The sequence below is a fragment of the Peribacillus deserti genome (assembly GCF_016909175.1).
GTDB lineage: Bacteria > Bacillota > Bacilli > Bacillales > DSM-1321 > Paraperibacillus > Paraperibacillus deserti.
In genome coordinates this window covers 57,672-103,143 of record NZ_JAFBFI010000018.1, presented here as the reverse complement: position 1 = coordinate 103,143, position 45,472 = coordinate 57,672, and the positions used below count along the sequence as shown (strand labels likewise).

Genomic DNA, 45,472 nt, shown 5'->3' with positions numbered 1-45,472 from the left:
CATTAACCATTATGGGAATAGCGAGCAATACAAAAACCCAAGATGAAATATTTTCATCTTGGGGTGTGAGTCAAGTAATCATGTGAGTTTCTTATGCCTGTCAGGTGTCTGCTTTTCTATGATTGAAGTGCTTACAATAATTACGTTAGTCATTGTGCCTATAAGGTATCGTTCCTGAAAAGCACCGTTCTCCGCTTTTCTTGGTGTCTAGCTGCAGCGCCTAGACCCTCGAGTCATAAGCCCATCAGTCCATGGAAAGGAAAATCGCTTTCCACGGCCTGCTCGTCTTATGCTTGTCGGGTCTGAGCAAGGCGCTTCCGCTTTTCTAGTTCCCTGTGAATTTGGGTTTTCTTTTTTCTACGAAGGCTTGGATGCCTTCTAGGTGGTCTTGTGTTCGTCTCATTTTTAGCTGTCCATGTTTTTCTAATTCTAGGATTTTGAGAAGGTTAGGTCTGTTGTTTTCTGCTAGTATTTTCTTTGTTTTTATCATGGCCGCTACAGGTTTTTGTTTCCACTCATTAATTTTTTGTTTAACAGCGGCTTCCAGGTTGTCTGTACTTTCATGAATTAGTCTTTTTTCAATTGCTTCATTGGCAGTTAATACTTTACCTTCCCAAATCAGCTCTTTTGCTTTTACCTCACCTAGTCTTCGTTCCAGGAAGAAATGTCCTCCTCCATCAGGAATGAGCCCAATTCCAATGAAGTTCATGGCAATCTTACTTTTGGAATCAGCAATGATATGATCACAGGCAAGAGCGATGGTTAGTCCCAGTCCCGCGGCGGCACCATGGACTGCACAAAGAGTTAATTTTGGCATGCAGTACAACGTCATGGAAAGTTCAGTGATGATATCCATCATTGCAAAGAAATCGCTCTCGTCTGATAAAGCAAGCATGGACTTTATGTCTCCGCCTGAACAAAACCCTTTGCCTTTTCCTTTTAACACGACTATATCTACTTGTTCATTTACTGTTAAGTCTTTAAGGGTAAGAACTAGTTCTCTTAACAAGTCTAGATTTAGTGCATTAATAGATTCAGGTCGATTAAGCTCTACAGCAGCCAGCCTTCCTGAATATGTAACTGTGACGAGACTTTGAATTGTTGTTGTATCCGCTTCCATTAGGATGCCTCCCTATTAAATGAATATGAATTCATTATACATGGGTTTAGGGTTTGTAGATAAGTATTATACAAAAATTAAGAATTTTGTCACAATATTACTTGGTTTTAGATATTTCCTGTGTCACTTGTTCTCTCAAAGCTCTTTTTAGAAATTTACCAACTGATGTTTTTGGAATCTCCTTCATAAAGATGATTTCATCCGGAATCCACCATTTTGCAAATTGCGGTGAGATAAATTCAATCAATTCCTCTTGTGTAACTCTTCCTTCGAATGTTTCCTTTAAGACCACACATGCTAAAGGGCGCTCCTGCCACTGCTCATGCGGTACAGCAATCACTGCTGCTTCGAAAACAGCTTCATGGGCCATTAGTGCATTCTCTAAATCTACCGAGGAAATCCATTCTCCTCCGCTTTTTATTAAATCCTTGGTTCTGTCGACAATTTTCACAAAGCCCTCCCCATCAATGGTAGCCACATCTCCTGTATAAAGCCATCCATCCTTGAATGAGTCTTGCGATCTATCATCTTTATAATATTCTGAAGCAATCCAGGGGCCTCGAATCAGCAGTTCTCCCATTTCTCTTCCATCAGGACTCACTTCGCCATTTGCCCCCATTACTTTGATCTCAAGTCCAGGTATAAGAACTCCCTGCTTCGCTTTAAGTTCTAATATCTCTTCCTCTGGCAATTCCTGCTGATAACTTTTCAATGTGGAGACAAGCACGATTGGACTGGTTTCTGTCATTCCGTAAGCATGCATAAATGGGATATTATATTTTTGTTCAAAGGCTTTTATCATACCTTTAGGTGCAGCCGATCCGCCGCATATCAATCCTCTTAAGCTGCTTAAGTCATACTGATTTTCTTCAATTTCTTTTAAAAGTCCGAGCCATATTGTAGGAACTCCTGCTGAGAGCGTAACTTTTTCTGATTGAATCAGTTCTGCAATCAGTTTAGGGGTAAAGTAAGGTCCCGGGAGAACCAGCGTTGTTCCAAACCATACTCCAGCAAAGGGCAACCCCCATGCATTCACATGAAACATAGGAACGATTGGCATCGCAATATCTTTTTCACTCAAAGCTGCACTGTCAGCAAGTCCAAGGGCCATGCTGTGAAGTACAATCCCACGGTGTGTATATACCACACCCTTTGGATTTCCTGTAGTTGCAGATGTATAGCACATGCCTGCAGGATCATTTTCATCAAGGTTTTGTTCAAATTGGAACAGCGGATTGCCTTCTTCTAGAAGTCTTTCATAATGAAAAACAGGGCTGAGGTTTGTGTCAGGAAGCGATTCGTTATCTGTCATGATAATAAATGCTTTCACTGTATGAAGTTCGTCTTTTATTGATTGAATGAGCGGCAGAAGATCAGAATCTATCAGCAACACTTTATCTTCAGCGTGATTAATAATGTAAGCAATTTGCTGAGGTGCTAAGCGGATGTTAATCGTATGGAGCACTGCACCAGAACAGGGTACAGCAAAGTATGCTTCTAAATGGCGATGATGGTTCCAGGCCATGGTTCCAACGCGGTCACCTTTTTCAACGCCTAATTCTTTTAGGCAGCTGGCCAATCTTCTCGTTCTTTCTCCCATTTCTTTGTATGTAAATCTGTGTATCCCGCCATCTGTCCGTGAAATCACCTGCTTTTTTGAGAAATATTTTTCGGCTCTCTCTAACATTTGGGTCATTAACAAAGGAGTATTCATCATAGTACTTTCCTCCTAAAATTTATTGATATATATATAGTTCTTTACGTGTAAGAGTTATTCCTTCCTCTAATGATTATTTTAGGCGCTGCTGTCTTGTCAAAAGAACGACTTTGGCTTTAGCTCTATTTTTTTTAACAACTAACCGCCTCACGACCCTGCTTCAACTATGGCAATGACAAAAAAAAGCCCTATAGCAGGGCTCAGACTTACATATTATTATCGTATTGTTTTATTTGTTGAAAAAGTTTCCTCTAGCAGGGTGATCTTTTGTGTAGTATAGCTTTCAAAGCTGTCATTGTATGATTTAGGATCCTTTGGATTGGCAAATTGAGTGATTTTTCCTGTATGCGGATGTACAAACTTACTTGCAGCTCCGCATCCGATGCCAATAATCGTCTGCATTTCTTCCATGATCATGATGTTATAAATGCTTTCCTGTCCTGGCACTGAATATCCTACGTTCTCCAGGTTTCCAAGAATATTTTTTTGGCGGTACAGGTAGTATGGAGTGTAGCCATGCTCTGCCGTCCATTCCTCTGCCATCCCCATCATGCCTTCGACTTCTGTTCTGGAAGCCACTTGATATTTTTGTTTATTTCTGGTCATTTCTGACGCTCGTTTGAAGGAAAGTGTATGAACAGTCAACGACTCGGGCATTAATTTTTCTGTCTCGCTCAAGGTGTATTCAAATTCCTTCGTCCCTTCGCCAGGCAGGCCAATAATTAAATCCATATTTATATTGTTCATACCCATTTCTCTTGCCAGTTTATATTTTTCAATCGTTTCTTCCACCGTATGATGGCGGCCGATTGCTTTTAACGTTTCCTGGATATAAGATTGAGGATTAATACTGATGCGGTCAATATTCCACTTTTTTAATACCTCTAGTTTTTCAGGCGTTATCGTATCAGGTCTTCCGGCTTCAACCGTTATTTCCCTGATGTTGTCCACATCAGGAAATGACTCATACATCTCTTCATAGAGCATGTCCATTTCTTCTGCCGTAATGCTTGTTGGGGTTCCCCCGCCATAATAAACCGTAGTGATGCGAATATTATTTTCTCTCAGCCATTTGCCTATTTCACGCATTTCGTAATGAAGACCGCCTAAGAAGGAATTAACGGAGCCTTGCCTCCCATTTATTGCATAGGCAGGAAACGTGCAATACGCACATTTTGTTGGGCAGAAAGGAATTCCGATGTAGATGCTGACCTCATTTTGAAGTGTGTAAAGATCAGGAACCACACTAAGCTGCCGTTCTACTATATTTTGCATAAGATTAATTTTTTCCGGTGAGATTAGATAATTCTCCAGCAAATCCTGATGTGACTCTGCTTGAGGTATTCCTGCCTGGGTCTTCTTATGCAGCAGCTTGGTAGGACGGATGCCGGTTAATATTCCCCACTTTTGGACCATACCGGTAGCTTCTTGCAGCAAAGTTAAATATGCCTTGCAAAGTGCATCCTTTAGCTGTTTAAACAGCTCTTTTTCTGTACTCCCAGGATCAACGGTTCCCTCAATACTTGTATGATAACTTTTGTCTTCTTCGACATGAAGGAGGGTAACAGTTCCTTTTAGATTTACGGGACTTTCAATCTTAAAATCTGCGAGGAAATCTGGATTTTCAGCAGCGGTAAAAGAAACCTTGGATTCCTCGAAGAATAAATTAGCTATATTAGTGAAGGGCCTGATCAGCCTTTCGTCTTCAATGCCTCTTATTTGAATGTGCAATTTAGTCACCTTGGTTTTCTGTAATTTTTTGGTTGCAAGTGATTACGAAATTATAAATTTTTTGGGAGCCGGGCTTGAAAACGGCTGCTATAAGTGTACAAAATACATGTTTGCCGGTCAATGCTGATATCAAAAAGGGCTCAGTCCCCCAGGACCGAACCCATTTTTACTTATGCTTTTAGATTTATGCTTAACTTTTCAGGTTTTATGCTTAGGTTTTTGAATTTTATGCTTATCTTTCTGGATTTTATGCTTAACATCTTAGGTTTTATGCTTAGCAGTGCTTATCGAATAGGATTTATGATTAGCCAGTTAACCATTTGCTTATTATTTGGCTTTATGCTTATCAATGCCTATCGTCTAGGATTTATGATTAGCCAGTTAACGGTTTGCTTTTTTTGTGGCCTTTATGCCAGTGTGTGCATACCGTCCAGGATTTTGATTATCCATTGAACTGTTGTGCTTAGCCGCTTCCCAGCCAAATCTCATTACTTGTTAACTTTTAGGTCTTTATTAAGGTCTTTATGCTCTATTTGCTGCTGCTTTCTAAAGAGTTCCTTTACTGTATAGGCTACTCCTTGCTGGTCATTGGTTCTGGTCTGCCAGTCTGCAGCTGATTTAACTTCTTTCACCGCATTTCCCATAGCTACTCCAAGGCCCGCCTGCTCTATCATGTCAAAGTCATCTGTCCCGTCACCTATAGCAACAATCTCACTTGTTCTTACATTTAAATGCTGGGCCAGATACCGTAAACCGTCCCATTTGGAAACGCCTTTTGGAACAATCGTGAATTTATTCTCATTTATTTGAATGGTGTCTATTTCGTCATACATCGTTCCGAGGGCTGTCATTAAATCTTTCAGCTCACTTACTGTATCACATATAACATCTATTTTAGGAGGAGCGGCAGGCTGCGCTGCCAGTGCCTCACTTAATATATCAACATATTGATGGGAATAAAAAAACGGTTCGTTTTTGTAAAAGGACGCTTTTCCTACTAAATTTTCCGGCAGGTTTACTCGATTCCCAATCATATATTTTTCATGGTATAACTTAATTTGGCTTGATGAAACTTCTAATAACTTTACAAGTTCCAGGGTTAGGTCTTCTGAAATTCTTTTAACTAAAATCGGCTTATCAAATGCACCCACATAGGCACCTTGATGGGCAACGATGTGAGGTTTAATTTTCAGAGCCTTTGCAACCTTTCTGGCAGACGCGAAATTCCGTGATGTCACCAGGGCGACAAAAACACCTTTTTGATGAACAAACTCAATTGCTTCTTTTGTCGTTTTATGCAAGCGGCTGTTGGTTTGGAGTAAGGTTCCATCTATATTAACGGCTAATAAGCGATACACCATGATGATCTCTCCCATCTGTTATGTCCTTACCAGATTTTTATGAAGAAAAGTATCATCATAGAACTGCCATGTCTTCCTAATATGGATGATACAAAAAAAAAGCCTTCCTGGGAATTTGTCCCTGGAAGACATTCGGCCGGTATTTTATTGCTAGTCAGCTGGTCCATACATTTCATCAAGAGGCTTTAAGATGATTTTGTTTAACTCGCCTACGATCATGCTCATTCTCTGTTCTGCTTCCATCAGCATGGATATTTTTGGGTTCTGCTGAACTAAAGCCACTGTTTTCTGAGCCTGCTGAATCTCATCCTGAGATATGTCCTGTCCCATCATTTGTTTCTGCTGAATATTCATCTGTACCTGGCGGAAGTTTTCAAACATACTTTTAGCACCTTGATCTGCATTTAATTCTGCAAAACGTTTTTTTAAGTCATTAAATTCCGGGCTTACCCGGATTGCTTTTTCCAAATCATAAGCCGCATCATATAAATTATTGCTCATTTATAATTCCTCCTTGTTTTCACCACTAAACAAAATCCATAATGGCTATCTTACCCTGTAATCATCCAACTATGCCACTATACCTCCACGTTAACTTAACATGAAATATTTATTGAGAGCAATGAAAGTACATTTTACTCTGCAATTATCAGATTTATTCATAGTAAATTTCCCGCCTATACATAGCGCTTTACAAAATATGCTCCCCTTTCATTCCATATTCGCATCCTTAAAGCCTTTGGCTTGAAGCCATGTTTTACGTTTGCCTATTGCTTATTCCTGTCCTAAAGCCTGAGAAGGATGGACGATTAAAACTCCAATGGATTATACTACATGTGGAGGGATGAGCATGATTTCACATTTTACATATGAAAATTTATTTACACATTCCGAAATGCCTGGCTGGAAAATTAGTTTCTTCTATAAACAGGGCCCATATTCTGGTATCTATCATTCTAATGGGCGAATTGAGTGGCTTTCTGAAGCTCCAGAAAAAGATAATGCCTCAAATATTGAAAGCTATATTCACGAACTAATGCTTTACCATGTTTATGAATAGAATCCCGAAAGTGGGGCTGCCATATGATTGACAAGCTGAAACAAAAATATCCAAATGCTTTTTTACATCGAAAGAATAGTCCTTACTTAAACGATTATATCTATTTAAAGGTATCAGAAGAAGAAGTAATAGGAATTCCTAATGAAGATGTTACTAAAGAAGAATCAAATCTTTTACATCTGCTATTCCCACCAGACGACCAATGGGAAGTAAAAGTTCCTCTGTCCGAAAAGGAACAGTGGAAGCGGTTTCTAAATAAAACCTCAGCAAGCGTCCCGAACACATCCTGGGAAAATGTAAGATTTATCTTTTTCACCGTACTTAGCAGAGAAACTCTGCAGCGGGAAGCCGAAGAAGCATTTCTCACTCTGTTCCCTTCTGAGTCAATCATTATCTGGCATTCCACACAGAAAGGTGTCCTAATAGAGCCGAGGTCAGTAGAAACTTTGAAAAAAAACGAACTCGAACCGGTACTTGCCGCGATTGAAAGTGATTTTTTCATCCAGTTTCGTTTGTTTGTAGGCTCATTCTTTAAGGTGAATAGCGAGCTGCCCGGCCACTATATGATAGAGGAAAGAAGTTTTTCAATTGGAGAGCAGTATTCTCCAGAGTATAGATTGCAGAACATTTCAAGTACATTTCCGTTTTTAATGGCCCGAGGCCTTGTTCAAGAGCACCAGGAGTGGTTTACTCACCATTTGCTTGGCGAAACCTTTGACGACCAGGAATTGATATCAACGATTAAGACGTATATAGAGTGCAGCTCCAACGCAAGCCTTGCTGCAAAAAAATTATTTATGCACAGAAACAGCCTTCAATACCGCATAGACAAATTCGTAGAAAAAACTGGCTTAGATATACGTATATTTGAGGATGCTCTCACTGTTTATCTATTGATTGTCATTTCCTTAGCAAATAAGTAGGCACTCTGCATAAAGGGTGTTTATTCTTTTTGTGCAGTCTGACATATTCTTTTTTCATGATACTAGGTACAATGAAATCAATAGAAGAACAATAGATTTCAGGAGGTATTCACATGGCAGAATTACGTTTAGAGCACATTTATAAAGAATATGATAATAAAGTAACAGCAGTAGAAGATTTCAACCTACACATTCAAGATAAAGAGTTCATCGTATTCGTAGGGCCTTCTGGCTGTGGTAAATCTACTACACTAAGAATGATTGCCGGACTTGAAGAAATTTCTAAAGGCGAGTTTTACATTGACGGAAGACTAGTTAATGATGTTCCTCCTAAAGACCGTGACATTGCAATGGTATTCCAGAACTATGCACTTTATCCTCATATGAGCGTTTATGATAACATGGCATTCGGCTTAAAGCTTAGAAAAATGCCAAAAGATGAAATTGATAGAAGAGTTAAAGATGCTTCAAGAATTCTTGGATTAGATCCATATCTTGATAGAAAGCCAAAAGCCCTTTCAGGCGGTCAGCGCCAGCGTGTTGCTTTAGGAAGAGCAATCGTTCGTGATGCCAAGGTTTTCCTAATGGATGAGCCTCTTTCAAATCTAGATGCTAAACTTCGTGTACAAATGCGTGCTGAAATTGCAAAGCTTCACAAACGTTTGGAAACAACTACAATTTATGTAACACATGACCAGACAGAAGCAATGACAATGGCTACTAGACTTGTTGTTATGAAGGATGGAATCATTCAGCAGGTTGGTTCACCAAAAGAAGTATATGAAAACCCTGAAAACGTATTCGTTGGCGGCTTCATCGGTTCTCCTGCGATGAATTTCCTAAATGGGACGCTTAAAAATGGCAAATTTGTAATCGGAGATGTTTCTGTAACTGTTCCTGAAGGCAAGTTGAAAATACTTCGTGAACAAGGCTATGAAGGAAAAGAACTAATCTTAGGAATTCGTCCGGAAGATCTTCACGATGAGCCTATCTTTATTGAAGCAAGCGATTCTGTAATTACTGCACATATTGAAGTAGCCGAATTAATGGGTGCCGAATTCATGCTTTACTCTCAAATCGGCGGCCAGGATGTAGTTGCACGTGTTGATGCGCGTACAATTGTAAAAGCAGGAGATAATCTTGAGCTAGCGCTTGATATGAATAAAGTCCACTTTTTCGATAAAGAAAGTGAGTCACGCATCCGCCCTCAGCGCCAGACAGTTACTGTATAATACATGCAAGAGAGCCGGTCTTTTGATCGGCTCTTTTCTTATTGTGTGATATCGGCTTATCAATAAATGAAGTGGATTGTATGCAGACCATTTTAACCTTTTCCTTATGGGTAATCTCCTGATTCTCATTCCTTGATAAACACAACTTGATCGTGTCCGCATGATAGGCAGGATAATAAGTGAGGGCATATATCGTCCTTGGAGGTATTCGTATATCCATCACCAAGCTTCACTGTCTTTTCATCATTATAGTGACCATAGGGATCGAGATAGTCAGACACCTTTCCTGAATCCTCCATAGTACTTCCACAGACAGTACATATTGCCTCCAATTTTTCTAAGCCATTGCAGTATGGGCACATAGCCAATTATTATTCCTCCTTCCCATAAAGCTTCTGTTTCCACTTAGTATTGATGTGAGGGCAGGGTAATATGTGTTTAAACAGGCAGGAAATAAATGAAGAATAGATATTTGCCACCCTGTCCATTATATTCACCCATATATCCCAAGGAAAATCCACTACCTTTTCATAACCATTTTTTCCGGGTCTACCCATTCGTCGAATTGCTGTTCCGTGACATAATTTAACTGTAAGGCTGCTTCTTTAAGAGTTAAATTTTCCTTGAAAGCAAATTTGGCAATTTCGGCTGCTTTTTCGTAGCCAATATATGGATTGAGAGCCGTAACCAGCATGAGCGAACGATTAAGATTTTCACTAATTTTCTCAGAGTTGGCTGTCATGCCTTTTATACAGTGGTCATTGAACGAATGAATGCAGTCTGCTAAAAGCTGTACAGACTGAAGGAAATTATAGATAATAACCGGTTTAAATACATTCAGTTCAAAATTACCCTGGCTTGCCGCAAAAGCAATAGCCGCGTCATTTCCAAATACCTGCACCGCTGCCATTGTAACAGCTTCACTCTGAGTAGGGTTAACTTTGCCCGGCATAATGGAGCTCCCGGGCTCATTTGCTGGTATAAAAATTTCTCCTATTCCGCAGCGCGGGCCGCTGGCAAGCCATCTAACATCATTGGCAATCTTCATTAAATCCGCTGCCAGCCCTTTTATGGCGCCATGTACGTGTACTAATTCATCATGGCTGGTCAGCGCATGGAAGGTGTTGAAACTTGCTTGAAATGGATACCCGGTTTCTCTGGCTATAAAGTTGGCTGTTTTTCTTCCAAAATTCTTATGGGCATTAATTCCTGAACCGACTGCAGTTCCTCCTATAGCGAGATTCAAGAGATGTCTGCTGCTTTCCTTAATCATCTCGCCGCTTCTTTCAAGCATGGCTCTCCAGCCGCTTATTTCCTGGCCTAATGTCAATGGAGTAGCATCCTGCAGATGAGTTCTCCCGATTTTCAGCAAATCGGCGTATTCGTCTTCCTTTGTCTTCAAAGTGGCAGAAAGTGTGCTTATGGCAGGAAGAAGACTTTCAGCGACAGAAAGATAGGCTGCTACATGCATTGCTGTTGGAAATGAATCATTCGAGCTTTGTGACATATTTACATCATCATTTGGATGTACCTTATTTTCACTGCCTTTTTGCTCGAGAATGTAATTGGCCCTGTTTGCGATCACTTCATTTACGTTCATATTTGTCTGTGTGCCACTTCCCGTCTGCCATACAGAAAGGGGGAATTGATCATCATATTTTCCTTCAAGGATGTCATCACACACCGTTGCAATAGTTTCTTTTTTGATAGAATCTAAATCCCCTAATTCTGAATTCACATAAGCGGCAGCTTTCTTTACCACTGCATACGCACGAATTAATGGCAGTGGCATCTTTTCAGTGCCTATTTTAAAATTATTCCTGCTTCTTTCTGTCTGCGCTCCCCAGAACTTGTCCGCAGGCACTTTTACCTCGCCCATCGTATCTTTCTCGATTCTAAATTCCATTTTATCCGCCTCCTTATTTACTCGTTATTTCTTTTCCCTTGTTTCTCCACATATAACGTAAACTCTTTTTCTTGTAACCGTTTAATGTGGGGACTAAAAGGGGACTTCAAGCGCCTTTAACAAAGATCATCCAGATACCTGAGCGAAAAACCGGTCTTTCGGATCGATCATATGGCATTCCATTCATTTAGTGACTCACAATATACTTAAGTGATAAAAGCAGCAGATTCCTTTTAGAATCTGCTGCCTGCAAATGAGAGTTATCTTATTAAAACATATGTCGATTTAGCGGTAACAGTTATTCTAGAACCTTTGAATTTATTTAGAATTTTGGTACCTGCTGAGTCACCGTCCACTAATACTTTCCACACGGCATTGGATGGAAGTGTTATCTCTGTATCTTTTGTGCCGGCATTGTGGATAACAGCGATCTCGTTTGCCGCATCGTGGTTTGCTTTTGCATTCAATGTAAAAGCAACAGTCTGGACCGGAGAATCAATGAATGTTAAATTGTCCTTTATTTTATCAGCTGTATCCATTCTAAATGATGAAAACTTTTTGCGAAGCTCAATAAGACCTTCGATATACTGAACTTGTTCATCGAATTCTGCTCTTCGATTCCAATCGAGCTGGTTTATACTGTCAGGAGATTTATAGCTATTATGATCTCCTTGTTTCGTTCTCATAAACTCCTGACCTGCATGTATAAAGGATACCCCCTGCGATGTAAGCATAATGGAGGAAGCTAATTTATGCATTTGGATTTGGTCCTTTAATGAGGCTTCAGGATTTGTAAGCTGAAGCTTATCCCACAAAGTAAGGTTATCATGTGCTTCTACATACGTTACTGTCTGGCCGGGATCCGTATAGGATGCCGTGGCTTTCGGGTAATTTATTCCTGCCTCTATACCCTGCTTAATGATGTTCTCAGTATTTGGCTTCCCATTAATAAATCCCTTATCCTGATCTGAGAATACACTTCCTTTTAGGGAATCACGGATGCTGTCGTTAAAATGAGCAATTCCGTCCATTTTTTCAGCATTTTTTTGGTTCGCCTTTTGATCTGGAGGGAGTGGCGTCCCCATATCCCAGCCCTCGCCCAGCACTATAATGGAAGGATCTATTTTATCGAGCTCCTTTCGCACTTTGTTCATGGTTTCAACATCCAGAATACCCATTAAATCAAATCTGAACCCATCCAGATGATACTCCTTTGCCCAGTATGAGACAGATTCTACAATAAACTTTTGGGCCATTTTCCGCTCGGATGCTATGTCATTGCCTACACCCGTTCCGTTAGCTGGTGTACCATTTTCGTTGTACCGGAAAAAATAGCCCGGCACTAACTTATTAAAGCTATGTTCATTCATGTCATATACATGGTTATATACAACGTCCATAATCACATTAAGGTCATTTTCATGGAGAGCTTGAACCATTTGTTTCAGTTCTCTAATTCGCGCTGCTGGGTCGTATGGATCTGTAGCATAAGATCCTTCTGGAGCATTATAATTTTTCGGATCATAGCCCCAGTTAAATTGAGGTTCCTCCAATTCGGTTTCATCTACAGTCCGGTAATCATATAACGGAAGAAATTGAACATGCGTAACACCAAGTTCCTTCATATAATCTAGACCAGTCTTGAAACCGCCAGGCCCGCGGGTTCCTGCTTCAGCAGCACCAAGATACTTCCCTTTATTCTTAATGCCGCTTTCCTTTTGGATAGAGAGGTCGCGAACATGAAGTTCATATATCACAGCATCCTCTGGGTTAGTGAACCTCTTCTTCTTTTGTGTCCACTTTTTCGGATCTGTTTTTGTTAAATCCATCACTACGCCTTTATCACCGTTCACAGTAACTGCACGTACATAAGGGTCCACTGCCTCATTCCACCGATCCGCTATTAATACTTTATACGTATAAATCAGTCCCTGCTGATTACCTTTTATTTCAGTTACCCAGGTTCCTTTAATATCTTTTTTCATAGGAATCTCGGTGCCTTCTTTATCATCCCAGGAAGTATAGGTCACCAATTTTAATTCTCTAGCTGTAGGAGCCCATACTCGGAAGGATGTTTTATCTTTTTCATACGTATTACCAAGATCACGTCCGCGATAATAATATAAATCATCAAATTCCTTGGTACGAACCACCTTGCCTATACCTACAGTCGTTTCTCCATAGCCCTCTTTTGAAATCGTATATTGTCCAGATAAGTTTAAAGGATCAGAAGTAACTACTTTTACCTGATTTGTAACAGTTTTTCCATCAATAAGAGGCTTAACCTCTTTAATATGGGCTCCAGAAAGTTGGATTCCGCCATTAGGCTGTTCTGTAATATTAAACGGAATATTAGTCTGGAACGTTATTGAATTTAATTCATCTATTACGGCTGAAGTAATTTTCGGAGTTTGATCAATTTCCGGCTGTTCTGTATAGACTCTATCATCACCGCTGACAACCCACACTTCTCCTGCAGCATTCTTTATGTCTATAAATCTATCACCGCCATCTTTTTCCCATGAGTCAGTCCGGACAATAAATCCCACCTTGCTATAGCTGCCATCAAGAATAACTTCGGCAGTCTTTCCAAAACCATCTTCATCTGTAAAAGGGTATGCCTTTCCGTCTTTTCCTTCTGGCCAGATCCATAAATTCCAGTTTTTTGTATCATCAGGGGCCGGGCGATAATGAATTGTCACTTTGGTGGCACCTTCAGCTTGTGCAATCGTTTTCAAAAAAAACGCTGATACTAAAGATGAAACTAGTAAAATAGCAGCAACAAAAACCAGGAATACTGTTTTTTTCTTCAAATAACTGCCTCCTCTATTATCTATTAGAACAATTTAAGTATACAAAATACATGAAAGCGTTTCCACTTTTTTTCTTAATTAATGGTTTTGAAGATGAAAGTTCTTTCCTGAGATTAATTTCTAATAAAAAAAGGCTCTTTTCTTAAAGATTGTTGTTATTTAATAAGTTTTACAAAGTCATCTCATTGTTAAATTAGGTTGATTGGAGCGTAAGGTGCGAGACTCCTGCGGGAGCTGCGGGACAGGTGAGACCCCGCAGGCAAAGCCGAGGAGGCTCACCGCCCGCCCCGCGGAAAGCGAGCATCCTGGAGAGGAAATCAACCCTCCTTGTTCGATAGCAACAAAGTTTGCAAAAACAGCCTAAAAAAAAGATAAAGCATTTCCATGTGCATATACCAACTAAAACAGGAATGTGCCAGGTCTCTGCAGCCGGACACATTCCTTTCTTAGCCTGCTCTATTTTCTTGTTTTCCCTGCTGAAGCTGATACATTTGATAGTATCTTCCCTTTAAATTCATAAGTTCGTCATGACTGCCTTTTTCAGCGATTTCCCCTTTATCCAGTACAAGTATTTGGTCGGCATTCTTAATCGTAGACAATCTGTGGGCAATTATGAAGGTTGTTCTTCCCTTTTTAAGGACCTCCATCGCTTCTTGAATAACAGCCTCTGTTTCAGTATCAATACTGGATGTTGCTTCATCAAGAATCAATATAGCCGGATTAAACGCAAGCGCCCTCGCAAATGAGATGAGCTGCCGCTGTCCCGAAGAAAGGGTGCTCCCTTTTTCTATTACAGGAGTGTCAATCCCGTGCTCCAGATGAGTCAGAACTTGATCCGCACCTACATCCTTTAAGGCTTTTTCAATTGTTTCATTACTAACCCTAGGATCATTTAAACTGACGTTTGAGGCAATAGTTCCTGTAAAAAGATATGGGTCTTGAAGAACAATCCCCATATGTTCCCTAAGGGACTGGTACGGGATATCCTTAACATTTTTTCCATCGATGGTTATTGCACCTTTGCTGGAATCGTAGAATCTGAAAAGCAGATTCATGATAGAACTTTTCCCCGAACCTGTATGCCCTACTAAAGCCACAGTTTCTCCCTGGTTCGCTTTAAAGCTTATATTTTTTAGAACATACTCGCCTTCCTTGTAGCCAAAAGAGACTTGTTCAAACTCAACATTTCCTTTGTACCGTGTTATTTTTTCGTCACTCACATCTATCCCCTTTTCATCCAGCAGCTGGAAAACTCGTTCCCCTGCAACAAGAGCCTGTTCTAGATTAGCAAATTGATTTACAATTCCGGATATAGGGTGGAACAAACGATTTATATAGTCTACTAGCGCATAAAGCATTCCAAGTGAGATCACAGAATTCAGATTTAAAGATTCTTTGCCGAAATACCAGATAAAAGCTACAAACGTTATATTTCTTAAGATGTTTACTAAATTATGCCCTGTTAATGAATTTAGGCTGAGCATTTTATTCTGATACTGGAAATGTTCTTCATTCAATTTTTCGAAAGATTGGACCGTTTCTTTTTCCCTGTTAAACGCTTGGATTACATTCATGCCCTGTATGGATTCATTAATGGTTGCATTAATATCACTCACTCTTGACCGGATCATATGGTTATATTTCGAAGCGAATTTTCTATATACGAGAGTCCATATAACCATGATTGGGACAAGCAATAAACATAGCAGCGATAACTTTGGCGATAGTATAAACACAGCAATGAATATTCCAATAATATAGATAATACTGGAAAAGAAATTAGCCAGCACCGCTACATATAATTCTTTAATGGCTTCGGTATCGTTAGTAATCCTTGAAACCACTTTTCCGGCGGGCAGATTATCATAGTAAGATATATGCAGTGTCTGAATGTGAGAGAATAAATCCTTTCTCATCTTTTGAATAATGCGGTTGGCTGCTTTTTGAAGATTATATCTCTGCCCATATTGGAAGATAGCTGCAATAATAAGGAGGCCAAAGTACAAGGATGCAAGTTTTAAAATCCGCGGGATTTCTGGTTTATAGAAATTCATAAGTTCGCTTTTCGTTAGAATTTCACCCTCATAAGATTTGGTTCCTTGTTTATTCTTAATGGTCAGGACATTGTCATGTAACGACCGCTTGCCCTCTTTAGAAACCACTTCATCAATAAAAACGAAATTAGTTCCTGCCTGAAGGATAGAAACAGGCTTCCCTTTAGGCTGCCCCGCCTCAAAATATACATCTCTCTTATAGAATTTTTCGTTATATTCTGCTGTGTCTTTTCCCTTTTCCGTCTCATGCCAGGTGGATTCTATCCCCAAAATATGAGAGTCAATCACACGCTTAGCTATAAACGGACCAGCCAGATCTGCAGCTACTGAGATAGTCAGCATGACGAGCGCTGCCAGAATAATTTTTTTATATAGTGCTGCGTATTGATATAGTCGTTTGCCTGTCATTACGCAACCACCCCCGATCCTTCCTCAACCTGCTGCCTTTCGAATTGTTCCTTGTACCATCCATCCATACCCAAAAGTTCTTGATGGCGCCCTTCTTCCACAATTCTCCCTTCGTCCAGCACAAGAATCCAATCTGCATGCTGTACTGCGGATAGCCGGTGTGTTGTAATAATGGTTGTTTTCCCGCTTCGTTCTTTTCGAATGTTTTCAATGATAGTCGTCTCTGTTTTTGCATCTACCGCAGAAAGTGAGTCATCTAAAATTAAAATCTCCGGATCTCTGATTAATGCTCTTGCGATGGATATTCTTTGTTTTTGACCGCCTGATAAAGCCACTCCTTTTTCGCCGACAAGAGTGTCCAATCCCTGAGGCAGATTAGCCAGATCTTTATTAAAGTCAGCAAAATGAATAGCGTCCCACATTTCCTTTTCATCTGCATGCGGACTTCCAAAAAGAATGTTTTCTTTTATCGTTCTTGAAAATAAGAAATTGTCCTGCGGTACATAACCGATCCAGCCTCTAACTGTATTTATATCCTGCTTATCCAAAGGTATATCTGCAATGGATATAGAGCCTTCTCCGAGAGGATACTCTCTTAGCAGCTGCTTGATCAGTGTAGTTTTACCGCTTCCGGTTTTACCGACTACTCCGATTGTCTGGCCCTTTTCAATTCTAAGGGATATGTCCTCTAAATTGTGACGGCTTGAAGAAGGGTATGTGAAGGTAACATGCCCAAATTCTATACTCTCAGGAGTATTCACTTTTTCGAGCCCTTCCGCATTTTTCACATCCTCCTGATACGAAAGAGTTTCTGTTACCCGATCGAGCGATGCATTTCCACGCTGCATAATGTTGATTAGTTCACCAATGGCAAACATGGGCCAAATCAGCATTCCAAGATAAACGTTAAACGATACGAGTTCACCCATGGTTAGCTGCTGGTTAAACACTTGGTAAGCTCCATAGCTGAGACCGATCAGGTAGCTCAATCCCACCAAAATTTTTATGGTTGGATCAAATAGCGAATCGATTTTCGCAACTTCCAGGTTTTTATTAAAAACATCTTCTGTCATGTCCCCAAAACGCTTCTCGTCCGCCCGCTCTTGAACATAGGCACGTATAACCCGTACACCCGATACAGATTCAAGTACATGATCATTCATCTCGCCGAAAGCATCCTGTGCAGCTGTAAAGCGTTTATGAATTCTGTTTCCATATATATTCATGATCCATGCCATTATTGGAAGCGGCACAATCGCGGCAAGTGTAAGCTTCCAGTCAATCAGAATGCACATCGTTCCAATAATCGTCGCGGTAAACATTAAAGCATCCGTTAACGTTAAGATTCCAAACCCCGCTGTAACGGAAACAGCTTTTAAATCATTTGTTGCTCTGGCCATTAAGTCCCCAGTCCGGTTTTTCTCGAAAAAAGAAGGCGTCATTTTCAGCAGATGATTCATCAGCTGCGACCTCATTCTTTTCTCTAGAATAAACGCACCGCCAAAAAGCTGATACATCCATATGTAACATAATGCATAGACAGCTGCGGCAATTCCTGCCAGATATAAAATATATTTCATAATCCCGCTGTTAGTCAGTGTACCTTCATGTATATCATCAATTGCAAGGCCGACCAATCTCGGCGGCAGAACCTCCATGATATTAACTATACACAGCAAGGTAATGGCTATCGTATACCTCAGCCAATGTTTTTTAAAAAACCATGCTAATTTCTTGTAAATAGACAGCATTTCAAGGTCCTCCTGTTTTGTTATTTGTTTTCAAATCTACTAGCCGCTATCTGGATCCACAGCTCCAATTAATAGTAAGTGTTTTGAATTTCCCATTTTTTCTTTACCTCCATATTTTTTTTTTTGAAAGCTCTGTTAAATTTGCCTGTTGATTTCCTCTCCAAGCACTCGCTTTCCGCGGGCGGTCCGGGAGCCTCCTCGGCGTTACACGCCTGTGGGGTCTCCCTTATCCGCTTTTCCCGCAGGACATTGAAGTACCATCCTCGAATTCTCACCGCACGAAGGAAATGCGAATGCATTTTCGAGGATCTCGCGCCTTACGTTACAATCACCATAGTGCCAAAACCAACAATGAACTTTAACATAGCCTATTGGATAGAGCAAAAAGCTCGTAAACCCGACTGCCATTTTGCTAAAGAAGCATACACTAAAAAAATCCGATAAAAATAAAAAGGCTCCTCGCAAAATGCGGGAGCCATCATACTTTGATTAAAAGCATAATAAAAGCGCACGCGCGGTTAAGCCGCAGCCTGCACTGATTCTCGAGTATTAACCAACAGAAATGGAGAGGTTAATGAACCTGAGACAGCGGCTGCGTTAATATGGCAATACAATTAGGCCCTGCATATCCTTGATAAATCATAACGCAGCCCTCCATTCTCTAAAAAGTTATTAGTATCTTCAGTGTGTACTTTACTACTATATGAATAATTTGTCAATTTTACCTTTTTTGAATATTCGAATTATACAGTTCTTTTTCACACAATCTTAGTTTATGAAGAAAGCTACCAGGTTATTACAAAATTGATCCTATAAACAGATAATACGGTTTTTATTTAGGCTTACACCGCCTTCTCTTCAGCAGCCTTCCAATGAACCTCATCTGTGTACTTGGGCAGTAAATAATAATATATGAAACTAACTAAAATTAAAGCTCCTCCAACGATCCAATAAAGACCTTCTATAGATAATACAGAAGGGAAGGTGAAGGAAATAATAGCCAGCATCAAAGATTGAGCAAGCATCATTAAAGGTGTGATCCAGCCCTGGACCCTGCCCATCATTTTGGGGTCCACTATAGCGGGCATCCAGCCACCAATGGCAATATTGCAGAACGGCAATGCCAGGGAGGTACCGAAAAGAGCAGTAAAAAACCAAAATGGATTTACAGCAAATGAGGATAATACAACGAAAAAACCGGAAAAGAAAAGGCCGCCAATAAGACCATTTATCAGCTTAATCTTACTAGCAACGGCAGAAGCAATAAGGCTGCCTAATAGTACACCACTGCCAAACACAATCCCTAGAATTACTGAATACTCTTCATAATGATTTGGAGCCAGTTTATATTTCATAATAAAAATAGGCATTACAGAAAACCCGCCATTAACGATTCCAAAAATACAGAAGCCGCTCAATAATGAAAGCAGGAGCTTGTCATTTAATATGTATTTCATTCCCAGCTTAAAGTCATTAACCACGAGCTTAAAATCCAAATCTTTTATTGAATGATTTCCATTTGGCATTCTAACTTGATCTGGTATGCGGCAGGATCTGATTAAAAGAGCACTGACTGCAAAGCTAACTGCATTTGCTGTTATAGCTCCATAAATGCCTATTTTCCAGTATAAGTAAATACCCAATCCATTTCCAACAAGCATAAAAATACTCGACACCATTTGATTTAACCCGGCCGCAGCCGTGTAATCTTCCTTAGAAAGAACGCCCTGAATAATTCCAGACTGAGCCGGGGCAAAAAACTTCTGCACCCCGCTGATTAAAAACAGCATTAGGAAAATTAAAGGCATAACCCCAATTTTTAGCGCTCCTATCAAACCTAAAGTTAATCCAAAGCACAGCCAATCACAATTCTCAGCAATTTTCCTCCTGTCCATGCGGTCTGCCATTACACCTACTAAGAAAAAGACAGCCAAAACAGGCAGAGAATACATCAGTTCAGCAGCAGAAGCGTAAGCCGGATTGTCTCCAAACCGGTCAAGGAGATAAAACATAAATGCCGCAATACTAATAACGCTTCCCATTTGAGAGGTGAAATTCGCCAGAAACAGTTTTGTATACAACGGATTTTTAAAAACAGAAAATGTTTTAGACATGTGCTTCCTTCTTTCCTTTTGATAAGAAAAAGTTACTTAGTAAAGGATTTAATTATCCTTCAAAGGTTCCTTTTACTAATGCGGCTCCTCCGAAAACCATCTTCCTGCCCATTGCAATAACCGTGTCAATACTCAGCGTTTCTTTGTCCAGAAACACTAAATCAGCATCCTTACCAGGAGCAATTCTTCCCTTCTGACTCAACTTCAAAATGTCTGCGGGATTTTCCGTTATCACCCTTATGGCTGTTTCCATAGGTACTTTCTCTTCCAGTACGGCGGCCCTTACCTCTTTATATAGCGAATCACATTTGCCTATTTGGAGTCCCCGTAATACTCCATGCTCATCAAATTCAGGCAGACTGGCCTGGCCATCTGAGGTAAAAGTGATCTTGCTGATTTCAACACCCTGATCCAGCATAATTCTTAGCCCTTTACTGCATTTAACTTCTCCTTCCTCGAGAAACTTGGCAATGGTGCTTGTGGTGAAATCAACATAGCCGCCTTTCCTTGCAAAGTGAATGGCTTCCTCAAACAAGTGGGAGTTTCGATTAACATGAGTCGGATAAAATTGGCGGAGAGGAAGATCGGTTGTTTCTACAACTTCTTCAATGAGTTTAAAATGATCATAACTGTCGCCTATATGTATGTTTACAATTCCTGCTTTATTAGACAACATGCCTCCAAGTCTTGCTGCGGAAGCTATCCTGGCTAACTCCTGTACAGTCGGCTGAGAGGAGCGATGATCTGAAATAGCAATTTCACCTGCGCCAATTATTTTATCAACCAGTATAATATCATCCTCAATTTTTCCAGTAAGTGTTTTGACAGGTACCTGGTAAGACCCTGTCTGAACATAGCAGGTTATGCCCTCTTCTTCTAATGCCCGAGCCTTGGCAATCAAACTTGGCATTGTTCTTGTTGTCCCATCGGTTCCAATTACTCCAATCAGGGTAGTAATTCCGCCTAAAGTGGCATCAGTCAGCTGAATTTCTGGTGTTCTTGTTTTAAAACTTCCTTCTCCGCCGCCGCCAATGATGTGGACATGTGCATCGATAAATCCCGGAACAATTATTTTCCCGGATGCATCGATTACTTTCACCTCAACAAACCGTTCTGGCGGGTCAATCTGATCTTCTATAAAAGCTATTTTGGAATCAGTAATTAAAATGTCCTTTTTTCCTAGATAACCGGGAGAATAAATTTCACCGTTTTTGATGATAGTCAGCATGTTGTTACCCCTTCCTTACTCCGGAAAATTCACAAATATACCCATTCTTCATATCCATTAAATATTCCTGCTTAGACTATTTGCTCCCTTCTTATTGAAAAAAGAAAAATAAATATTTTAAAATAATTTTTATTCTAACGAACTAAAATGTTTCATTTTTCACGGTTCGGGTAAATAACTAGCATGACAATGATCGACCATTAGACAAAACCAAAAAAACCAAAATCACTTAAAATAAATTACTATTTGAATATCGAGAAGGAGCGAATTTTGATGAATGAAATTATTTCTGCTAATGTTTTAATTCAAGAAAAAATAACAATGCGGCAAATTATGTCTTTTTACCAGGAGAGCAAGCAATATGAAGGAAATGTATATCTTCATTCCAACCAAAAAATAGTCGATGCAAAAAAACTATCTAAGCTGGTTTCATTTATGCTTACAGTAAATGCAGATTCTCCTGTAAAAATTATTGTAGAAGGCCAGCATGTACAAAACAAGCTTCAAGAGCTGACTGAAGTTTGTACAGTTCAAGAACAGACCCTGCAGCGAAAATACTTTATGAACCCAACTCAAACAATTCAAGTATAAAAATCAAAAATTCAGCAACATTAAAAGTAACTACAGGGACGGATTGGAGTGAAACGGAATGCTTCGGACAATACTAATGATCATTGGTGCAATTGTAGTCATTGGCTTTATAGTTAATGCATTATCTTAATCCTACATTATGTAAAAGGCGTGATACTTTGGCTGAAAACAAAGCAACGAACGCTAACCCAAAAGCAGCACTCATTAAATATTCAGCATACCTCATTATAATATTTGGTATAATCTGGCTGATTTATAACTTTATCCTTTAAACCCCCTTGCCATGTATAGGCCGGGGGTTTTTTGCGGACTTCGAGGCAAAAGATCGGCTCGAAACAATCAAAAGCATCCCTTCTCTTTAGTAATGATGTGAACGGTATACGGCTGGCTTCTTTCTGCACGTTCACTGGTAGCCTTCAATTTCCCCTTCGTACAACCCTATTTCTGTGCAGCAGCGCGGCTACTTATCGGGGAATCCTGTATCCGGGAAATAAATACCTTAGCTGATCATACTCCCCCGGTTCTTAGATGAATTGGCAGCTCTGGATTTATTCTTTATTTTAAGATTGCTAATGAAGCTCCTCTATGCGGGAACTTCTGCCACTTCGCGCGATTATTCGGCTTCTATGCGCGATAATGAGGCTCCTTCGCGCTATTATTCCGGTTCTTTGCGCGATAATGGGGTGCCTTCGCGCGATTATTCCGCTTCTTTGCGCGATAATGGGATTCCTTCGCGCAAAAACCAAATTTTCACGGATGCACCCTTTATCTTAAGCGCAATATGATTACACTTTCTGCGACAGGACATTATTTTATACATTAAAAATGGACCGTCTCTTGTTTACCTAAGAGACGGTCCATTTTTTTCACTCATTTTTCTTTCAATTGATCTCATCTTTCCGTTCTGTTTTTTGTTCCTTTACTTTTGTTTCTTTTACAGCTTGTTTTTTAGCCTGGGGCTCCTCTGGTTTTGGCTCATCTGGATTTCCTGGATCTTCCGGTTCTGGCTTATCCGGAGTGTCCGGTTCCGGATCTTCAGGTTCTGGATCTTCTGGCTCTGGTTTATCAGGCTCCGGCTTGTCGGGATTAGAATCTCCCGGAGGCGGATTTTCTGGTGTAACAGGTGGAGCAGGTGTTTCATTTTCAGCCCCGCCAGATTCTCCTTGTGTTCCAGGATTTGAAGGTGCATCATTTTTTGGAATTTCTGTTGTTTCCTCAGTATTCTGTTCCTGCTGCTGGGCCTCCGGTTCGGCAGGCATCTCATTTGATTCATTTTGATCTTGTGGAACACTGTTGGTATCCTGTGATTCTATGGGCTGTTCTTCATCCTTTTTGTCCTGTGAAAATGGTTCAGTCCATTTTTTCCAATTATCTTTAAGACGCTGCTTTTGATCTTTCCAGAATTGTTCTCTTGCCCTTTCTCTTTCCTCTTTCATATAAGTTTCAATACTCTTTACATCGAAGGATTCATGCTGTTTATGCTGCAGCGCTTTGCTCATCAATTCTTTAAATAAGGGAGCAGCACCTTCACTGCTCGTAGTAGTTAAATAATGGTTCTCGTCGGTTTTGTCATATCCAAGCCAAACAGCACCTGCCAGGACGGGGGAATATCCAACAAACCATTGGTCTTTCACGCCATCTATTCCATCTATAGGAACCTGCGTTGAGCCAGTCTTCCCTGCGATTTCCCATCCATCAACCGCTGCGGCCTGGCCTGTCCCCTGTTCAACAACACCCATCAGCATAGATGTCATTTTGTTTGCAATTGCCTTCTCTGTTACTTTCGTTTTGACTTCTTTCCATTTTGCTATCTCGTTTCCTTCTGCATCGACTATCTTAATTATGGAATGCGAGTCGATTCTTTCCCCATTATTAGGAAAAGCAGAATAGGCTTCTGCCATTTCAACTGGGGATACTCCATTTGTATGCGCTCCTAAAGCGAGCCCCAATCTTCTGTCTTCCTCTGTTAAAGGGATACCAAATTTTTTTACAGATTCCATTCCTTTGCTGATTCCTATTTCATTTAACAGCCAGACAGCCGGCACATTAAGTGACTTCATCAAAGCTTCATACATGGGTACTTCGCCTTTATATTCATCATTGTAGTTGGAGGGCTCATAATTTCCAAAATTCATTTTTTCATCTTTTAATTCATCTGATAGGTTATATCCATTTTCAAGTGCAGGAGTATATACCGCTAGAGGCTTCATTGTAGAACCTGGCTGAGTTTTTAATTGTGTAGCACGGTTATAGCCTCTGAAGGTATGCTCTCCCCTCCCTCCTACAAGGGCATTAATGCCGCCTGTTTTTGGATCAATAAGAACCGCGCCGCTTTGGACGAGTTTTCCGTTGCTGCCTTCAGGAAACAGAGAATCATTCTGATAAACCTCTTCGGCCGCTTTCTGCATATCCTGATCTAGCGTAGTATATATGCGATAACCGCCTGTTAGAAGTTTATCCTGATCCAATTTATATTTCTTTACCGCTTCTTCAAATACAGCATCTACAAAATGTGGATATTTACCTTTTAGTGGATCTTCTTTATTGTCTGTATTAAGAGCCAGCTCTTGATCTTTAGCTTCATTAAAAACTTCCTTAGAAATAAATTTGTATTTTACCATTTCACTAAGAACTATATTTCGCCTTTCTATAGCTCTATCCTTATTCACAAAAGGATCCATTTGGCTAGGCGCCTTTACTATACCCGCAAGCAATGCACCTTCGGCAGCCGTTAATTGTTTAACCTCTTTACCGAAGTAGATCTGGGAAGCCCTTTTAATTCCCCATGCTCCATGGCCGAAATATATTTGGTTTAAATACATTTCCAATATTTCATCTTTAGAAAATTTCTTTTCGACCTCTTTAGCTAAAAAGTATTCTTTAAATTTACGTTTATAAGTGCGATCTGAATTTAAGAGGGCATTCTTGGTTAATTGCTGAGTTAAAGTGCTGCCTCCCTGAACAACTCTACCCGCTTTTACATTCGAAACGGCAGCTCGAAATATTCCCTGGTAATCCACACCGTTATGTTCATAGAAGCGATGGTCTTCGATTGCCACTACTGCATTTTTCACATGTTCAGGGACTTGAGAGATGGGTATTGTTTCAATTTTATTTGCTGTCACTTTGCTGGCCAATTTATCATTTTGGTCATAAATCAATGTGGGCTGATACATCTTATTCTTTAAGTTGCTGATATCCGCGTCTGGATCCATAAAATGAAAAAATCCTGCTACAGACAGCGCTGCTGCAGATGAAATCACTGCGGCCATTTGAAAGAATTTTTTGGGATTCAGCTGCTGAAAGCCTTTTGAAAAAAAATTTAGAAAACCCTTCATAAAACTCCTCCATTAATGAAAAGAAATACCTTCAGATTTATATGTAATAAGTAAAATCATTGATATTCTATACCCGCCTTTATTAAGAATCACACCTAATATGATTGGTTCTCAATGAAATTTTTCCCTGTTTTTTTTAATGTATCCTTTCTTGATTGCTCAAATCTTGTAAACAGACAATAAAAAAAAGCAATAACGCGAATCGTTAATTGCTTTTCTATGGTTTCGATATGTAAAGATTTCTGTCATCGGCTGGGATGGACTTAGGTGCAAGGTCTCGATATAGAGACTCCATATACATATACACTATTTGCTTAGTTTTTTCATCAGCACCTAAAACAGAAAGATGTTGTAAGCAGCGGGTTATGGTCGGGTGCTTTCTTGGATTATGATCAAAATTCCGCATCCAAATCACCTCTTTTAAACAATCATATGACACTCTCCAAAATTAAACATTGGACTTTAGGCATATTTTTCGACAAAAAGTTAGAATTATTACTTTTTTTTAGACAATAATCTGATTTTGATAAATTGTTCTCTTTTTTGGGTATATAATTAGTAATTTCCAATCTAGAAATAAAAGGATGAGAGGAGAGAAGGATATGAATTTATTCAGGCATATCGCAGTAGCATATGACGGGACCAATGAAGGAAAAGAGGCTGTAAAGATAGCCGCCGGCCTTAAGAAAGCTAATCCAGAAACAAGCTTAACTGTTCTTCATGTCTATGACGGAAGCGCCCGTTCTTCATCTGAGGGAGCCTTTGCAATGGGAAGGGAAAATGTATATGTAGATCCTACACAGATGCAGCCGGTTGTTACACCGCCAATCAGCTTTGAAAATTCCGGTTTTCAGCCATATAATCCCGAAATAAGCGACCCAATTACGGAAACAGAAACAACAGTAAAAGAAACACTCGGACCTGCATTGGCAGATGCCAGGCTTGAAGTACTAGACGGCAATCCTTCAGAAAGCATCTGCCGATATGCAGAAGAAAATAACGTAGATTTACTCGTAGTGGGGAGCAGCGGAAAGAGCCCATTAAAGAAGTTCTTTGCTGGCAGCGTCAGCGAAGGAATTGTTAAGGATGCCCCTTGTTCAGTTCTTATCGCAAAAGGAATGTAGAATACTACTGCTGCCGATAGCTGGGCAGGATACTCTTTTCTGACATTAAATGAAACAAAGCCTGTCGTCCATTCTAGACGCCAGGCTTTGTTTTTATGTTAATGCTTTTTTAAATAATGTTCGATGGGCAGTGGAATATAATAAAACCGCTATTATTGCAGAAAGGATAAAACTGATAGCCATGTATGTTCCGTTGTAAACAAGAGAATACAAGGCAACAGGCTGTCCCTCCGGAGCATATGATCCGAAAAAGACAATTCCAGATGCAAAATGGCATAAGAACCTTAAAAAAGATCCTGCAAATATTCCCAATGTCATTAAAATATATGATTTCTTTCTATTTCCTTTAAGAAAGCTATTTTGAATTCCGCCCGCAAAAACACCTGCGATGCCAACAAGCGTAAATGCAAGTGGATAGTCGAGAAACCCTTGTACAGGGTGTGCGATAGAGGCAAAGCCCGTTACAATCTGCAGCAATCCAAGCAATAAGCCAGAAAGGAGACCGCCCTTTATTCCCCATCTGAATGCCATTATAAATACAGGGACCATCGCGATTGAAATGGATCCTCCCTGCGGCCAGATTCTTGAGAAAATAAACTGTGACACCATATCCAGCAAGAGTGCCAGTGCTGCAAATACAGCCACTTCTACCATCATTAATACATTTCCGTTTTTCATATCTTTTCCTCCTTTTTTTAAAGAGGAGCTTAAAGCCATATGAACAGTGTTTCAGAGCAAAATAAAAAACAATTCGCGAAAGGTTAAGGATTCCCCACAAATTGCTTTATCCTATAACCACATCCCTACGCTAGCACTAACTAACAGGTTCATAGGGTCAGAACTCTTTCGTTCACTCTCAGCCTTTAGGCTCCCCTTGTGGAAAAATTTTATTTAGTTTTATCATTTAAAATATACAACCTTTCAGCCTGTTTAACAAGAGAAAAATATCATAAAGATAATCGCTTTTGTAATAGTACCATGGATAATATAGAACAATAATAAAAGGGTTGAACAACTGGAATGAATTAAAGATTCCCTTTTGTATTGTACATACCGACAAAGCCCATTACCGCTCCGCTTTTGATATGAAGAAGCTCTGCTCCTATTTATTCATAACATTTAAAGGGTTTGAAGCGGCTGTTACGTGAGTATATAACTTGTAAAATAACTGCTTTTAGGGGAAAATTTTTTCTTATACTATATATTTTATTATTCATGTCCCTTAGGGAACATGCGGGAGGTGACTCCTTAACCCGTAATTGCGAGTTAAGGGATTTACTTGGAATTCATGAATTTATTGTGGGTTGTACTGCTAATCGCAATTACAGCATTCTTCGTCGCTTCAGAATTTGCAATCGTTAAAATTAGAACCACCCGCATCGACCAGCTCGTTGAGGAAGGAAATAAAAGAGCCATTTCTGCCAGGAAGGTTATAAGTGACTTGGATGAATATTTATCGGCCTGCCAGTTAGGCATTACCCTTACCTCTCTAGGATTAGGCTGGCTAGGGGAGCCTGCTTTCCAGAAACTGCTGGAACCCATTTTCCATCAATTAAATCTGCCTTCGCAGATTACTCACCTCATTTCTTTTATACTGGCTTTCTTTATTATTACCTTTTTCCATGTAGTCGTCGGAGAGCTGGCACCTAAAACGTTCGCTATTCAAAAGACAGAAAGTATCGTGCTGGCTGTTGCAAAACCGTTAATTTGGTTTAATCGGATTGCCTTTCCATTTATCTATACGTTAAACAAATCGGCCTCATTATTTACAAGATTATTTGGTCTTGAGCCTGGTTCTGAACATGAACTGGCTCATACGGAGGAAGAACTGCGCATCATTCTATCAGAAAGCTACAAAAGCGGAGAAATCAATCAATCTGAATATCGATACGTTAATAAAATATTTGAGTTTGACAATAGGCTTGCTAAGGAAATTATGGTTCCGCGGACTGAGATCGTCAGCTTAATGAAAGACGACACTATTGATGACTTTATAGAAGTAGCTAAAGAGGAACAATTTACCCGCTATCCGATTGTGGATGGAGATAAGGACCATGTGATTGGGATGGTTAATATTAAGGAAGTTTTTTCTGATATGATCAGGCAAAAGGATTTATCAACGACTCTAGAAGCCTATACGCGGCCGATTATTAGAGTTATTGAAAACATACCCATACATGACTTACTGGTCAAAATGCAAAAAGACCGGATTCATTTAGCCATTCTAATGGATGAATACGGAGGTACGTCAGGCCTTGTTACGGTTGAAGATATCCTTGAGGAGATTGTCGGAGAAATACGGGATGAATTTGATTTAGATGAAATAGCAGAAATCCGTAAGATTAAGGATGGCCATTATATTCTTGATTCTAAAGTGCTTCTATCAGAAGTGAATGACTTATTAGGATTGACCCTGAATGAAGAAGATATCGATACAATCGGGGGATGGATGCTTACCGAAAAATATGAAGTGCAGGCTGGGGATTTCATTGAATGGGAATCATATATGTTCAGGGTCCTTGAAATGGAAGAACACTCAATAAAATATATAGAAGTAACAAAATTGCCTGATGATTCCGCTACTCGGGAGTGAGTAAAAAAATAGGTGTGAAACTTATATTTCACACCCCCTTTTGATTATTTCTTATTAAACTTTCTGACAGTTGTAATCGGTGGGTTTTTTTTCTTCTTCCAGAAAAAGTAAAGTAAACCGCCCACTATCGCTGCAATAATAAAAGGAGTAATAAAAGGCGCTGCCTCCTCTTTAACATTTCCCCAATTTTCACCAAGCACTGTGCCCAGATAAATAAAACCGATCGTCCACGGAATAATGGCTGCAACCGTATATCCCGTGAATTTTAGGAAAGACATTTTTGCGATTCCTGCAGGAATAGAGATTGCATGCCGAACTACCGGAATAAATCGCGCACTAAAAATGACTCCCCCGCCGTAATTTTCAAACCACTTTTCAGCAAGATCCATATGATGTTTGTTAATCAATACGTATTTACCGTATTTCTCCAGAAAGGGCCTTCCGCCAAAATAGCCTGCCCAATACAAAAACAGTTGAGCAAGTGTACCCCCTATTACACCAGCAATAACCGAACCAATAAAGTTGATTCTGCCAATGGAGACTAAATATCCTCCATACCCTAATACAATTTCGCTTGGAATAATTTCTATCATTAATCCCAGAGCTACTCCAAAGTAGCCAAGATCAGAAAAAAACGTCAACAGCTGCATAATTAAATCTTTCATATTATTCCCCTCTAAAATAATTTACAATACTACTAGGATACCTCAAATCTCTGCTTTTGAAAATAAGCTCCCTATGTACTATTACTAACCTTATTGAAAATTTGGACAATCTATAACTTCAGATGTCATTTTTACTTCGATTTTTGCTTCCCCATATTAACCGCCTGGCATTTTGACAACATTAAAAAACACACCCTGATCGGTGTGTTTTCCAAGCTTAGAAATTACTGTTTTCTTTCTTTTAAGTAAGGCATGTGATTAGAAGTGGAATGAGACGGTAAAGCGAGTAAAGTTGGATCTATTTGAAATAAGTTTTTAAAAACTTCCATTCTTGACTTAGTTTTCTCTATTTTAATACCCTTATTTTTAAACTTGACGATTATTTCGCTTTTCAAAAAGCTCACCTCTAATCCCATTAAGTGTTTATATCCACTTACATTTTCCCAGACTTTCCTTAATTTAAACTTAACTTATTAAAATTTTTCCAATATGTAATGATCTGCCTCACTGCGCCTCTTGTAAAAAGACTGGTAAAGCAATACCTTTATACCTTATACTATCTCATGCTCATTAAACAAGTTAAAAAAATATTACGTTTTTTTTACAACTGCATAGAATCTTAGTTCCAGTCCCCTTTAGCACTGCCACTTCAGCTTTTGCTTGAATATGCACCATCCATTTTTATTAAGGCACCTTCAGCCGTTTCCTTACAAATCAGCCCTGCTCATTAAATTTTTTTTGAAATTAGTTTAAAAACCCTTAATATCAGGGAAAAAACTTCCATATAAATGTAGTATATTCATATTTTTCTAGAGTATTTGACTGAATAAGCTAGTTTTTTTATACTTATACTTAATTCTGGAAATGAGGTGATGAGATGGGGGATTGACAAAAGGAATAGCTGGCGTTATATCTCTACATTTTGCATCATCCACTACTTTAACATTTAATCTCTTGCATAAAAGAGTTCACGGTAATTGAGTGATTTCTTTAGTATTGGAAGCTGATGCTCCTATAGTTTAAGAAACCTAAAACTTCAGGAGGTGACCTCCTTTCTCTCTGTCATCATGCGGGAGAAGGAACCTTATTTGGACATATTAAACTTGGTTGTTATAGCCATTTTAATTGCTTTGACAGCATTTTTTGTTGCTTCAGAATTTGCAATAGTAAAAGTAAGAAGCTCAAGAATTGACCAGTTAATTGAAGAAGGAAAAGAAAACGCAGTTCCTGCAAAAAGAGTGATAAGCAATCTGGACGAATACCTGTCTGCCTGTCAATTAGGAATAACCATTACAGCGCTTGGCCTTGGCTGGCTGGGAGAACCAACATTTGAACACCTGCTCAGTCCTTTGCTTGCCAATTTTAACCTGCCTTATGGTGCAGTGCAGTTTATTTCTGTCCTTCTTGCATTTTCCATTATTACTTTTATCCATGTTGTGATCGGCGAACTGGCCCCCAAAACGATTGCCATCCAGAAAGCCGAATTCATTACTCTCATAAGCGCCAGGCCTTTAATGATCTTTTACAAAATGATGTATCCGTTTATATGGACATTAAATGGATCAGCAAGGATGGTAACACGTGTAATGGGGTTTAAAGCAGTTACTGAACACGAAATGGTTCACTCACAAGAGGAACTTCGCCTAATTCTTTCTGAAAGCTATAAAAGTGGTGAAATCAACCAATCCGAATATAAATATGTGAATAAAATTTTTGAATTTGATGACAGGATCGCAAAAGAAATAATGGTTCCCAGAACCGAAATCATCACACTGTCTAATGAAGACACCATTTCTACTTTGTTCTCGATTGTCCAGGAGGAAAAGTTCACGCGATACCCTATTATCGACGGGGACAAGGACCATGTAATTGGAATGGTCAATGTGAAAGAAATTTTTACAGACATGATTTCTAATGGAAATCTTTCAGGGGAAAAACTAGAAAGCTATATCCGCCCGATCATCCGGGTCATAGACAATATACCGCTTCATGATCTTTTGGTTAAAATGCAGAAAGAGCGGATTCATATGGCCATCTTGATGGATGAATATGGCGGCACATCAGGGCTTGTAACTGTTGAGGACATTTTAGAAGAAATCGTGGGAGATATTCGGGATGAATTCGACCTGGATGAAATTCCTATGGTCCGCAAAATAAATGATGGCCACTATATCATGGAGTCAAAGGTTTTGATAAGTGAAGTCAATGACCTTCTTGGTTTAGAAATAAATGATCAGGACGTAGATACCATTGGCGGCTGGGTCTTAACAGAGAACTTTGAAATTAAACAGGGTGATATTTTGACTTTTGACGCCTATAACTTTCAAGTAATCGAAATGGAAGAACATCATATTAGATATATTGAAATCACAAAAAAGGAAGCCCGGACAGAGGAAGTGCAAAGTATAGCCATCCCCCCTGCTGAAATTGTTTCGTTAAACAACAAGGCTGCCCTCTAAAAGGGGCAGCCTTGTTGTTGTGCTAAATTTTAAAATTAATACGAATGGCACCTGCTCTTTTTAAGGTATCATACACTATAACCAGGGCGGGCCCAAGGAATAAGCCGATAAAACCTAACAGCTTAAAACCCAGATACAAGCTGATTAGAGCAGCAAGCGGGCTAAGGCCCATATTGGTTGAATATATCTTCGGCTCAATAATTCTTCTTACAACCGTAATAATGATAAACAGGACAATCAAACCGATTCCCAGTCCCTGATGTCCCTGAAGGAGAGATATAACTGCCCACGGAACAAGAACTGAACCGGTCCCCAATATCGGCAGAATATCCACAAATACAATTAATATCGATAACAGCAATATATAGGGAGCCTTTAGGATCCACAACCCGATTGAAGCCATGGCAAAGGTTACAATACTTAAAATGATCTGAGCTCTTAAAAAGCCTATTCCAGCCTTAGTCAAGTCGTTAAATACCAATGACAGCTTCTTTGATGTTTCTGGTCTAAGGAACCCCTTTATTCTTCTTTTAATGCGTGGAAGCTCCAGACTGAATAAAAAGAGTGCCACCAGATAGATGAGAAATTCAATCAAAAAACCGGGTATAAGGGTTACAAGGCCGATAATGCTTTGGACAAGCTTTTGGAAAAATACCTCAAGGCCGCTGATGCCTTTTTCCATTGTTTCCTCTATTGAAAGTATAACGTCCTTAGGAAGCGTCTCTGAATAGTTTTCCCATTTATAAATAGAAGGAAGGAAAACCGTTTGGTAGAGTTCCCTTACAAAGCCCGGAACGACTTCCGAGAGGTTAATAATCTGTCTGCTTAAAACTGAAATACAAAAGTAAACAAACGAGAGAAGCCCTCCTGTATAAATAAGAAAGCTTGCTAATACAGACCATCTCCTGGATAGTTTTGCTTTCACTTGAATTGGAGCCACAATGCTTTCCAAAAAAACAGCTGTGACAAACGCAAAAATTAATGTCCAGGAATACGGTACCAGTATGAAAATTAGTGAAAGTATAATGATTCCCCATACCCATTTAATCGACATATATCATTTCCTCTCTAATCCTAAAAACCCTTAAAATTCCCGCAGCGTCAGCTCATTGAATTCGTGCCAGCAGCCAGTGGCAGCCCTGCCCTACTAAGGAAAACGATAGTTTAATCCTCGATTCCCAAACTGCAGCAGTTGCAGAAAATTTAAAAATCAAAGCTCGAACGGTTAAAATAGCATGTTCCCAAGACCCATAGTATTGGTCAAACTTATAGTTAAATACGGCCAGTCCTGCTCTTAGTGTAACTCCTCACAGAATTGTTGATCAATTAAATACCTCTGCTCTGTTTAAAATCTGCCTGTAAACTGCATAATAAGAATAAGGGCACCAAGAATCCATACATACACAGCAAATACTTTCAAGGAATGATTTTTCAGGTAGTTAATCATCCACTTAACGGCAATATATCCAAAAACCGCTGCAGCCAATATCCCAATTAATAAAGAGGCTGCGGGAATGCTTTCTGCCTTTCCTTGAACAAGGTCAAGCGACTGAAGGACAATTGCCCCTGCAATAGCCGGAGTGGACATTAAGAAGGAAAAGTATGCTGCAGTTTCCCGATCAAGCCCTCTAATTAAAGCGGCGACCATCGTCAGTCCTGAACGGGAAATGGCCGGAAAAATAGCAAAGGCCTGGAATACACCTATAAATAAAGCATCACCATATGTAATGCTGTCCATTTTCTTTCTTCCCTTTTTTATGGACTCAGCAAACCATAAAAATAAACCAGTTACAAGGAATTCCCAGCCGATTGTTACACCGGTTTTTGAAATTTCGTCAAAAAAGTCGCCAAATGCTAGTCCGACTATTACGGCCGGAATTGTTCCTAACACCAGAAGCCAAGTAAGCTTACCAAAGGGATTCCGCAATATTTTAAGAAATTCGACGCGGTAAAAAACAAACACTGCCAGCAAAGTACCTACATGCATCATAGTATCAAGCAGAAGCCCAGCTTCTTCTAACCCAAATAAATGTCTTCCAAGATAGAGGTGTCCGGTACTGCTGATAGGTAAAAATTCAGTAAGGCCCTGAATAAGTCCCAATATAAAAGCTTCAATCTTTGTTAACATGGGTAATCTCCTTTTTTAAAAGCCATCAAAGGCTATTGATATGCTGCTGTATTTATCCTTATGAGTTAACTATATTCTAAGTTGGGTATGATTAATAAGAAAAATGGTTTAATATCCTATGCAAAATCAGATTATCAAAAACACTTAGAGGAGGGCAATTCTTATGAAATTAATTGAACTATGCAGAAACTGCCAGGGGCGTGGAAGAGTATCTTTTTTGCAATTTTTTTCTAAACCTTGCTCATTATGTAAAGGTCATGGGAAAAAAGTCACTACCCTCAATAAACAATTTTAAACCCCATTTCCCTATTTTTTTCCCATTTATAAGAAAAAAACACATTTTTTGTGACTTTTTTCTCTTTTTTTCATCGAATTTCGTAGTATAGTAGAAATAGCTTCCAAAAAGATAGAATTCTACTATATATGGAAAAAAGAGGTGAGTGTAATAAAGAGAATACTTTCGGTCATTTTATTAAGCTGCATTGTCTTCGCAAATCTACTCTTCGTCAATGAGAACCCGAGTGAGGCAGCAGGTCTCCAGAATGCAAAAGTGACTGCAAGCATTCTAAATGTGAGATCTACTCCTACTACTAAAGCACCTATCCTATGGAAGCTGTCAAAAGGGCAGCAAGTTCAAATCACTCAGACTGGAAACGGCTGGTCAAAAATTCGTTATCCAAACAAAAAGGATGGCTGGGTATCTAGTTCTTATCTATCCATTACTAAGCCTGCTGCAGTTGCCGCTGCTGCAACAAAAACACTGTATGTTACTGCCACTAGCCTAAATCTTCGAAAATCTGCAACCATCAATTCGTCATCTGTTACACTGCTCAAAAAAGATGCAAAAGTTACAGAGACGTATAGAAGCGGAAGCTGGTCAAAGATTAAATACAATAGCTACACCGGCTATGTGTCAAATAAATATCTGACAACCAAAGCGCCTGTTTCTGCAGCTAAGAAGCCGGCAGCCGTAGTTGCTGTAAACCCGAAAACACTATATGTAAGTGCAAGCAGCCTGAATCTTAGAAAAGCAGCAACCGTTAATTCTGCATCTTTAACTACTTTAAGTAAAAATACTAAAGTATCGGAAGTCTCCCGCAGCGGAAGCTGGTCAAAGATTACATACAAAAGCTACACTGGCTTTGTATCAAACAAATATTTGACTTCTACAGTTCCAGCATCACCAAAGCCTTCAACGCCCGTATCAACTCCTGTGCCAGCACAGACTTCAGGCAGTACAGAATATGTAAAGATTGTTAAGAATGACGTGAATCTGCGCAGCGGTCCTGGAGAGAAGTACAGCATCTTGAAGACAGCGGATACTGGAGAAAAATTCCGTAAGACTAGTGCAGCATCCGGCTGGATCCAGATTGAACTGCCAGACAAACGTAAAGCCTGGGTAGCGGATTGGCTGATCACGTATAATGTTTCAAATACACGCGGCCTAAAAGGGAAAACCATTGTTCTTGATGCCGGCCATGGCGGAACAGATCCCGGAGCAATAGGTAATGATAAGAAAACTTTTGAAAAAAACCTGACTCTTAAAATGGTTCAGCAAACGGCAGCTCTTTTAAAAGGTTCCGGTGCAAATGTGATACTTACAAGAAGCTCGGATACTTATCCATCTCTTGACGCCAGAGTAAATTTGGCTGAAAAATATCGAGCTGATGCATTTATTAGTGTCCATTATAATTCTGAAAGTAAACATAGCGCCAATGGAATAGAAACATACTATTACTCTGCCAGTAAAGATAAGAAATTAGCAGATACTCTTCATTCAAAAATAGTTAAAGCTTCTGGTATGAAAGACCGCGAAGTAAGACAGAATAGTTTTCGCGTAATTAGCACAAACAATAGACCTGCAGTCTTATTGGAATTAGGCTTTATTTCTAACAGCTCAGATTTGAGCAAAATTAAGACAGAAAAATTCCAGAATGATGTGTCTATGGCAATTTACGAAGGTCTAAAAACTTATTTCAACTGATATTTAACCCCTTAAAGCATCATGCTTAAGGGGTTTTTATTCTTTATTATACATCCTCAACAACAGCAATAAAGCAAACGATATGAGAACAATCATCAGCACCCAGGACCAGGCCAGTTCTTCATTGCCTGATTCCATAGCAATATATATAGCAGTGGGAACTGTCTGCGTCTCTCCTGGGATATTTCCTGCAAACATTAACGTTGCCCCGAACTCACCCAACCCCCTTGCAAAGCTTAATGTGACCCCGGCAATCAGCGATTTAACTGCAAGTGGCAGGGTGATTTTTGTAAAAACTCTCCATTCCCCTGCCCCATCCACTCTGGCAGCATTTTCAATATCATCATCAATACTTTCAAATCCGGTCCGAGCTGATTGATACATAAGTGGAAAGGCTACTACTGCTGAAGCAATTACGGCTGCCCACCAGGTAAACACAATTGGATGATTAAATAATTTTTCAATGAGGATTCCGCCAGTTCCGCTTCGGCCAAAGAAAATAATAAGCAAAAACCCGATTACGGTTGGAGGCAGAACCAATGGTAGAATCATAATTGTTTCTACAACGGCAAAACCTCTAAACCGCCTGTTCGCCATCATTTTAGCAGCAGCTGTTCCTAAAACAAAAACAATTCCTAAGGAAACCAGGCTGATTTTGAGAGAAAGCAGTACCGGCTCCCAAAAATTTATAACTGAATTCATTTTTTACCTCGTATCGTATACCCATTCTTTTCAAATACTCTGGCCGCTTCCTTGCTTGTTAAGAAAGAAAGAAAGTCCCGAGCAGCCTCTTTATTTTTTGATCTATTTATTATTCCAAATTGATACACTATTTCTGAATGCATCCCGTTTTCCGCTTCTGTAACCAAGGATATATTTTCTGATGATAAAGCATCCGTTCTATATACAATCCCCGCATCTACATTACCTGTTTCTACATATGTAAGAACCTGCCTGACATCCTTGGCAAATACCATTTTCCCTTCCACTTCGTTCCAAATTCCAGCACTCTGCAAAGTTTCTTTCGCGTACGTTCCAGCCGGTACTGTTTCTGGGACTCCAATGGATATCTTCTTAATTTCTGGTTTTATCAAACTCTTGAAACTATCTGGATACACACTTCTTCCTTGAGGCATAATCAAAACTAGGGAATTTCCTATAAATGCTTCTGTGTCCTTTCGCCTTATCTGCCCTTCATCTATTAAGTGTTCTATTTCATCTGATGATGCCGAAAGAAACAAATCGACAGGGGCACCGTTAGAGATTTGGCTCTTTAAGGAGCCTGAACCCCCAAAGTTAAATCTGATTTTTGTATTTTTGTCAGAAGCTTTATATTTCTGCTCTAATTCAGCAAGAACCTTCTGCAGACTGGAAGCGGCAGAAACAGTAAGCCCAGCCCCTTTTTCAGATGCTTGCTTATTAGAAACATTTGAACTGCAGCTGCTTCCTGCGAAAACAACGCTGACTAATAAAAGTAACATGGCGAATTTTTTTCCCATTGGATGAAGTTCCTTTCATTATGTATACCCTATTATAATGGAAATCTCCTGTTTGTTCTCATATTTTGTTAGGAAAAAAAAGAACGGCCTCTGTGAAGGCCGCTCTTAACTCGTTAGAAATATTTCTTTTTCCAGAATATTAAGGTAGTTATAGCTGACAGAAATACAGCAAAGCACATTGTAATCACAAAAGCATATGGACTTTTCTCAAAAGGCAGTGCTACATTCATGCCATAAAAGCTTGCAACCATGGTAGGAAATGACAAGATGATCGTAATGGAAGTTAAAAATTTCATAACAATATTTAAATTGTTAGATATGATGGATGCAAAAGCGTCCATCATACCGCTTAAAATGGAGCTATAAGTATCCGCCATTTCAATAGCCTGAGTATTTTCAATAATAACATCCTCCAGCAGCTCTTTATCCTCTTCATACATCTTCAAATGATTCAGCCGAAGCATTTTTTCTAATACAATTTTATTAGATTTAAGTGAAGTAGTAAAATACACTAAGCTTTTTTCCAGTGAAAGAAAAGTGTAAAGCTCTTTATTCTTCATGGACTGATGCAATTCCCTCTCGGCTTCATCTGTCTTTTTATTAATCTGCTTTAAATAACGAAGATAGTAAGACGAAATAACAAAGAGAATCTGAAGGGCAAACCTTGTTTTCTTATAAGTAAAGAAACCCTTTATCTTATTATTCTTAAAGTCTGATAAAATGGGAGTTTCCTTAAGGGATACGGTAATAAAGCACTCATCATTAATGATCATTCCTATTGGAATCGTCTCATAAATAGGAAAACCCGCCTCATCATGTGTGATATAAGGGAAATCAACAATAATGAGTACATTCCCGTCCTCTTTCTCAATCCTGGACCGCTCTTCATCATCCAAGGCATCCTTAAAAAAATCAACTGGTATATTTAATCTGCTGGATACAAGCCTGATTTCTTCTGCATTCGGAGAAAGCATATTAATCCAGCAGCCCTTTGTAATTTCTGTTATCGATTCAAATGTGTTGTTTTCGCTGGTCTTAAAAAATTCAATCATGTTTGCTGTCCTCCTCATTTTATCGTGAGGAAGCAGCTGTACCTTTTAAAGAGCTGACATATTTGTAATAATCACTCCCGCTTGCTAAAAAGATAAAGCAGGCTTCCTCTAGTAAACTGTCCGAATCAGGTTCATTGGAACCGTGGCTATTCAAAAAGTATCAACTCCTTTATTGTCAGTTTAATTATCTTATACGATTGCTGCTGAAATGTGCACCTTCTTACCACTGCTAAATGCCTTGGATGTTTGTGCAGGACAACTAAGCCAGCGACTCCAAACAGAGACCTATAAAAAGTCCCTTTTCATTCTTGGCCGTTTTATTAATAAACCGCCCAGCAGATTTTTATAGGCACCATATTACAGATCAAGTGTTTTTCTCCCGTTCAAGAAGAATACTTATACATGACCAAAACAAGTCCATCTCATTCAGCTACCTAAAAAATTATTCTCCTCCCCCTAAAAAAAGCAATGGCCATCAGCTTTTAAGCAAAAATAAAAAGAGCATGAAAGATTCATGCTCTAAAAAAAGGAGAAACACTTTTATTATTAGTAGTTGCTTACATTTTCTTCATACGTTTGTGGATAGTCAGGTTTGACTCCATCAAGCAATAGATCTAACTTTTCAAGCATTTCGTTGATGTCACTCAAAGTGATTTTTTCATAGTTCGCTGACATGGGAAATCCCTCCTAGTATTAAATCGTTTCGCTCACCCTGGAATCGGTTGAATGAAAAAGACAAGTCTGTAAACCGACTTGTCTTTATTCTTTGATTTAATTATAAGGTCTTCCCCATGACTTTTGTATTGGGAAAATCTTCGTGTGTTTCTTAAACTGGAGGTTGAATTACTTCAATTTTCATAGGTGAAATAACTTTAGGTGCAGAAGTATGATTTCCTAAATTTGAAAAGCCAACAGCTCCTACAAGAACAACTCCTAATACAAAACTACAAATTAATTTTCTCATTTTAATGCTCCTTTCTTAGACAAATCACTATATTGTATATAATAATCAAGCGATTTTTTCGCATCACCTGTTTCTGTAAATCTTTCAGCTAACTTTAACGCAACTTCACGGGCTTCAGAAAACAGACTATTATCTATATAGTAAGAATACACTATATTTTCTAAATATGCATAGTATTTTGGTTGGGAAAATAATTGATATTTATACATATTAGCTGCAATGATATATTTTTTATGCTGTTTTTTATCACACATAGTTAAAACATCATCTATTATTTTTCCAATTTCATTTTTATCTTCATTCAGCTTGATTAAAGTCTCAATAAGTCCAAGTTTATTAATAATATCTTCTAGACTTCCTCTGGGGAAATGTCCTTTACATTCCAATAAAAACTCTCTTGCCTTCTTATAATCTCCCATTTCAGTAAGCATAGCTGAATAATTATATAGAACTTGATAATAAAGAACTTTTTTATGTAGTAGTCTCGTAACTCTAATTAAGCTGCGATAAATTTCAGAAGCTTCTTTATACATTTCAAGCCTCATATAACCAATTCCTAATAGCATTTTTGTATGAATTATTCTAACAAAGTTATTTTCATTTTGGTATATGTTTAAGGCCTTATTAGCATGTATGATTGAAGACTCAGGATCATTTAGAATACTTGCACAAAGTGCAGTTTGGTAATATAATTCTCCATTAAAAGTAATTGCTTCTGCCGGATTATATGTCATTAAAGTAACAAACTGATCATTGGCCTCAATTATCTTATTTTCTTTTACAAAAGCTAATCCTACCATAAATGAAGCAAGCAAACTTTCAAATGGGGAAAAACTATTATTAAGTTTTTCAATTACCTTTTGTGTCTGGTTCATTTTCTCCTGGTCACTCTTATAAATATAATACTTAAACAGATAAAGATGATACAAATTAATCAAATCTGTCGAAGAAGCAAATTCCTCTTGTTTAATAAGATTTGCATATTGCTTATCTGCCGTATCTAGATCGTAAAAAACCATAGAGTCATAAAATGATTGTAAATCCTCTTTTAGCTCCTCATACTTCTCCTCTTCCTGCTCCATGTTCACATTCAGCTTTTTTAGAAGAAGTTCAACCGTTTCGGCATTTCCATCATAACTATTATTTTCGATTTTGCTCAGATGGGAGATGGAACAAATATCCTGCGCCAATTCGGACTGAGTCAGGTGATTTTTTAGGCGGTAATATTTAATAATGGACCCTAGCTTCATAACGTTCCTTCCATTTCCTATCATAGTATATATATTTTACTATATATACTGTAAGCTTCCAAAGGTTTTTGTTTTTGTTTACGCTGCTTCCTTGTGCTGTCCCTTGCTTCATTTTATTCTCACTAGGGAATATAGATGACGGTCTTTGCGAAAATAGGTATATTTCACTATACAAAAAAGCATGTCCGGATTTATATTATGCGGCACATGCTTTTTTGTTTTAATTTTGTATGATTATGAATTTCTTAGCTTGCTGTGGTATCTTCCATATACAAAGTAGACTACGATACCAATAAGGATCCATATTACAAATGCGATCCAGGTTGTAGATGGTAATTGTAAGGCAAGATATCCACAGAAAAGGAAGGCTAAAATCGGAATGACAGGTACAAACGGTACGCGGAAGCCTGTCTTTGGTTGTTGTTTGTTACGTCTTAAGTATAAAATTCCCACCGATACTGTCATAAAAGCAAAGAGGGTACCAATGTTAGTTAGTTCAGCCAGCTTACCCAATGGTACAACTCCTGCAAAAAAAGATACAATTGCACAAGTGATCCATGAGTTAACAACTGGCGTATTTTTCTTCTTGCTCACTTTAGATAACACACTCGGCAATAATCCATCACGGCTGATCGCGTAAAACAGTCGAGTCTGGCCATACATCATAACTAATAATACGGTTGTGATACCCGTGATAGCCCCGAGAGAGATGAAGCCGGCTACCCAATCCTGGTTAATGTAATTTAAAGCAAAAGCAACAGGATTTTTCACGTTTAATTGATCATAAGGAACAATTCCTGTCAGTATTAAAGAAACGATGATATATAAAACTGTACAAACCGCCAATGAAGAAATAATTCCTATCGGCATATTTTTTTGTGGATTGCGGACCTCTTCAGCCGCTGTTGATACTGCATCGAATCCAATATAAGCAAAGAATACAGTTGCCGCTCCGGTTGCCACACCATCAAAACCAAATGGCATAAATGGAGTCCAGTTATCTGGTTTCACATACCATACACCTACAGCAATAAACAATATAACTACTGCCAGCTTGATTAATACCATGACTGTATTAAACTTAGCTGATTTTTTGACACCTTGAGTTAAAAGAAGAGTTATAAAAAAGACTATAATAATAGCAGGCAAATCAATATAAGTTCCTTCTTTAGGGTTATAAGCGCTTGATAATGCATGTGGAAAATGCAGCCCAAATCCGCCTATCAATCCCTGAAAATAACCTGACCAGCCGCTGGCAACCGCTGAAGAGGCAAATCCATATTCAAGCAGCAGATCCCATCCTAAAACCCAGGCAATCAGCTCGCCAAATGTTGCGTAGCTGTAAGTATAAGCACTCCCAGAGACTGGAACAGTTGATGCAAACTCTGCATAACAAAGTGCGGCAAATACACAGGCAAGCCCTGACATAATAAAAGAGATTACTAGTGCAGGCCCTGCATGTTCCGCAGCAGCTACCCCTGTTAATACAAATATTCCCGTACCAATAATGGCACCAATTCCAAGCATTGTTAAATCAAAACCGCCAAGTTCTTTTTTTAACTGTACATCTTTTTGTTCTGTTTCCCTGATTAAAGCGTCAATTGATTTTCTTCTAAACAGATTACTCATAAATCCTCCTAGAAACTTTCTTGATATAATTTAATTTAATCTATTATTCACTTAAAATCAACAAATATCCTCAAGATTCTGAATATTTCTACATAAAAACTTAACAAAAGTTATTCATATCCAGCAAAATAACAGGTCTAAATTTTCTTCGTTAAAAAACAAATAATATTATGCCCTTTTCAACGAAAGGCATCTGTAATTAAATGTTTTTATTTCAACAGTCAGGGAAAAGTGAAATAAACCATATTTGAAGGGAGTTTTGTATACAATGAATCATTCAGAAAAAGATAAGATATTAGCTGAAAGAAATGATAAAGAAAAGGCATTTAGAGACAGCCAGGAAAAGCAGCTGGAACGTGATCAAATTTTGATGCCTGTGGATGACCTTCCCCTTGAAGATATCCGGGAAGAGTACCAAGAAGAACGTGATGGTGAGAAGTCTAAGGACGAATCCTCCAGCGAGAAAAAGCTGCTTCATGGGATGAATATAAAAAACGATCTTCCTGAATAAAATAAGCTCTAATCAAAAAGAATAGCCACTCTAATGAGTGGCTATTCTTCATTCATTATTCATTTACTCGTTTTTCCGGGTATGAATAATCATAATCAGCAGGATTGATTTTCTTAAAACCATCTGGCTGATAGAATCTTAACAGATCTCCGTACACAACTTTATCTGACAATTCTAGCTCGGAATTAGCTTTATCTCCAAATGCTTTACATGCTTCCCCGTCAATAACCTCACCTGTTGTGTTGTCATAGCACTTTCCATCAACTTCAGTAAATTGAGGAGTAACGAAGTCTCCATTTCTAAATGGAACGATTTGCTCAAAGTCATTTGAAAGAATGTCAGAGCCGAATTCTAAATAATCTTTTGTATCGATACCTAATAGATGCATAACCGTTGGACGAACATCTACATCACCGCTAAATTTATCAATGGCATTGCCCTGGACACCAGGAACGTGTATGAAAAATGGTACGCGCTGAAGCTGCGTATTTTCAAAATTAGTGATTTCCTTGCCCATAACCTCCGACATAGCGTCATTATGGTTTTCAGAGATACCATAATGGTCACCATACATGACCACCATCGTATTATCATACAAGCCAGAAGCTTTTAAGTCAGAAAAGAATTGCTGAAGCGCCTGATCCATATAATGAGCTGTTTGGAAGTACTGGTTAACTACTTTATCATCCGTTTTAGCTGCTGGGAAAGTTATATCTTCAGGATCCATATTGAATGGGAAATGGTTGGATAAAGTAATGAATTTTCCATAAAACGGCTGCTGTAATCCTTGCATCAACGGAATAGACTCTTTGAAAAACGGTTTATCTTCCATACCGTAGTTAATGGTATTTTCTTCTGACATATTATAGTAGTTAGCATCAAAGAACTTGTCATAACCAAAAGATTTATACATTTCTTCACGGTTCCAGAAAGTTTTATAATTGCCATGGAAAACCGCTGAAGTGTAACCCTTTGTTTTTAATATACCTGGCAGGGCCTGGTAAGTGTTTTGTGCTTTCGTTGTAAATACAGCACCCTGTGGAAGTGGATATAATGAGTTTTCCATCATGAATTCGGCATCAGAAGTTTTCCCCTGCCCAGTTTGATGGAAAAAGTTCTTAAAGTAAAAAGTGTTTTTATCTCTTGTAAGAGAGTTCAAGAATGGAGTTACTTCCTGGCCTTCCAATTTATAATCAATGATGAAGCTTTGCAGGGACTCCAATGAAATGTAAACAACATTCATTCCTTCAGCCTTGCCAAAGTATTTCTCATTTGGTTCAGCATAGCTTGATTTGATATTATTCTCTACTTCAGTAATTTGGTCACTGTCAGCAAGCGCACGCTGTGCAGAAGACTTTGTGCTTTGGATCATATCATAAATAGTATAATTATAGGTTCCTAAATATTTCACAAGATAATTTCTATCAAATGTTCTTGTTAATAACTCAGGGCGGTCTGTTTCAGCCAGTCCTAAATTGATAAGAAAAACCAATACTGCAGAAGCAAATACTCCTAAAACTGTACGTGCTTTTAGCTTTTCTTCAGTAGCCGGCTTAACCTTTTTAAACACTAATAAAAGAATGAGTATAATCGTATCCAGGAAATAAAAAATATCCGCAGGATGAATTAAAGCGGCAATACTATTTCCCAGGTCTCCCGCATTGTTCTTAGTCTGAGTAAGAACTGGAAGGGTAATAAAGTCATTAAAGAAACGGTAATATGCAATATTTGCATATAAAATGAACGATAATACAAAGTTGATCGTGATTAATATCCGGTTTCTTGCTCGTCCCTTACGAAGCAAAGCAAATGCAAAGAAAAAGAGACCTGAGCTGATTGGATTTATAAATAATAAAAATTCTTGTATGTCATTGCTGATTCCCAAGTTGAATTCATTCTTATATGCTGCGTATGTTTTAATCCAAAATAGAAAAACTGCTAAATAGAAAAAGGAAAGTTTGTTATTGTACAACTTACTCCCTATCTTCTTCATGCTTTCCATTCAGAACATCCTTTCTAATTTTACCGCACAAAATTTTTGAGTCATTTTTTTAACAATACTCAATTATAACTCTTTTTCACATTCCGTCAAGACCACATTAACAATTCATTAACAATCGCTTCACAATACACTATGCTATGCTATGAGCTGGATTATAAATTATGACTATATTTTATGAGTAGATTATCTTTTACTGTGTAGTTTATTACCCAGAGGCTAAAGACAGGTAGACCCTGTATTCACTTACCGAATCATTTTACTGTAT

The 45,472-nt window shown here is 38.8% G+C and carries 37 protein-coding genes and 1 riboswitch; of the genes, 9 read left to right on the top strand and 28 right to left on the bottom strand.

Annotation, left to right across the window (positions count from 1 at the left end; translation table 11 throughout):
• Window positions 1-325: 325 nt before the first annotated feature.
• The 5 genes from JOC77_RS17300 to JOC77_RS17280 all read right to left on the bottom strand — a co-directional run bounded on the left by JOC77_RS17300 (window position 326) and on the right by JOC77_RS17280 (window position 6,430).
• Window positions 326-1,120 carry an enoyl-CoA hydratase gene (locus JOC77_RS17300; protein ID WP_204545928.1) on the bottom strand — a complete coding sequence of 265 codons (795 nt, stop codon included), beginning with the start codon at window positions 1,118-1,120 and terminating at the stop codon, window positions 326-328.
• A gap of 97 nt (window positions 1,121-1,217) precedes the next feature.
• Entirely contained in the window at window positions 1,218-2,837 is a 1,620-nt protein-coding gene (locus JOC77_RS17295; RefSeq protein ID WP_204545925.1) for a long-chain fatty acid--CoA ligase, read from the bottom strand.
• Window positions 2,838-3,053: 216 nt separating this feature from the next.
• Window positions 3,054-4,568 carry a coproporphyrinogen III oxidase gene (locus tag JOC77_RS17290; protein ID WP_204545921.1) on the bottom strand — a complete coding sequence of 505 codons (1,515 nt, stop codon included), beginning with the start codon at window positions 4,566-4,568 and terminating at the stop codon, window positions 3,054-3,056.
• A 488-nt stretch (window positions 4,569-5,056) separates the two neighbouring features.
• A complete protein-coding gene (locus JOC77_RS17285; RefSeq protein ID WP_204545918.1) occupies window positions 5,057-5,929 on the bottom strand; it encodes a Cof-type HAD-IIB family hydrolase in 873 nt (290 codons plus the stop codon).
• Window positions 5,930-6,079: 150 nt separating this feature from the next.
• Window positions 6,080-6,430 carry a YlbF/YmcA family competence regulator gene (locus JOC77_RS17280; RefSeq protein ID WP_204545915.1) on the bottom strand — a complete coding sequence of 117 codons (351 nt, stop codon included), beginning with the start codon at window positions 6,428-6,430 and terminating at the stop codon, window positions 6,080-6,082.
• A gap of 349 nt (window positions 6,431-6,779) precedes the next feature.
• Here JOC77_RS17280 and JOC77_RS17275 point away from each other — a divergent pair, with 349 nt between their 5' ends.
• The 3 genes from JOC77_RS17275 to JOC77_RS17265 all read left to right on the top strand — a co-directional run bounded on the left by JOC77_RS17275 (window position 6,780) and on the right by JOC77_RS17265 (window position 9,144).
• A complete protein-coding gene (locus JOC77_RS17275; protein WP_204545901.1) occupies window positions 6,780-6,989 on the top strand; it encodes a DUF5342 family protein in 210 nt (69 codons plus the stop codon).
• Window positions 6,990-7,012: 23 nt separating this feature from the next.
• Window positions 7,013-7,912: a PucR family transcriptional regulator gene (locus JOC77_RS17270; RefSeq protein WP_204545898.1), complete on the top strand. Its 900-nt coding sequence runs from the start codon at window positions 7,013-7,015 to the stop codon at window positions 7,910-7,912.
• Between the two features lie 113 nt (window positions 7,913-8,025).
• The gene (locus tag JOC77_RS17265) at window positions 8,026-9,144 is read left to right on the top strand and encodes an ABC transporter ATP-binding protein (RefSeq protein WP_204545895.1); all 1,119 of its coding nucleotides are present in this window, start codon (window positions 8,026-8,028) and stop codon (window positions 9,142-9,144) included.
• A 125-nt stretch (window positions 9,145-9,269) separates the two neighbouring features.
• Here JOC77_RS17265 and JOC77_RS17260 read toward each other — a convergent pair whose 3' ends face one another.
• From JOC77_RS17260 to iadA, 7 genes are all read right to left on the bottom strand, one after another.
• Window positions 9,270-9,506: a hypothetical protein gene (locus JOC77_RS17260; protein ID WP_338047245.1), complete on the bottom strand. Its 237-nt coding sequence runs from the start codon at window positions 9,504-9,506 to the stop codon at window positions 9,270-9,272.
• A gap of 158 nt (window positions 9,507-9,664) precedes the next feature.
• A complete protein-coding gene (gene fumC / locus JOC77_RS17255; RefSeq protein WP_204545889.1) occupies window positions 9,665-11,050 on the bottom strand; it encodes a class II fumarate hydratase in 1,386 nt (461 codons plus the stop codon).
• 260 nt (window positions 11,051-11,310) lie between these two features.
• Window positions 11,311-13,863: a type I pullulanase gene (pulA, locus tag JOC77_RS17250; RefSeq protein ID WP_239558859.1), complete on the bottom strand. Its 2,553-nt coding sequence runs from the start codon at window positions 13,861-13,863 to the stop codon at window positions 11,311-11,313.
• 446 nt (window positions 13,864-14,309) lie between these two features.
• Entirely contained in the window at window positions 14,310-16,325 is a 2,016-nt protein-coding gene (locus tag JOC77_RS17245; RefSeq protein ID WP_204545886.1) for an ABC transporter ATP-binding protein, read from the bottom strand.
• Window positions 16,325-18,076, bottom strand: a complete 1,752-nt coding sequence (locus JOC77_RS17240; protein ID WP_204545883.1) for an ABC transporter ATP-binding protein — start codon at window positions 18,074-18,076, stop codon at window positions 16,325-16,327. The genes JOC77_RS17245 and JOC77_RS17240 overlap by 1 nt, the downstream gene beginning before the upstream one ends.
• An 842-nt stretch (window positions 18,077-18,918) precedes the next feature.
• Window positions 18,919-20,190: an MFS transporter gene (locus JOC77_RS17235; protein WP_204545869.1), complete on the bottom strand. Its 1,272-nt coding sequence runs from the start codon at window positions 20,188-20,190 to the stop codon at window positions 18,919-18,921.
• A 52-nt stretch (window positions 20,191-20,242) separates the two neighbouring features.
• Window positions 20,243-21,418 carry a beta-aspartyl-peptidase gene (iadA, locus tag JOC77_RS17230; RefSeq protein ID WP_204545866.1) on the bottom strand — a complete coding sequence of 392 codons (1,176 nt, stop codon included), beginning with the start codon at window positions 21,416-21,418 and terminating at the stop codon, window positions 20,243-20,245.
• 273 nt (window positions 21,419-21,691) lie between these two features.
• Between iadA and JOC77_RS17225 the strand changes: the two genes are divergently transcribed.
• Window positions 21,692-22,009: an HPr family phosphocarrier protein gene (locus tag JOC77_RS17225; RefSeq protein WP_204545863.1), complete on the top strand. Its 318-nt coding sequence runs from the start codon at window positions 21,692-21,694 to the stop codon at window positions 22,007-22,009.
• An 881-nt stretch (window positions 22,010-22,890) separates the two neighbouring features.
• Here JOC77_RS17225 and JOC77_RS17220 read toward each other — a convergent pair.
• On the bottom strand, window positions 22,891-25,347 hold the full coding sequence (locus tag JOC77_RS17220) for a transglycosylase domain-containing protein (RefSeq protein WP_204545860.1): 2,457 nt from the start codon (window positions 25,345-25,347) through the stop codon (window positions 22,891-22,893).
• Between the two features lie 217 nt (window positions 25,348-25,564).
• Complete coding sequence (locus tag JOC77_RS17215) at window positions 25,565-25,753, bottom strand: hypothetical protein (RefSeq protein ID WP_204545857.1); 189 nt, start codon at window positions 25,751-25,753, stop codon at window positions 25,565-25,567.
• Between the two features lie 196 nt (window positions 25,754-25,949).
• Here JOC77_RS17215 and JOC77_RS17210 point away from each other — a divergent pair, with 196 nt between their 5' ends.
• Complete coding sequence (locus JOC77_RS17210) at window positions 25,950-26,471, top strand: universal stress protein (protein ID WP_204545854.1); 522 nt, start codon at window positions 25,950-25,952, stop codon at window positions 26,469-26,471.
• A 93-nt stretch (window positions 26,472-26,564) separates the two neighbouring features.
• Here the strand turns inward: JOC77_RS17210 and thiT are convergent, their stop codons facing one another.
• Window positions 26,565-27,149, bottom strand: coding sequence for an energy-coupled thiamine transporter ThiT (gene thiT / locus JOC77_RS17205; protein ID WP_204545850.1), 585 nt, complete (start codon window positions 27,147-27,149; stop codon window positions 26,565-26,567).
• 105 nt (window positions 27,150-27,254) lie between these two features.
• Window positions 27,255-27,356: riboswitch (TPP riboswitch) on the bottom strand.
• Between the two features lie 403 nt (window positions 27,357-27,759).
• Here thiT and JOC77_RS17200 point away from each other — a divergent pair.
• Window positions 27,760-29,064 (top strand): hemolysin family protein, encoded by a 1,305-nt coding sequence (locus JOC77_RS17200; protein ID WP_377337555.1) that lies wholly within the window; start codon window positions 27,760-27,762, stop codon window positions 29,062-29,064.
• 44 nt (window positions 29,065-29,108) lie between these two features.
• Here JOC77_RS17200 and uptA read toward each other — a convergent pair whose 3' ends face one another.
• Window positions 29,109-29,729 carry an undecaprenyl phosphate transporter UptA gene (gene uptA, locus JOC77_RS17195; RefSeq protein ID WP_204545831.1) on the bottom strand — a complete coding sequence of 207 codons (621 nt, stop codon included), beginning with the start codon at window positions 29,727-29,729 and terminating at the stop codon, window positions 29,109-29,111.
• A 224-nt stretch (window positions 29,730-29,953) separates the two neighbouring features.
• Window positions 29,954-30,145, bottom strand: coding sequence for an Lmo0850 family protein (locus JOC77_RS21885; RefSeq protein ID WP_377337558.1), 192 nt, complete (start codon window positions 30,143-30,145; stop codon window positions 29,954-29,956).
• A 672-nt stretch (window positions 30,146-30,817) separates the two neighbouring features.
• On the opposite strand from JOC77_RS21885, the gene JOC77_RS17190 reads away from it, so the two are divergent.
• Window positions 30,818-32,188, top strand: a complete 1,371-nt coding sequence (locus tag JOC77_RS17190; protein ID WP_239558858.1) for a hemolysin family protein — start codon at window positions 30,818-30,820, stop codon at window positions 32,186-32,188.
• A 22-nt stretch (window positions 32,189-32,210) separates the two neighbouring features.
• Here JOC77_RS17190 and ytvI read toward each other — a convergent pair whose 3' ends face one another.
• Both ytvI and JOC77_RS17180 read right to left on the bottom strand, forming a co-directional pair.
• Window positions 32,211-33,242 (bottom strand): sporulation integral membrane protein YtvI, encoded by a 1,032-nt coding sequence (ytvI, locus tag JOC77_RS17185; protein WP_204545827.1) that lies wholly within the window; start codon window positions 33,240-33,242, stop codon window positions 32,211-32,213.
• 291 nt (window positions 33,243-33,533) lie between these two features.
• Window positions 33,534-34,316, bottom strand: a complete 783-nt coding sequence (locus JOC77_RS17180; RefSeq protein ID WP_204545825.1) for an undecaprenyl-diphosphate phosphatase — start codon at window positions 34,314-34,316, stop codon at window positions 33,534-33,536.
• A 436-nt stretch (window positions 34,317-34,752) separates the two neighbouring features.
• Between JOC77_RS17180 and JOC77_RS21760 the strand changes: the two genes are divergently transcribed.
• A complete protein-coding gene (locus JOC77_RS21760; RefSeq protein WP_204545822.1) occupies window positions 34,753-36,300 on the top strand; it encodes an N-acetylmuramoyl-L-alanine amidase in 1,548 nt (515 codons plus the stop codon).
• Between the two features lie 36 nt (window positions 36,301-36,336).
• Here JOC77_RS21760 and modB read toward each other — a convergent pair whose 3' ends face one another.
• The 8 genes from modB to JOC77_RS17145 all read right to left on the bottom strand — a co-directional run bounded on the left by modB (window position 36,337) and on the right by JOC77_RS17145 (window position 42,694).
• Window positions 36,337-37,002 carry a molybdate ABC transporter permease subunit gene (gene modB, locus JOC77_RS17170; RefSeq protein ID WP_204545819.1) on the bottom strand — a complete coding sequence of 222 codons (666 nt, stop codon included), beginning with the start codon at window positions 37,000-37,002 and terminating at the stop codon, window positions 36,337-36,339.
• A complete protein-coding gene (gene modA, locus JOC77_RS17165; RefSeq protein WP_239558856.1) occupies window positions 36,999-37,799 on the bottom strand; it encodes a molybdate ABC transporter substrate-binding protein in 801 nt (266 codons plus the stop codon). The genes modB and modA overlap by 4 nt, the downstream gene beginning before the upstream one ends.
• Before the next feature lie 113 nt (window positions 37,800-37,912).
• Window positions 37,913-38,851, bottom strand: a complete 939-nt coding sequence (locus tag JOC77_RS17160) for a magnesium transporter CorA family protein (protein ID WP_204545808.1) — start codon at window positions 38,849-38,851, stop codon at window positions 37,913-37,915.
• Between the two features lie 19 nt (window positions 38,852-38,870).
• Window positions 38,871-39,005 (bottom strand): hypothetical protein, encoded by a 135-nt coding sequence (locus JOC77_RS21650; protein ID WP_275585089.1) that lies wholly within the window; start codon window positions 39,003-39,005, stop codon window positions 38,871-38,873.
• Between the two features lie 392 nt (window positions 39,006-39,397).
• Window positions 39,398-39,526 carry a hypothetical protein gene (locus tag JOC77_RS21645; RefSeq protein WP_275585088.1) on the bottom strand — a complete coding sequence of 43 codons (129 nt, stop codon included), beginning with the start codon at window positions 39,524-39,526 and terminating at the stop codon, window positions 39,398-39,400.
• Between the two features lie 151 nt (window positions 39,527-39,677).
• Window positions 39,678-39,815, bottom strand: coding sequence for a hypothetical protein (locus JOC77_RS17155; protein WP_204545805.1), 138 nt, complete (start codon window positions 39,813-39,815; stop codon window positions 39,678-39,680).
• Window positions 39,812-41,065 carry a helix-turn-helix domain-containing protein gene (locus tag JOC77_RS17150; protein ID WP_204545803.1) on the bottom strand — a complete coding sequence of 418 codons (1,254 nt, stop codon included), beginning with the start codon at window positions 41,063-41,065 and terminating at the stop codon, window positions 39,812-39,814. Before JOC77_RS17150 ends, JOC77_RS17155 begins: the two co-directional genes overlap by 4 nt.
• A 234-nt stretch (window positions 41,066-41,299) precedes the next feature.
• On the bottom strand, window positions 41,300-42,694 hold the full coding sequence (locus JOC77_RS17145) for a branched-chain amino acid transporter BcaP (RefSeq protein WP_204545801.1): 1,395 nt from the start codon (window positions 42,692-42,694) through the stop codon (window positions 41,300-41,302).
• A gap of 268 nt (window positions 42,695-42,962) precedes the next feature.
• Between JOC77_RS17145 and JOC77_RS17140 the strand changes: the two genes are divergently transcribed.
• Window positions 42,963-43,205: a hypothetical protein gene (locus tag JOC77_RS17140; protein ID WP_204545799.1), complete on the top strand. Its 243-nt coding sequence runs from the start codon at window positions 42,963-42,965 to the stop codon at window positions 43,203-43,205.
• Between the two features lie 55 nt (window positions 43,206-43,260).
• On the opposite strand, the gene ltaS is transcribed toward JOC77_RS17140, so the two are convergent.
• Window positions 43,261-45,207, bottom strand: a complete 1,947-nt coding sequence (gene ltaS, locus JOC77_RS17135) for a lipoteichoic acid synthase (RefSeq protein WP_204545797.1) — start codon at window positions 45,205-45,207, stop codon at window positions 43,261-43,263.
• Window positions 45,208-45,472: the final 265 nt, after the last annotated feature.

Excerpts from the sequence above, each read along its gene's own strand:
- thiT (WP_204545850.1), bottom strand. The coding sequence starts at position 27,149 with ATGAAAAACGGAAATGTATTAATGATGGTAGAAGTGGCTGTATTTGCA.
- JOC77_RS17215 (WP_204545857.1), bottom strand. The coding sequence starts at position 25,753 with ATGCGGAATTTTGATCATAATCCAAGAAAGCACCCGACCATAACCCGC.
- JOC77_RS17140 (WP_204545799.1), top strand. The coding sequence starts at position 42,963 with ATGAATCATTCAGAAAAAGATAAGATATTAGCTGAAAGAAATGATAAA.
- modB (WP_204545819.1), bottom strand. The coding sequence starts at position 37,002 with ATGAATTCAGTTATAAATTTTTGGGAGCCGGTACTGCTTTCTCTCAAA.
- JOC77_RS17155 (WP_204545805.1), bottom strand. The coding sequence starts at position 39,815 with ATGAGAAAATTAATTTGTAGTTTTGTATTAGGAGTTGTTCTTGTAGGA.
- JOC77_RS17145 (WP_204545801.1), bottom strand. The coding sequence starts at position 42,694 with ATGAGTAATCTGTTTAGAAGAAAATCAATTGACGCTTTAATCAGGGAA.
- JOC77_RS17245 (WP_204545886.1), bottom strand. The coding sequence starts at position 16,325 with ATGACAGGCAAACGACTATATCAATACGCAGCACTATATAAAAAAATT.
- JOC77_RS17270 (WP_204545898.1), top strand. The coding sequence starts at position 7,013 with ATGATTGACAAGCTGAAACAAAAATATCCAAATGCTTTTTTACATCGA.
- JOC77_RS17200 (WP_377337555.1), top strand. The coding sequence starts at position 27,760 with ATGAATTTATTGTGGGTTGTACTGCTAATCGCAATTACAGCATTCTTC.
- JOC77_RS17300 (WP_204545928.1), bottom strand. The coding sequence starts at position 1,120 with ATGGAAGCGGATACAACAACAATTCAAAGTCTCGTCACAGTTACATAT.
- JOC77_RS17275 (WP_204545901.1), top strand. The coding sequence starts at position 6,780 with ATGATTTCACATTTTACATATGAAAATTTATTTACACATTCCGAAATG.
- JOC77_RS17180 (WP_204545825.1), bottom strand. The coding sequence starts at position 34,316 with ATGTTAACAAAGATTGAAGCTTTTATATTGGGACTTATTCAGGGCCTT.
- modA (WP_239558856.1), bottom strand. The coding sequence starts at position 37,799 with ATGGGAAAAAAATTCGCCATGTTACTTTTATTAGTCAGCGTTGTTTTC.
- JOC77_RS17280 (WP_204545915.1), bottom strand. The coding sequence starts at position 6,430 with ATGAGCAATAATTTATATGATGCGGCTTATGATTTGGAAAAAGCAATC.
- JOC77_RS17210 (WP_204545854.1), top strand. The coding sequence starts at position 25,950 with ATGAATTTATTCAGGCATATCGCAGTAGCATATGACGGGACCAATGAA.
- iadA (WP_204545866.1), bottom strand. The coding sequence starts at position 21,418 with ATGCTGACTATCATCAAAAACGGTGAAATTTATTCTCCCGGTTATCTA.
- JOC77_RS17235 (WP_204545869.1), bottom strand. The coding sequence starts at position 20,190 with ATGTCTAAAACATTTTCTGTTTTTAAAAATCCGTTGTATACAAAACTG.
- uptA (WP_204545831.1), bottom strand. The coding sequence starts at position 29,729 with ATGAAAGATTTAATTATGCAGCTGTTGACGTTTTTTTCTGATCTTGGC.
- JOC77_RS17150 (WP_204545803.1), bottom strand. The coding sequence starts at position 41,065 with ATGAAGCTAGGGTCCATTATTAAATATTACCGCCTAAAAAATCACCTG.
- JOC77_RS17265 (WP_204545895.1), top strand. The coding sequence starts at position 8,026 with ATGGCAGAATTACGTTTAGAGCACATTTATAAAGAATATGATAATAAA.
- JOC77_RS21885 (WP_377337558.1), bottom strand. The coding sequence starts at position 30,145 with ATGGGATTAGAGGTGAGCTTTTTGAAAAGCGAAATAATCGTCAAGTTT.
- JOC77_RS21645 (WP_275585088.1), bottom strand. The coding sequence starts at position 39,526 with ATGTCAGCGAACTATGAAAAAATCACTTTGAGTGACATCAACGAAATG.
- JOC77_RS17260 (WP_338047245.1), bottom strand. The coding sequence starts at position 9,506 with ATGTGCCCATACTGCAATGGCTTAGAAAAATTGGAGGCAATATGTACT.
- JOC77_RS17160 (WP_204545808.1), bottom strand. The coding sequence starts at position 38,851 with ATGATTGAATTTTTTAAGACCAGCGAAAACAACACATTTGAATCGATA.
- ltaS (WP_204545797.1), bottom strand. The coding sequence starts at position 45,207 with ATGGAAAGCATGAAGAAGATAGGGAGTAAGTTGTACAATAACAAACTT.
- JOC77_RS17220 (WP_204545860.1), bottom strand. The coding sequence starts at position 25,347 with ATGAAGGGTTTTCTAAATTTTTTTTCAAAAGGCTTTCAGCAGCTGAAT.
- ytvI (WP_204545827.1), bottom strand. The coding sequence starts at position 33,242 with ATGTCGATTAAATGGGTATGGGGAATCATTATACTTTCACTAATTTTC.
- JOC77_RS17225 (WP_204545863.1), top strand. The coding sequence starts at position 21,692 with ATGAATGAAATTATTTCTGCTAATGTTTTAATTCAAGAAAAAATAACA.
- fumC (WP_204545889.1), bottom strand. The coding sequence starts at position 11,050 with ATGGAATTTAGAATCGAGAAAGATACGATGGGCGAGGTAAAAGTGCCT.
- JOC77_RS17285 (WP_204545918.1), bottom strand. The coding sequence starts at position 5,929 with ATGGTGTATCGCTTATTAGCCGTTAATATAGATGGAACCTTACTCCAA.
- JOC77_RS17295 (WP_204545925.1), bottom strand. The coding sequence starts at position 2,837 with ATGATGAATACTCCTTTGTTAATGACCCAAATGTTAGAGAGAGCCGAA.
- JOC77_RS17240 (WP_204545883.1), bottom strand. The coding sequence starts at position 18,076 with ATGCTGTCTATTTACAAGAAATTAGCATGGTTTTTTAAAAAACATTGG.